Origin of the sequence: Rhodoferax saidenbachensis (assembly GCF_031457975.1) — a bacterium.
Classification (GTDB): Bacteria; Pseudomonadota; Gammaproteobacteria; order Burkholderiales; family Burkholderiaceae_C; genus Allorhodoferax; species Allorhodoferax saidenbachensis_A.
Genome location: NZ_JAVDXO010000003.1, coordinates 54509 through 111076, shown reverse-complemented (window position 1 = coordinate 111076; position 56568 = coordinate 54509). Strand labels below are relative to the sequence as shown.

Genomic DNA, 56568 nt, shown 5'->3' with positions numbered 1-56568 from the left:
GAACAGAATCATGCCGCCCACCAGCGGGTGTTTCAGGCGCTGGCGGTCCAGCTTGGTCAGGCTGGTACCAGCAATGTCAATAATCAGGGGGGCGTGAAAGGCCATAGCGGGAGGTTCCGTTTTGCTATTTATTTAGGAGCTGCTTGCGCATATTTTACGGGGGCTGGAGGGCTGTTTGATCCCCAAACGCCAGGCAGGAGGTGTTGTTTCCTGTCCATAGTTCAAAAAATGTCCGAACTCTGCCAATTTGTTACAGACAGAAAAAAGCGGCGGCTGATAGACTTATTTTGCGCAAATGGCTTCGCAAGTAAGTCGGCGCATGGCTTCCCTACTAAAACAACTGCCATTTACCGTGTTTGAATTCTTAAAAAAACGTGCGCGCACCGCACCCGAGTCGTTGGAGACTACCAGTGCAGAACCTGCCGTCCGGCGCATGGAATTGGAAGAGCGCAAGGCCTACCGCCGCGAACGGCTTTACCAGTCCATCCGCGAGACATTTTTGTCGATGGAGGTGGTCTCGCAGATGTACCGTTTCAAGGTCATGCCGGTGGACGAACGGCACCACCGCTTCATTGCGATGATTGACGTTGCCAAGTCGTTTGTGACCGGCCCCAACAGCAAGACCAAGAGCTTTGCTGCCATGGAGCACAGCATGCGCATCAACACTTACAAACGCTTTGGTGTGTTGATTGACGGCATCTATTGGCGTGTGAGTGAAACCGAAGAGCATTTTGAGCGCCACTCCCGCTCCAGCGATCCGGCACGTAGCGATGGCTTTGAACCGGTTGCGCACAGCGCACCGGAACACATCTCCACCGGAACTTTGTCGCGGGCTGGCTACCACGCCATCTCTGCCGAAGAACAAGCCGCCTTCATGGAAGCCCTGCAGCGCGGCGCCACGTTGCCCGCCGTGCATGTGGGCGATCTGGAGTACCAGTCGGACCTGGCGCCGCTGGACGGCGGCATCATGATTGGCGGCACCCAGTACGGCAAGCTGTAGCCAGCGAACGCTAGAGCGTGGTTTCCACCACGCAAAAGCTGGCGGCGTAGTCGGTCTCGTCGGTCACGGTCACATGCACCGTCAGGGCCTTGCCCTCAAACCAGTCCTTGAGCCCGCCATGCAACACGATGGTGGGCTTGCCGCTGCGCTCATTAGCGATCTCGCAAAGCTTCCAGGTCATGGGCATGCGCATACCCATGCCAATGGCCTTGCTGAAGGCCTCTTTGGCGCTGAAACGCGTGGCGAGGTAGCGCACACCGCGCTCGGGCCAGCGGGCGCTGCGGGCTTTCCAGGTTCTGAATTCCGCATCTGACAGCACCTTGGCGGCAAAGCGGTCGCCATGCTTCTCCAGGCTGGCGCGGATGCGGCGCACATCGCAAATGTCGGTGCCGATGCCGTAGATCACATGCCGCCCCTCATTGCCCCAAGCAGGCCAGGTAGGCCTTGATGGTGGCGTCGTAGCCCAACTCCAGCGCATCGGCAATCAACGCATGGCCAATCGACACTTCTTGCAACCCCGGCACCTGCTGCGCAAAAGCAGCCAGGTTGTCGCGGTTCAGGTCGTGGCCTGCATTGACGCCCAGCCCCACATCCAACGCCGCCTGCGCGGCAGCGGCAAAGCGGGCCAGTTGGGTGCCCTGCCCGGCCGTGCCCCAAGCCGCGGCATAGGGTTCGGTATAGAGCTCGATGCGGTCCGCCCCTACCGCCCTGGCGGCAGCCATCGCGTCCGGATCGGCATCCATGAACAGGCTCACGCGCAGGCCCAGGGCATGCGCATCGGCAATCAGGGGTTGCAGGCGTGCCGCGTCGTCGGGGAAGACCCAACCATGGTCGCTGGTGAACTGCCCTTCGCTGTCCGGCACAAAGGTCACCTGGTGCACCGGCAGACCGCGCTCGCGCAGGTCGCGCACGCAGTCCATCAGGTTGTGAAACGGATTGCCCTCGACGTTGTATTCGCGGTCGGGCCAGGCCTTCAGCAGCTCAGCCAGGTCCAGCACGTCTTGCGCACGGATGTGACGCGCATCAGGCCGTGGGTGGACGGTGATGCCTGCCGCACCCGCCTGCAGGCACAGCGTGGCCGCGCGCGTGACGCTGGGAATGCCCAGGTGGCGGGTGTTGCGCACCAGTGCGACCTTGTTGAGATTGACCGAGAGATGGGTTGTCATAGTCGGGGGGCCTGCCTAAAGTGCCTGTATGTCGATCATCATCTGCCGCGTTCGCAGCGTCTTCACGCCGCAATGGTAGTGCAGCAGCGCGCGCAGCTGGGGTTTGAGCTCGCCCATCATCTCGGCGCAGGCGCGCAGCGTGGTGGTGAAGGGGGCGTGGTTTTGCAGCGTCTCGTGCAAGCGCAGCCACTGGGCGCCACTCAAACTGACCCGGTCTTCGGCGTGCGCCTGGCGCAAGCCGCCTTCGGGCACCAGCACGTAATGGTCGTTGACATCCAGCGCCCGCAGGGTCATGGTCTGCACATTCAGCGGGGGTAGGAACCCGGTCTCGCGCAGCAGCAGCAGCTCAAACGTGCGCAGCGCGCCCTGCAGCACTTCACCATGTTCGCTGGCGATGATTTCCACCACGCGGGCATAGATGTCAAACAGCTCTGCATGCGGGTCGTCGCGCGCCAGCAGCGTCATCAGCAGTTCGTTGAGGTAGTAGCCCGACAGCAGCGCGTCACCCGTGGGCATGACATGGCCGCCCTGCCATTCGGCACTGCGCAGCGTGCGGATTTCGGCATCGCCGCCAAAAGCCACATGCAAAGGCTGCAGCGGCAGCAAAATGGGGCGGAAGCTGGAACTGGGCTTCTTTGCCCCTTTGGCCACCAGCGCAATGCGCCCGTAGTGGCGGGTAAAGACTTCCAGAATCAGGCTGGACTCGCTCCAATCGTAGCGGTGCAGCACATACGCGGGCTCGTCAGCAATGCGTTTGGTGGCCACGCGAGAAAGAAGTTACTCGTAGCCGAAGCTACGCACCCGCGCTTCATCGTCGGCCCAGCCCGAGCGCACTTTCACCCACATCTCCAGGAAGACTTTGGCGTTAGCCAGTTTTTCCAGCTCAACGCGGGTTTCCATGCCGATGCGCTTGATGCGCTCGCCCTTGTCGCCAATCACCATGGCCTTGTGCGTGTCGCGTTCCACCACGATGGTCGCGGCAATGCGCAGCAGGCGCTTCTGGCCCTTCTTCTGCGGTGGCTCTTCTTCAAACTTGTCGATGATGACGGTGGAGGTGTACGGGAGTTCATCACCGGTGAGGCGGAACAGTTTTTCGCGCACCAGCTCGCTGGCCAAAAACTTCTCACTGCGGTCGGTCAACTCGTCCTCGGCGTACCACCAAGCCTGCTCGGGCAGGTACTTCTCACAGATAGCGAGCAAGCGCGGAATGTCTTTGGCGTTCTTGGCCGACATGGGCACAAACTCCGCGAACTTGTGCTTGTCGGTCATAGTTTGCAACCAGGGCGCAATGTCGCCACGGCGGTGGATGTTGTCGAGCTTGTTGGCGATCAGCAGCGTGGGAATATCCTTGCCCAACAACGTCAATACGCGCGCGTCTGCGGGCGTAAAGCTGCCAGCCTCCACCACAAACAAAATCAAATCTACATCTGCCACTGCACCCTGCACGGCTTTGTTCAATGACTTGTTGAGCGCATTGGCATGCAGGGTCTGAAAACCCGGCGTATCCACAAACACGAATTGGGTGTTGCCCTGCGTGTGCATGCCGGTAATCCGGTGGCGCGTGGTCTGTGCCTTGCGTGAGGTGATGCTGATCTTCTGGCCCACCAAGGCGTTCAACAGCGTGGACTTGCCTACGTTGGGCTTGCCCACGATGGCCACCAGGCCACAGCGCTGGCCAGCGCCGTCGGCACCAGGGAGGGCCAGCTTGGGCGTGCTCTTGAGCAGACCTTGCAGCATGGCATCCAGGTCTTCCTGGACTTCAGGTTTAGAGTCTTTTGGACCGCTAGCCCCCGTGGATTCTGCGCCAGCAGCTATTTTTTTAGGAGCATTCATGGTTTTACCTTTGACTTGATGGTTTGCAGCATGGCAGCCGCAGCGGCCTGTTCACCGGCACGGCGCGAACCACCAATGCCCCGTTCAGCCAGACGCAGCTCGGCAATTTCACACTCCACGTCAAAGCTCTGTTTGTGGGCGGCACCAATGGTGCCCACCACCTTGTAGAGCGGCAGTTTCATTTTGCGACCCTGCAGCCACTCCTGCAACTCGGTTTTGGGGTCCTTGCCGATAGCGTCCATCTGCGGGTTGATCTCCACCGCTTCAAACAAGCGGTGTACCAAGGCCTGAGCAGGCGTAAAGCCCGCGTCCAGATAGACCGCGCCAATGATGGCTTCCAGCGCATCGGCCAGGATGGACGCGCGCTTTTGCCCGCCAGAGCGCATTTCGCCCTCGCCCAGCTTCAGCACATCGGGCAAGCCCAAGCCCAATGCCAACTGGTGCAGGGTCTCCTGCTTGACCAGGTTGGCACGTACGCGGGACAAATCGCCTTCGGGCAAAGCACCCAGGCGGGAATACAGCAAATCGGAAATCGCCAGCCCCAACACCGAGTCGCCTAAAAATTCGAGGCGCTCGTAGTGGTCGCTGGAAAAGCTGCGGTGGGTCAGTGCCCTGGCTAGCAGGGTGGGATTGGAAAACTGGTGCTGCAGCCGGAGCTGCAACGCTGCCAAAGCATCACCCACGTTATTTGGAGCGACCGGCGTACTTCAGCGTAAGAAACGCCGGACCCGCCAAATGAATTTCACGCTCGTAGGCAAAGGCCACCACCACTTTGTCCCCTTCTTTGGTGACTTCCAGGTCTTTGCCTCGGATGGACGAAATCGCGTCGATTTCTGTCGCCTTGTCAAAGATGCTACGAATTTCGACCACCGACTGCCCCGTAGCCGCGCGTTGCACCGCTTTCTGGATGGCCATCAACTCAACCACTGTGGGGAACACCTGCGCCGCAATCACGCCGGCCATGGCAAGTACACCGCCCACAAATATCAGGCCAAAGAAGGAAATGCCGCGTTGCTTGGATTTGCGCTGAAATGTCATCATTGTTCCCTTATCACTTGGTGCACGAAGCTTCAATTGAACCCGCCGATACGCTTGAGATTGCCAAAGTTCATCCAGACAAAGAACGCCTTGCCCACGATGTTTTTCTCTGGCACAAAGCCCCAGTAGCGCGAATCCAGCGAATTATCGCGATTGTCACCCATCATGAAGTAGTGGCCTGCTGGCACTTTGCAGGTCACGCCTTCCACGGTGTAGCTGCAGGCCTCAAACCCTTCAAACTTGTCGGCACCTGGCACAAAGGCTGGGCGATCGGCATCGTTGAGCAGGCGGTGTTTTTTGTCACCCAAGGTTTCTTCAAACTGTTTGAAATAACGCATGACATCTTCGTCAAAGAAGTCGGGTAGCGCATTGGTCTCCAGGGCCTTGCCATTGATGGTCAGGCGCTTGTTCAGGTAGGCCACGGTGTCTCCAGGGACTCCGACCACGCGCTTGATGTAATCCAGACTGGGCTTGGGGGGGTAGCGAAACACCATCACGTCACCACGTTGGGGCGGTGTGCCTTCGGTGATCTTGGTATTGAGCACCGGCAGGCGCAGTCCGTAGGTGAATTTATTGACCAGGATCAGATCGCCCACCAACAAGGTGGGAATCATGGAGCCCGAAGGAATCTTGAAGGGTTCAAACAGGAAAGAACGCAGCAGGAAGACCACGATGATCACGGGGAACAAACCCGCAGTCCAGTCCAGCCACCAGGGTTGCATGAGCAAGCGCACCTTGGCTTCGGTGATATCACCATCCACCTGGCTGATGCCCATTTTGCTCAGCTCCGTACGGCGCTGGATGTCATTAGCCTCCAAGGCCGCCACGGTCTGTTGACGCTGGGGCAAAAAGTAGAACCGTTCGGCCAGCCAATAGATGCCGGTGACCAGGGTTGCCAAAAACAACAGCAGCGCGAAGTTCCCTTCTACCAGCCCAAAATACCAGGAGGCGGCGTACACGCCAAAAGCCGCAAGAACGGCGGATGTCAAAGCTTGCATCAATCTTCCACCTGCAAAATGGCCAAGAACGCTTCTTGTGGAACCTCCACAGAGCCGATTTGTTTCATGCGCTTTTTACCTGCTTTTTGTTTCTCAAGGAGCTTGCGTTTGCGCGAAATATCACCGCCATAGCACTTGGCCAAAACGTTCTTGCGCAGCGCTTTGATTGTCTCACGCGCAATGATGTTGGCCCCAATGGCAGCCTGGATCGCCACGTCGTACATTTGGCGAGAAATGATCTCGCGCATTTTGGCAACTACCGCCCTGCCCCGGTACTGGCTTTGGGCGCGGTGCAACATGATGGACAAGGCGTCGACCTTCTCGCTATTGAGCAAAATATCCACTTTGACGACATCGGCGGCACGGTATTCCTTGAACTCGTAGTCCATGGAGGCATAGCCCCGGCTCACACTCTTGAGCTTGTCAAAGAAGTCGAGCACGATTTCGGCCAGCGGCATCTCATAGGTCAGCACCACCTGACGGCCCTTGTAGGCCATGTTCATCTGCACGCCACGCTTCTGGTTGGCCAGGGTCATGACCACGCCCACATACTCCTGCGGCATGTAGAGATGCATGGTGACGATGGGTTCGCGGATCTCGGCGGTCTTGCCGATCTCCGGCATCTTGGACGGGTTTTCCACCATCACCACTTCGCCGTCGTTCTTGACCACCTGGTAGACCACACTGGGCGCAGTGGTGATCAGGTCCTGGTCGAACTCGCGCTCCAGACGCTCCTGCACGATTTCCATGTGCAGCAAGCCCAGAAAACCACAGCGGAAGCCAAAGCCCAGCGCTTGCGAGACTTCAGGCTCGTAGTGCAACGAAGCGTCGTTGAGTTTGAGCTTTTCCAGCGCATCACGCAGCGAGTCGTACTCGCTGGCTTCGGTGGGGTACAGGCCAGCAAACACCTGCGGCTGAATCTCTTTGAAGCCAGGCAGCGCTTCAGTCGCCGTCAATGCAGCGCCACCGGTTCCAGGTTTGATCAAAGTGACTGTGTCACCCACTTTCGCGGCTTGCAATTCCTTGATGCCTGCAATGATGTAACCCACCTCACCCGCTTCCAGTGATTGGCGCGGCTCGTTGGCGGGGGTAAAAACACCCAGGTTGTCGGCGTTGTACGTGGCGCCCGAGGCCATCATCTTGATACGCTCACCCTTGGCAAGGCGGCCGTCCACCACACGCACCAGCATCACCACGCCCACGAAGCTGTCATACCAGCTGTCAATGATCATGGCGCGCAGCGGGCCATCGGGGTTGCCCTTGGGCGCCGGGATCTTGGCGACGATGGCTTCCAGAATGTCGTCGATGCCCAAGCCGGTTTTGGCGGAACAAACAATCGCGTCGGTTGCATCGATGCCAATCACATCCTCGATTTCGCTACGCGCGTTGTCGGGATCGGCATTCGGCAAATCAATCTTGTTGAGGACAGGCAGCACTTCCACATTGAGGTCGAGTGCGGTGTAGCAGTTGGCCACGGTCTGCGCTTCCACACCTTGAGACGCATCGACCACCAGCAGCGCGCCCTCGCATGCAGAGAGCGAACGACTCACTTCATAGGAGAAGTCCACGTGCCCTGGTGTGTCAATCAAATTGAGGTTGTAGACCTTGCCATCGAGCGCCTTGTATTTGAGCGCAGCGGTCTGCGCCTTGATGGTTATCCCACGCTCTTTCTCGATGTCCATCGAGTCCAGAACCTGTGCCTCCATGTCACGGGCCTCAAGCCCACCACAACGCTGGATCAAGCGGTCTGCCAACGTGGACTTGCCGTGGTCAATGTGGGCAATGATCGAAAAATTTCTGATGTGATTCATCAACGACGGGCTTCAAGTGATTGAATTAAAACGAACGGGCAAGAAAAAAGGGCGCATCGTAAAACGACGCGCCCTGAACCAACAATCTTTGGCAACTGCGAAGGTTGGAAGCCCATTGTAGGCAAAAAGTCCAGAGAGCACAGTCCAAAAAACCCGGTTCAGGGGTCGTTGCGACACCGCAACAATTATCTTATACACATCTTATCCACAAATTATCAAACAAAGCGCTGAACAAGGTGTGGGTGAGTTGTGGATCAGCTGTGGGGCGTTTTTAAACATCCCACATGATGGACTTTGAGCCCATCCATATACCCACAATCTTTCTTAAGACCCCTATATTCTAACCAAGGCTTTAAACGACCTCTTTAAGTTAGCGCCCGCACACTTTTAGGGATAAACGAAAGAGGGGAGATAAATATTTTTCTGCCCCACCCAACAACCCCAAACCCTGCTCTGGTTTAGGGTTGTTGCTTATTCGTTCACTTGCCGGGGCGAATTACCGCGTACTGCGTCCACTCCCCACGGCGGAACAGCACATTCACGGGTTTGCTCTTGTCCAGCTTGGCCACCACGGCATCAAACTCTTTGACCGATGCCACTTCGGTATTCGCCAGTTGGGTGATGACATCGCCTTCACGCAGGCCAGCTCGGCCAGCAGCTTCCACAGCGGCCTCCACCCGCACACCACCCTTCACGCTGGCTTCCTTTTTCTGCGCGTCGGTCAATTCACTAACCGCCAAGCCGTACACCTGTGCCGCGGTAGAAGCCTTGGGTTTTGTCTCGGCACGGCCCGGGGCCTTGCTAGCGACAGCCGTGTCGGGTTCGATCTCGGCAATCACCACACTCAGGTCTTTGCTGTTGCCCCGACGAAACACTGTGACGACACTCTTGGTGCCTGGCTTGGTGCTGCCAACCAAACGTGGCAAATCGCTGGATTTTTCGATCGCCTTGCCGTCGAACTTGGTAATGATGTCGCCGGCCTCCACACCGGCCTTCTCGGCGGGCGAACCCGCTTCCACCGCACGCACCAAGGCACCCACCGGTTTGCCCAGTCCAATGGACTCGGCGACTTCCTTGCTGACCTGATCGATTTGCACACCAATGCGTCCGCGTGTTACACGGCCCGCGTTGCGCAACTGGTCACTAACGCGCACTGCCTCGTCCATGGGAATGGAAAAGGAAATGCCCATGAAGCCACCCGAGCGGGAATAGATCTGGCTGTTGATGCCCACGACCTCGCCGCGCATATTGATCAACGGGCCGCCGGAGTTTCCGGGGTTGATGGCCACATCGGTCTGGATAAACGGCAGGTAGTCGCCAGTGTCGCGCTGCTTGGCGCTCACAATGCCGGCAGTCACGGTGTTCTCCAGACCAAAAGGCGAGCCGATCGCCATCACCCACTCACCCACACGCAAGCGGCTGACGTCGCCCACCTTCACGGCAGGCAGGCCCGAGGCATCGATCTTCACCACGGCCACATCGGTGCGCTTGTCCGAACCAATGATGCGGGCCTTGAACTCGCGCTTGTCGGTCAGCGTTACCAGGACTTCGTCCGCGCCCTCCACCACATGGGCATTGGTCATGATCACACCGTCCGATGTCAGGATAAAGCCGGACCCCACGCCGCGGGGCTGCTCTTCGTCCGGCTGTGGGCGGTTTTGCCGCGGCGCCTGGCGCGGAATGTTGGGGATGGGCAAGCCAAAGCGCTTGAAGAACTCCAGCATTTCTTCCTCACCCGGCGTGCCCTGCTGCGAGCGCGCAGCCACCTTCTCCAGCGTGCGGATATTGACCACCGAAGGCCCCACCTGGTCCACCAGATCCGTGAAGTCCGGCAAGGTCCGCGTTTGTGCAAGTGCTGGAGTCACAGGCGCGAAGCCAACCACGCCGCTTGCAATCAGCATGGTGGCCATGCCCCACACCCGCACCGACCGCATATTCAAAGTTCTCATCGTTTGTCTTTCCGTCAAAGTCACAAGAAAACCACGCAACGCTCCAGTTCCCTGGAACGCCGACCTACTTTTTACGTTCCAGCCCCAGCGCAAAGGCGCTCAGAGTTGCCGCAGGCACCTCGCCCACAGCAGTGATCCACCAAGCGCCCACATGACGGGTGAAGGTGCGCGTGGCACCACCCAGCTCAGTAGCACCTTCGCGTATGTGGCGGCGCGCATCAAACGCTTCCACAAACAGCGACACCGTGGCCAGTCCGTCTGAGAACATCCATTGCATGGTCTGGTCCGCGCGGCCCGAGGCACCAGCCAGCAAAGCCACCGGGCGCGTGTAGCAACCCATGGGCTTGAACCCTGCAACGCCCTTGGGCATGTCCCAGCCCTGGGCCTTGGCCGTGGTCTTCTGTAAATCACGGCGTTCTAGCCGGTAGCCATCGGTGTGGGCCATCATCTGCGCCAGCTTGCCCATGCTCACCGGTGCGTCCAGCTGCAGTTCGGAAAAGGCCGATTGCTCCAACACCTTGCCGTCCGGGTCCAGCGTTTGTAGCTGAACCACCAGGCCAGAACGCTTTTCGCTCCACACCCGGTAGCCATAGCGCAAGTTGTCTTTGGGCTGCAGTTGCACGACGTCGGCATCCAGCCCCGCCACACGCTCAACACCCAATGGTTTCAGCTGGTAGAACTCTTCAATGGTCGAATCCTGCGACTTGAGCAGATTGGGGAACAACCCCAGCGACTCCCGCGTTTCCGCCACCGCCACACGGGACTCCGGGAAAAACGTCAACACCTGGTCGTTGCGGCGAAACGTGCTGCGTGGCGTGCCACTCAGCGACTCCACCCGCTCCATCTGCTGCGCACCATCGCACACGTGCCAGATGCGCGCGCTCGCCATCTGCCCGCCCGCCGACACCACAAAGGTACCGGTGTAAGTACGGTGGCGCGAAGCTTCATGCAAGCGCATCAACCAGGCATTCACGGGCGCTTCTTCAGCGTGCACGATCCACGGCAGACCACACAGGGCCAGCGCCAGCCAACTACCCCACAGAAGATGCCGCCAGGGCTTCATCGTGCCGGCCTCTCAAAGGTGGCGTTGCGCAAAAAGCCCGACGGCATCTGCCAGGCGGAATGCCCGCCCATTTGCTGGTGGGCCGCCATCAACGCATCCAGCTGCGGGTCGCGTAGCATCACTGCAGGGGAATCCTGCGCCAGGACTACCGGCGGCGCAGCCTCAGCAGGCGCGGCTTGACTAGGTGCGGGCACCAAAGCCAACTGAGGTGCATTGGTGGGCTCCGCCTGACGCCATACGGCCAGCGACAGCACGCTCAGCATAGCCACACCCGCCAATCCAGCCACCCAGGCCCAGCGCTGATTCGCAGAACCGGCGGATGAAAGCACCACTTCGGGTTGAGTCAGAGCTTGCGCGGGGCGTACCGGTTCGGTATCTAAGCGCGACTGCAAACGCTCCCAAAACGCCAACTCCGACACACTAGGAGCCAAGGCATCGCTGCGCAACACATCGCCGGTCAGGTGGTAAAGGTGCCAGGCTTGACGCCCTTCTTCCGACGCATGCAGTTCTGCCAACAGCTCTGGCAATTGGTCGAGGGGTACTGCACCGTCCGCCAGGGCGGAGATGCGTTCATTCAATGGCGTGTTGGGCGTATTCATCGTCGTGTTCCTGGCGTCGGCCTACCAACGTTTTCCGGTCTGCTTTTCCAACAAGGGGCGCACTTTGGCGGAAATGGCTTCCCGCGCCCGGAAGATGCGGGAGCGGACCGTTCCAATGGGGCAATCCATGGCCATGGCAATTTCCTCGTAACTCAGACCTTCAATTTCCCGCAGCGTGACCGCCTGCTTCAGCTCCTCGGGCAAATCGTCCATGGCGGCATTCACCACCGCGGCAATTTCCTTGGCCGCCAGCACCGATTCCGGGGTTTCGTCGGTGGTTGGTTCGTTTTTGGGCCGGGAAGTTTCATCTTCGTCGTCATTGGCCAAAAAACTCTCGGTCACCGTGGGGTCGCGTTTGAGCTCAAGCAGGAACTTTTTGGCCGTATTCACCGCAATGCGGTACAGCCAGGTGTAGAACTGGGCGTCGCCCCGAAACTGGTGCAAGGCGCGGTAGGCGCGCACAAAGGTTTCCTGGGCAATGTCTTCCACCAGATCCACGTCACGCACCATGCGCCCGATCAGGCGCTGGATGCGGCGCTGGTACTTAAGCACCAGCAGGCCATAGGCACGCTGGTCCCCGGCCACAGTGCGCTCCACCAAGGCCAGGTCTGAATCGTTGGAAGACAACAGTGGATCGCTCACGGCAGCTGCTCGTTGGGCAGTGCCAAGGGACCCGCCTGGGGTGGCGGCATGCCGCCAGCCACCAGCGCGCGGCGCAGTGCCAGCCAACGCGCATGCGTGACCGAAGCACTGTCCAGCCACAGCCAAACACGAACCCGCCCAAGACCTTGCACAGAGACCAACACCACAGCTTGAAAATCAAAATGAACGGTCACCTGGCGCACCGGCATCTCGGCATACCCGGACCAATGCCAGCAGTCACCATCCCACCGCAACAGTCCTTGCGGCGCAGTACGCCAGGCCCAGACAGCCCAGAGGCCTGCGGCCAGGCAGGAAAACTCCATGGCGACCATGGCAGTCATGGAATAGTCGTAGCGCCACAGCGTCGCCTGAACCAAGACAGCGCCCAATGCCCACAACACACCCAGTGTGCGAGCGTGCCAGCGAGAGCGGACTACGCTGTAACTGACCGCAGGTGGTCGGTACATAGTCCGTCTGAAACGTACAGCAGGAAGTTAGACGCGCTTGAACACCAACGTGCCGTTGGTTCCACCAAAGCCGAAGTTGTTTTTCACGGCCACATCGATCTTCATATCCCGCGCGGTGTTGGCGCAGTAGTCCAGATCGCACTCGGGGTCCTGGTTGAAGATATTGATAGTGGGTGGGCTCTTCTGATGGTGAAGCGCCAGCACGGTGAACACGGACTCCAACCCACCTGCGCCACCCAAGAGGTGACCCGTCATGGACTTGGTGGAGTTAACCACCGTCTTCTTGGCGTGGTCACCCAACGCCGCCTTGATGGCGTTGGTTTCATTGGTATCGCCCAGCGGTGTGGAAGTGCCGTGCGCGTTCAGGTAGTTCACCTGGTCCGGGTTGACACCCGCATTGCGCAGTGCACTCAGCATGGCGCGGCGTGGGCCGTCCATATTGGGGGCAGTCATGTGGCCGGCATCGGCACTCATACCAAAGCCCGCCAGCTCGGCGTAAATCTTGGCACCACGTGCCTTGGCGTGTTCGTACTCTTCGAGCACCATCACGCCACCGCCTTCGCCCAGCACAAAGCCATCACGGTCTTTGTCCCAGGGGCGCGATGCGGTCGCAGGGTCGTCGTTGCGGGTGGAAAGTGCGCGCATGGCGGCAAAACCGCCAATGCCCAGTGGCGACACAGTCGCTTCCGAGCCGCCGGCGATCATCACGTCGGCGTCGCCGTACTCGATCATGCGGCCAGCTTCACCGATGCAGTGCAGGCCGGTGGTGCAAGCGGTCACGATGGCGATATTTGGGCCCTTGAAGCCAAAACGCATGGACACATGGCCGGCCGTCATGTTGATGATGGACGCCGGCACAAAAAATGGGGAAATGCGGCGGGGGCCGCGGTTGGTGTATTCGGTGTGGGTGTTCTCGATCATGGGCAAACCGCCAATGCCGGAACCAATCACACAGCCGATGCGGGTGGATTCTTCTTCACCCAGCGCGTCACCGGTCTTTAATCCGCTGTCATTCACTGCCTGCACAGCCGCCGCAATGCCGTAATGGATAAAGGTATCCATGGTGCGAGCTTCTTTGGTGCTGATGTAGGACTCCAGATCGAAGTTGCGCACTTCACCAGCGATCTTGCAGGCAAAAGCCTCCGGATCAAATTTGGTGATCGTGGCGATGCCCGACTTGCCAGCCAGCACATTCGACCACGCTTCGGCCACCGTGTTGCCCACGGGACTGATGCAACCTAAACCTGTAACAACGACGCGGCGACGGGACATAGAAATCTGAAATTCAGCAGTTCGTCAATGAAATACCGCCAGCAGCGGCATGGGAAGCATGCAAGAGGCGGCAGCACCCCCAGGGTGCTGCCCAAGCCGATTAGGCCTTTTTGTGGGACGTCGCGTAATCGATCGCGTTTTGCACGGTCGTGATTTTTTCCGCGTCTTCGTCGGGGATCTCGATCCCGAATTCGTCTTCCAAAGCCATCACCAGTTCCACGGTGTCCAGGGAGTCGGCACCCAGATCGGCCACGAAGGCTTTTTCGTTGGTGACTTGAGACTCTTCAACGCCGAGTTGTTCGGCAATGATTTTTTTGACACGGACTTCGATATCGCTCATGGGTTCCCTCTAAGGGTTGTAAAAGAATCCGAGATTTTACCCGTCCTAGAGACTTGTCTCTAACCGGGCCACCGCTCAGACATCGGCGAGGTTGAATCACTTACATGTACATGCCACCATTGACGTGCAGTTCCTGCCCCGTCACATAGCTGGCCTGGGGCGATGCCAAGTAGGCCACAGCGTGCGCAATGTCGCTGGGTTTGCCCAGATGGCCCAGGGGAATTTGGCCTAGCAAGGCTTTTTGCTGGTCTTCACCCAGGGCGGCGGTCATGTCGGTCTCGATGAAACCAGGGGCCACACAGTTCACCGTGATGTTGCGCGAGCCCAGCTCGCGGGCCAGCGCGCGGGTCATGCCGGCCACACCGGCCTTGGCCGCCGCGTAGTTGGCCTGGCCAGGGTTGCCGGAGGCGCCCACCACCGAGGTGATGCTAACGATACGGCCATAGCGTTGTTTCATCATGGTGCGCAGTACAGCGCGGCTCATACGGAACACACCCTTGAGGTTGGTGTCCAGCACCGCGTCCCAGTCGTCGTCCTTCATGCGCATGGCCAAGGTGTCGCGCGTAATGCCTGCGTTGTTCACCAGCACGTGCAAACCGCCCTGCTCTTTCACAACCGCATCCACCAGTGCATCACCGGCCGCGCCGTCCGTCACGTCCAGCGTACGACCGTCGCAGCCCGGAAAGGCGGACAAGGCTTCGCGGATTTTGGCAGCGCCAGCGTCGGATGTGGCCGTGCCAATCACCTTGACACCCTTGCGGGCCAGCTCCAACGCAATGGCGGCACCAATACCACGCGAGGCGCCGGTCACCAGGGCCACCTGGCCTTCAAATTTCACTTCGCTCATGCCAATACTCCCTTGACGTCTTCCAGGCTGGCGGGGTCGAACAGCGCCGCACCGGTCAATTCCGCGTCGATGCGCTTGACCATACCAGCCAGCACCTTGCCGGGGCCGCACTCTACCAAAGTCGTCAGGCCGCGTGCCTTGATGGCCTGCACACACTCCACCCAGCGCACCGGGCCAAAGGCTTGGCGGTACAAGGCGTCGCGGATGCGGTCGGCATCGACTTCCACCGCCACATCGATATTGTTGATGAGGGTAATCTGGGGCGCGGCAATCTCGATGTCTTCCAGCCGTGCCTTCAGCTTTTCGGCGGCGGGTTTCATCAAACTGGAGTGGAACGGCGCCGACACGGGCAGCAGCAACGCGCGCTTGGCGCCATTGGCTTTGAGGATTTCGCAGGCCTTGTCCACGGCTGCCTTGCTGCCGGCGATCACGGTCTGTGCGGCGTCGTTGAAGTTCACTGCCTCCACCACTTCAGCGCTATTCGGGCCGAAAGCCCCCGTCGCTTCTGCGCAGCCAGCTATCACTTTCGTAGCATCCATGCCGAGGATGGCGGCCATGGCCCCCACGCCCACGGGCACAGCTTCCTGCATGGCCTGGGCGCGCAGGCGCACCAGCGGTGCGGCTTGGGCCAGCGTCAGCGAACCGGCTGCCACCAAGGCGGAGTACTCGCCCAGCGAATGACCCGCCACGGCCTGGGGCGCCACGCCGGTCTCAGACATCCAGACGCGGTAAGCCGCCACACCGGCCACCAGCATCACGGGCTGGGTGTTGGTGGTCAGGGCCAGCGCTTCCTTGGGGCCTTCGTGGATGAGCTTGGCCACGTCTTCACCCAGGGCGTCCGATGCCTCGCGCAGGGTCTCGGCCACCACAGGGTGGTCACCCCAGGCGTCCAGCATGCCCACGGCTTGGGAGCCTTGGCCGGGAAATACAAATGCAAATGGTTTCATAGAGATTGGCAATGAAATAGGGCTTTAGCCCGCATGGAATATGCGCGAGCAGCTACAAAGTCAGGAGCACGGCGCCCCAGGTGAAACCGCCGCCCACGCCTTCAAGCATCAGGGTCTGGCCGGGTTTGACCTGGCCGCCACGCACCGCCACGTCCAGCGCCAGCGGAATCGAAGCCGCCGAGGTGTTGCCATGCTGGTCCACCGTCACCACCACTTTATCCATGGAAAGTTTCAGTTTCTTGGCGGTGCTCTGCATGATGCGGATATTGGCCTGGTGGGGAATCAACCAGTCAATATCGGCCTCGGTCTTGCCGGCCTTGGCCAGCGTGGCGCGGGCAGCACTTTCCAGCACGCCCACCGCCAGCTTGAAGACGGCCTGGCCATCCATCTTCAATAGAGGGTCGCCCAGGATGTGCCCGTTGGCCACATGGCCGGGCACGCAAAGGATGCCCACGTGCTTGCCATCGGCATGCAGGTCGCTGGCCAGAATGCCAGGCGTGTCGGACGCTTCCAGCACCACGGCGCCCGCGCCATCGCCAAACAGCACGCAGGTGGTGCGGTCGTTGAAATCCAGCAGGCGGGAGAACACTTCGGCCCCCACCACCAGCGCCTTGTTGGCGGCGCCGGACTGGATCATGGCGTCGGCCACAGTCAGCGCGTAGACAAATCCGCTGCACACAGCCTGCACGTCAAACGCCGCGCCACCGTTGGCGCCCAGCTTGTTCTGCAAAATACAAGCGGTCGAGGGGAACACCATGTCCGGGGTGGAGGTGGCCACAATGATCAGGTCGATGTCTTTGGCGTCCAGACCCGCGGCCTGCAGCGCGCCTTTGCAGGCTTCCACGGCCAAATCACTGCTGTAGACACCGTCGTCCACAAAGTGGCGGGCGCGGATGCCGGTGCGCTCCACGATCCAATCGTCCGAGGTTTCCACGCCGGTCGCAGCCAATTGGGCTACCAGGTCGGCGTTGCTCAGGCGGCGGGGAGGCACATAACTGCCAGTGCCGGTGATTCGTGAATATCGTCTCATGGGTGTTATGGCGGGCACCCGTTCAGGCTATTGCGTTGCGTCAGACGCAGCCAGCAAAGGGGCTGCATGGGCAATGCGGACCTGAACGCGGTCCAGCAAGTTGTTTCGGGCTGCATCATACGCCCGGTTCAAGGCGTTGCTGAATGCCAGCACATCGGCCGAGCCATGGCTCTTGAACACCAGACCCCGCAGGCCCAACAATGCCGCACCATTGTAACGACGGTGGTCTACGCGATTTTTAAGCGCTGTTAACACCGTATAGGCTGCAATAGCCGCCATTTTGGTAAAGATATTTTTAGAAAACTCGGCCTTCAGAAAATTGCCGATCATGGAAGCCAAGCCTTCACTGGTCTTGAGCGCCACGTTGCCGACAAAACCGTCACACACAACAATCTCGGCCGTACCCTTGAAAATATCGTTGCCTTCGACATTGCCCACAAAGTTCAAATCGCCAGACTTGGCTGCATTTCGCAGTAGTTCACCCGCTTTTTTGATGACTTCGTTGCCTTTGATGACTTCTTCACCAATATTGAGCAAGCCCACCGAAGGTGATTCCTGGTTGGTCAACACGGACACCAGTGCCGAACCCATGACCGCAAACTGCAGCAAGTGTTCAGCCGTGCAATCCACATTGGCCCCGAGGTCCAGCACTGTGGTGGCACCACCCGTGGCATTGGGGATCTGGCCCGCAATGGCCGGGCGCTCGATGCCGTCCATGGTTTTGAGGATGTAACGCGAGATGGCCATCAGGGCACCGGTATTACCGGCGGAGACGGCTGCCTGGGCGGCACCATCTTTGACCTGCTGGATGGCTACACGCATCGAAGAATCTTTCTTCTTGCGCAACGCCACTTCCAGCGGATCGTCCATGGTGACGACTTCGGTCACCGTGACCAGCGTGGCGCGGGGGTGCGAAAAGCCTTGGAGCGCTTCAGGCAAACCGACCAACACCAACGCGGCCTCGGGGTGTTGCTCCAGAAACTGGGTACACGCGGGCAAAGTGACTTGGGGGCCGTGGTCTCCCCCCATGCAATCGACGGCGACAGTAATCATGCGTTCATCATTCCAACGACAACGAAGTCAAACATCCGAATATAGAAGCCATAAATGACAAAAGCCCGTCGCTACAGGTCTGTAGCTTCGGGCTTTTAGAGATTCAGGTGAATCAGGCTTCGGACTTGGTCTTCAGCACCTTGCGACCACGGTAAAAACCGGTGGGGCTGATGTGGTGACGCAGGTGGGTTTCACCGGTGGTGGATTCCACAGCGATACCGGGCACAACCAGAGCGTTGTGCGAGCGGTGCATACCGCGCTTGGAAGGGGACTTTTTGTTTTGTTGAACTGCCATGGTCGGCTCCTGAGCAAAAGTGCTGCACAGGTTGTGGCAACACGGTTAGGGTTGGTGTAAAGATAACAATACGCGCGACGAAATCACACGCGAAGCCTCAGATTATAGCCCAAAGCTGAGCGCTTAGCCAGGGCCTTTGTCCTTGAGCTGCTGCAATACCGCAAACGGGTTCGGTTTTTCCTCGGGCGCATCGACAAAATCCGCGTCCGCCACGGCCAGCTTGACTGGCAGGGGGCATGTCTCGTGCATGGGCACAGGGGGGATGGACATGAGCAACTCGTCCTCCACCAGGTCCAGCACATTGAACTCGCGGCTCAGGACCAGCACATCCTCTTCCGATTCCTCGTCCTCGATCTCGGCCAGCGCCTCGGTGGCCACAAAGCGGAAGTCGCGCGTAAATTCAATATCCACATCCACTGGCGTCAGGCAACGCTGGCAAGTCATGGTCAAGGTGGTCTTGCCCGTCAGGTGCACCCAGGGTTCGTCTACCCCGGCCGCATCGGAGCGAATAGCGCCGCGGGCGTCAAATTGCACGGCCACGGCATCGGCCGCGCCCTGGGTTTCTTCGCGCAAGCGCAGCATCTGGGCCAAGGGCACCTGGCTCACCAACTGGCCATCGCTCTTGGCGAAGGTCAGGATGTTCAGGCTGTTGGCTGAATATTCATAAGTCATGGGCGCAGTGTAAGAGAATCGCCCCATGCAAGACTCCGCCCCCCGCAAACTCGTTTTAGGTTCCACATCGGCCTACCGCCGCGAACTGCTGCAGCGCCTGCGCGTGCCGTTTACCGTCGCCGCACCCGATGTGGACGAAACCCCCCGGCTTGGCGAAACCCCACTCGCCTTGGCGCGCCGCCTGGCGCTGGCCAAAGCCCAAGCCGTGGCAGCCCAGCACCCTGATTGCGTGGTGATCGGCTCCGACCAAGTGGCCGATCTGGACGGTGAACCGCTGGGCAAACCCGGCACCCACGAGCGCGCGGTTGCCCAACTACAGAAAATGCGCGGCAAAACCGTGGTCTTCCAGACAGCCGTGGCCGTGGTCTGCCAGTCCAGCGGCTTCTGTCAGGAAGACGTGGCTCCGGTGCGCGTGGTGTTCCGCGACCTGAGCGACGCCGAGATTGAAAACTACCTGCGCGCGGAAACGCCCTATGACTGCGCCGGCAGCGCCAAGAGCGAGGGCCTGGGCATCGCCTTGCTGGAGTCGATTGACAATGACGACCCCAGCGCTTTGGTGGGCCTGCCGCTGATCCGCACCAGCCGCATGCTGCGCGCGGCGGGCATCGCGTTGCTGGGGCCGGTATGACGCAAACGCCCTCTTCCGCCAAAGGCACGCTGTACCTGGTGCCCGCGCCACTGGACTTTGGCTGCGCCACCCAGAGCCCACTAGACCAAAGCATGCCCGCCCATACGCTGGCCATAGCGGCCGGCTTGCGGCACTGGATCTGTGAGAACGCCAAGAGCACACGCGCCTACCTCAAACGCGTCGATGCCAGCCACCCGCTGGGTGTTTCCTTGCAAGAGTTGCAGATTCAGGAGCTTCCACGGGAGGTGCACAAGAAAGGCGACCACCTGGGCGGCTTTGACGCCACGCCCCTGCTGGCGGCAGCACTTCAAGGGCACGATGTGGGTTTGGTCAGCGAGGCGGGCATGCCGGCGGTGGCCGACCCGGGTTCGTCGGTGGTGCGCGCTGCGCATGACCTGGGTCTGCGCGTGGTACCGCTGGTCGGGCCCGTATCTCTTCTACTGGCATTGGCTGCCAGTGGGCTCAATGGCCAAAACTTTGCATTTGTGGGCTATGTGCCGGCCGACCCGGCCGAGCGCGCCAAGCGCCTGCGCGAGCTGGAATCACTGGCGTTGAAAACCGGGCAAACCCAGCTCTTCATTGAGACGCCCTACCGCAACACGGCCCTGCTCCAAGGCCTGCTGCAAACTCTGCAGCACAACACGCGGCTGGCCACCTCCAGCGGGCTCACGCTGGACACGGCGAGCACCCACAGCAACCTGGTGAAACAGTGGAAACAGAGCGGCTGGGCGCTGGACAACGCCACGCCCACCGTGTTCGCGATCGGGCGCTAAGCCCGATCCATCTCAGTGGATTGAAGGCAGCGAGCGCAGCGCCTTGGCAGCGCCATCGCCGATGGAGGCGCCAAAGCGCTTGACCAGGCGTTCGGCCACGTTGTCCTTGCGGGTGTAGTCGATGATCTCTTCGGCCTTCACCACCTCGCGCGCCACATAGTCCAGGTTGCCGAACTTGTCCGCCAAGCCCAGCTCGATGGCTTGCTGACCGGTCCAGAACAGGCCGCTGAACATCTCGGGGGTTTCTTTCAGGCGCGTGCCACGACCCTCCTTCACCACGGCAATGAACTGCTGGTGGATCTGGTTCAGCATGGCCTGGGCAAAGGCGCGCTGTTTTTCGGTCTGCGGGCTGAAGGGGTCCAAAAAGCCCTTATTCTCGCCAGCCGTCATCAGGCGGCGCTCCACGCCCAACTTGTCCATCAGGCCAGTGAAGCCAAAGCCGTCCATCAGCACGCCAATACTGCCCACAATGCTGGCCTTGTCCACAAAGATCTGATCGGCACCCGCAGCGATGTAATACGCCGCAGAGGCACAGGTTTCTTCCACCACCGCATACACGGGCTTGTTGTGCAGGGCCTTCAGACGCTTGATCTCGTCGTTGATGATGCCAGCCTGCACCGGGCTGCCACCGGGCGAGTTGATCAGCAGCACCACCGCCTTGGCACCCTCGTCTTCAAAGGCGCTGCGCATGGCAGCCACCACGAATTCGGCACTGGCTTCGGCGCCCGAGGCGATTTCACCCTGGATGGCGATGACCGCCGTGTGGGGCGTCTTCACGTCAGTGGTGGAACCGCCGCGTTGCATGCCCAACCAGACCAGCACAGCCAGGAACACCAGCCAGCCAATGCGGATGGCATTGCGCCAGCGCCGCGCTGCGCGCTGCTCCACCAGGGACGCCATGGCTAACTTCTCCAGCGTGGCGCGCTCCCAACCGGGGGCGGTGGTGGCTGCATTTGCTACGCTTTTAGGAGCTGCTGGCGCAGATTCCACGGGGGCTACACGTGGATTTTCATCAGAATCAGGCGTGGACGGGAATTGGGGATCGGACATAGTTCTAGAAAACCACAGGTTGTAAGTGAGGGCCAGTATGCCAGTGCACGACACCATCGAATTCCGTGAGGGCAATGGAGATCAGGCCACCGCGACACGGACCGGTACGGCACTGCCCGGTTTGCGGGCTGTACATGGCACCGTGCGTGGCACATATCAGCCAGTGACCAGTCATGTCGAAGAAGCGGTTGGGCTGGTAGTCCATCTCCATGGGCACATGGGAGCAGCGGTTCAGGTAGGCATAGGCCCTGTCGGCGTAGCGAATGGCGAAGGCATAGCAGGTTTGCCCACAGTACACCACGTCAAACGGCACGGCCAAACCGCTGTTCACCAGGTCGCCCGAGTTGCACAGGGCAATGGCTTGAGGTTCGGTATTCCAGGCCACGGACGTTCCTCAGGCGTTGTCCAGCAGCCAGGCGTGCAGCTCGGCCACCGAGTGCACCACGCAGCGCGGCCCCAGATCCGCAAACATGGCTGGCGCATGGGCGCCGTAGCTCACGCCCACGCTGGCACAGCCCGCGTTCAGCGCCAACTGCAGGTCGTGCGTGGTGTCACCCACCATCAACACGCGTTCGGCCGGCACGCCCAGCTCGGCCATCAGCTCCTGCAGCATGCGCGGGTGCGGCTTGCCCGCGGTTTCGTCCGCCGTGCGGGAGCTGTCGAACATGCCCCTGAGCTCCACCGTGTCCAGCACCTCATTGAGGCCGTTGCGGTTCTTGCCCGTGGCCACGGCCAGCAGATGCTGGCGGGACTTGAGCTCGGTCAACATGGGCAACACACCGGCAAACAGGCTGATGTCGTTCTGGTGCGCCACGTAGTGGTGCTTGTAGCGCGCACCCAGCTCGGGGTATTTCTCTTTGGGCACATCGGGCGCAGCATGGGCCAGCGCCTGCATCAACCCCAAGCCGATCACATAAGAAGCATCTTTGTCGCTGGGCACGGTGCCGCCCACATCGGCCACGGCCAGCTGGATGCAGCGCGTGATGATGGCGGTGGAGTCAAACAGGGTGCCGTCCCAGTCAAACGCAATCAGGTCGAACTGGCGGGCACGGGTACGGGATGAAGGCATGGGCTTGTACAAAAAATCGAATGAGGCCGGTTCAGGCGGCCCCGGGCAAGGCAGATGCCAGGAAAGTACTCAATTCTGGGGGCAATTCGGCGCGCAGTTCCACGCGCTCGCCCGTGGCGGGGTGGTTGCACTGCAGGCGCCAGGCGTGCAGGAACATGCGCTTGAGCGCGGCAGCGCCCACGCCCCGGGCCAGCGCCTTGTTGCGTTCAAAGTCGCCGTATTTGTCGTCCCCGGCAATTGGCATGCCCTCAGACGCCAGGTGCACCCGGATCTGGTGGGTACGCCCGGTTTTGATGGTCACCTCGAGCAGGGAAAAATCGTCGGCCGCTGCGCGCACCTTCACCAGCGTGAGCGAAGGCATGCCGTCCGGGTCGTCCTTGGCCACCACCTTGACGCGCCGCTCGCCAGCGTCCGCCGCGCCGTCCTTGCCGGCCAGCAGGTACTTGTGCAGGGGCTTGTCCAGCACCTTCTTATTAGAGGGCCAAGCACCCAACACCAGGGCCAGATAGGTTTTGCCAGTCTCCCGCTCGCGGAACTGGTCCTGCAGGGCTTTCAGCGCGCTGCGCTTCTTGGCCACCAGCAAAATGCCGCTGGTTTCCCGGTCCAGCCGGTGCACCAGTTCCAGAAACTTGGCCTGGGGTCGCGCCATGCGCAACTGCTCGATCACGCCAAAACTGACCCCCGAACCTCCGTGCACCGCCACCCCGGCGGGCTTGTTCACTGCCAGGAAGTGGTCATCTTCAAACAGGACAGGAAAGGCCTTGGCCGGCACCCGGCCGGTGGCCTGGGCCGCGACCTGCTCGGCCATGGCCTGGGTTTTCTGCTCGGCCCGTTCCGACACACGCACCGGCGGCAACCGCACCACATCACCCACCGCCACCCGGGTGTCGGCGCTGGCGCGGCCTTTGTTTACCCGCACCTCGCCGCTGCGGATGATGCGGTAGACATGGGTTTTGGGCACGCCCTTGAGTTCGCGCATCAGGAAATTGTCCAGGCGCTGCCCCGCACTGTCTTCGTCGATCGTCACGGATTTGACTTGCGGGTTTGCAGGGGGGGCAGATGGGGGCGGATTGCCCCCTATAATGTGTTTCACTAGCGTCGCGCTGTAAGTGGTTGATTTGTCTGGAGTTTAGTCCACACCCCACGAACCGTTGCGCTGGAAGGTCGATGCCGCCGGGCTGCACTGCTTGCAAATCACACGCCACCTGCCTGTGATGGTCAGCAACAGCACGGTCAAGCCGACGAATTGAAAACCTGATACGGAATACCCCAAGTTCGCAAACCCACGGTTTGCGAATGGAATGAAACGAGATGTTTGTGTTGCTAAGCCTGATGACCATGTGCCTGCGGAGCGTTTACGCCCCGTTGGGTGGCACATATCGGCCTGCAGCCCCGGTACAACCTGCGCAACGAGCTATCCTTTTGATAGCAAATTCACAAACGCATCCTCTCGTCCCCATCCCTGCGCCTACGCTTCGTCACCTCGTGTGACCTGAAGTTCTCCGGCAATTCCACCTCACTTCAATTCGTCAGTCCGGCACCGTACGCCCAATTCGGGCATGTGCTTATTGAAGAAGGATGCAATCCATGAAACGGATGCTGATCAACGCCACGCAGGCTGAAGAACGCCGCCTGGCCATCGTCGACGGACAAAAACTCCTCGACTACGAAATCGAAATCGAAGGGCGCGAGCAGCGCAAGGGCAATATCTACAAGGCCGTCGTCACCCGCGTCGAGCCCTCCCTCGAAGCCTGCTTCGTGGACTACGGCGAAGACCGCCATGGCTTCCTGCCGTTTAAGGAAATCTCCAAAACCTACTTCCAGCAAGGCGTCTCCGCCGGCAACGCCCGCATCCAGGATGCGATCCGCGAAGGCCAGGAACTGCTGGTGCAAGTGGAAAAAGAAGAGCGTGGCAACAAGGGCGCAGCCCTGACCACCTTCGTCTCGCTGGCCGGTCGCTACGTGGTCTTGATGCCCAACAACCCCCGTGGTGGTGGCGTATCGCGCCGCATCGAGGGTGACGACCGTGCGGAACTCAAAGAAAACATGGACCAGTTGGAATACCCCAATGGCATGTCCATCATCGCGCGCACCGCCGGCATTGGCCGCAGCGCGCCTGAGCTGCAATGGGACTTGAACTACCTCTTGAAGCTGTGGACCGCGATTGACGGTGCCGCCAAGGGTGGCAAGGGTGCTTACCTGATCTACCAAGAGTCTTCTCTGGTGATCCGCGCCATTCGCGATTACTTCAACCACGACATCGGCGACATCCTGATCGACACCGACGACGTGTACGAGCAGGCTCAGCAGTTCATGGCCCACGTCATGCCCGAACACGCTGCCCGCGTGAAGCGCTACCGTGACGATGCCCCGCTGTTCAGCCGTTTCCAGATCGAACACCAGATCGAATCGGCCTACGCCCGCACGGTGCAACTGCCCTCCGGCGGCGCCATCGTGATCGACCACACCGAAGCCTTGGTGTCCGTGGATGTGAACTCGGCCCGCGCCATCAAGGGCGGCGACATCGAAGAAACCGCGACCCGCACCAACCTGGAAGCCGCCGACGAAGTGGCGCGCCAGATGCGTCTGCGCGACTTGGGTGGCCTGATCGTCATCGACTTTATCGACATGGAAGAGTCCCGCAACCGCCGCGAAGTGGAAAACCGCTTGCGCGACGCGCTGCGCCAAGACCGCGCCCGTGTGCAATTCGGCACCATCAGCAAGTTCGGTTTGATGGAAATGAGCCGCCAACGCCTGCGCCCGGCTCTCTCCGAAGGTGCATCCATTCCTTGCCCCCGTTGCGGCGGCTCCGGCCATATCCGCGACACAGAATCCAGCGCACTGCAAATTCTGCGCATCATCCAGGAAGAGTCCCTCAAGGACAACACGGCCTCTGTGCTGTGCCAGGTGCCTGTCGATGTGGCCTCGTTCCTGTTGAACGAAAAGCGCACCGAAATCGCCAAGATCGAACTCAAGCAGCGTATCAACGTGCTGATGGTGCCCAACAAGACACTGGAAACACCCAACTACAAGCTCGAACGCCTGAAGCACGACGACCCGCGCCTGGACCACATCGAAGCCAGCTACAAGATGGCCGATGACATGGAAGAGGCCACTGGCGTGACCCGCCGTTCCCAAGAACCCACCAACAAGCAAACCCCGGTGATCAAGGGCGTGCTGCCCGACGCACCCGCGCCGATTGCCCCGCCCAAGCCTGAACCAGTGAAGGCCGCTGCACCTGCGCCGGCTGCCAAGCCCGTGGCTGCACCCGTACCCGCCAGCAAAGGTTTCTTTGGCTGGATCAAGGGCCTGCTGGGCATGGAAGAAGAAGCGCCTGTCGCCAAGCCCGCCCCCGTGGCCAAGGCCGAAGACAAGCGCGAAGGCCGTGACGGCCGTGGCCGCGATGGCAACCGCAACGGCGGCCGTGGTGGTGAACGCAACGACCGTGGTGGCGAGCGCGGCGAAGGCCGCAACAGCCGTGGCGGACGCAATGAGCCCCGCGGCGAGGGCCGTGGCCCCCGCGAAGAAAACCGTGAAGCCCGCCCCGAAGGCAACGGCGAGCGCGGTGGCCGCAACGGCCGTAACCGTGGTGAACGCGGCGAGCGTGGTGAACGCCAAGGCGGCGCCCAGCGCAACGAACGCATGGACGCCGGCGCTGCCGTGGCAGGCCAGGACGTGCAAGTCAACGCGCCCACAGAAGGCGGCAACGCCCCAGTGGCACGCGGTGAAGGGCGTGGCGAACCCCGCCAGGACCGGGGTCCCCGCGGCGAAGGCCGAGGCCGCAACCGTGGCGAGGGCCGTGGCCCCCGTGAAGACAACGGCGAGCGCCCTGCCGAGCCCCGCAACGAAGCGCGTGGTGAAGAGTCCGGTGAAGCCCGCCCTGACGTCGCTGGTGAGGTGAATGCCGAAGCCCGCGGTGAAGGCCGCGAAGGCCGTGGCCGCAACCGCGGCCGCAATGGTCGCCGTGACGAACGTGGCCCGCGCCAGGACGACAGCAGCAGCAATGCCCCCGAGCAGCAATCCGCTCTGGGCTTTGCCGATACCGAACCCCATGGCGCCGACGCAGTGGCACAAGCCCCTGCCGGTGACGACGCTGGTGAAGGCCGCGGCGCCCAGGGTGAGCCGCGCGAGCGCCAGTCCCGCGACCGCTATGGCCGTGACCGTGGCAACCGCCAGGACCGCGGTGAACGCGCTCCGCGCCCTGCCAACGAAGAAGTGCAGACCGATGCGGCCCAGGCCCCCAGCAATGAGGCTGTCACCGCTGAAACCGCAGCACCCGCACCCGTAGCGGCGCCTGCTCCCATAGCGGCACCAATTGCGGTCCCCGTGGTAGCTGCCGCACCGGCCGCAGGCCAGATGCCCAAGGTGCAGGGTTACGCACTGCCCACCGACTCGCTGCAGCAAGTGGCACAAGGGTCTGGTTTGCAATGGGTCAACTCCGACCTGAGCAAAGTGGCTGCGGTGCAAGCCGCCATTGCCGCCGAACCCAAGCCCGTGCACGTGCCACGTGAACGCCCCGCGCCGGTGGTCATTGAAGAACAGCCGCTGGTGCTGGTGGAAACCCGCCGCGACCTGCGCAACATGACCTTGCCTTTCGAGAGCAACAACGCGGGCTAAGCACCCGGGTGTGGGTTCGCAAGAACCCACACGGTCATGAAAAAGGGGCACCACGGTGCCCCTTTTTCATGGGTGAAAACTGCCGGTGGAACCGCTAGAACAAATCTACCGCACCAATCTTCAGCGCTTCACCAAAGAAGCCCCGGCGCACCAGTTCGGCGTGGCTGAACACCTTGTTGTTTCCATTGTGCTGGGCGTAGTCCACGGCGCGCTCGGCCCGTTCCAGCGCGGTGCTGGGGGAGTCATCGGGCGTCACGCGGGTAAAGCCACCGCAAATCGTCAAACGCCCCACCTGAGGAAAATTGAATTTCTCGATATTGGCGCGGAAGCGTTCAAACGCCGCGAGCACCAACGCTTCATCAGGGCAGTGCATGAGCACCGCGAACTGCTCACCACCCAAGCGGTAGAGCCGGTCGTAGGTGCGGAAGGTGTTGTTCATGATGCGCGCCACCAGCAGCAGCACCTCTTCGGCAATCAGGTGTCCACTCTTGTCGCTGATGAGCCCAAAGCTGTCCACACTGATGGTGCCCAGCCAATAGTTGGGCGGCACCCGGTGGCGGCGTTCCTGCCCGGGGGCCACAGCGGCTTCGGACGCGCCTTTGGTCACGGCATCGCCCTCACCCAGTTCGTCCAGCACCGCGCTGTAAAAGGTGTCGTCCAGTGACTTGCGGTTCAGCAGACCGGTGAGCGCATCGCGGTCACTGTAGGCCAGCAGGTGGTACATATTGCGGAACACGTGGTGCACCGCGCCAATGGTCTGCACCTGCTCCGGCGTCAACACGGAGGCGGAATGGATTTCGAGTGCACCTTCGTCGTCACTAAGGCTTTCGGCAAACAGCGGAAAGTAGGTGATGCGCGGGCCATCTTCACCCGCCCAGGCAATTTCCACCGTGCTGCGCGTTTGCAGGGCGCGCAGCCGGTCCTTGTTGTCTTCGAGCAGCGGCAGCTTTTGAAAGTCCACGCGCAATGGATCGACCACCTTGCCACCGCCCTTGGCGTCCAGCGTGGTGACCTCCAGCCATCGCCGAATCCCCTCCTCGCTGACCACCCGTGCCACGATGACACGCTGGATAGGTACAAGGTCAATCAAGGCCTTGGACAGGGTGAGCTCCAACAGGTCGCGCTCGCGGTGGTCTGTGAGCTTGATGAGGTGGTCTATGAGTGTGGCCATGGGCGGATAATAGCCCTGAAAACCGGCCCCGTCACGCTTTGGCAGCTTCCTTGTAAGCCTGTGCCGCAGCGGCTGTATCCTGGCGCTGTTCGGCCAGTTCGGCCAGGGCCCGCCAAGCATCGCGCTTGAGTTCCTTGTCCTTGAGCATAGACAGCGATTGGCGCAGCAACTGCTGTGCCTTGCCCCACAGCTCCAAACGCGCACACATCACCCCCGCCAAGTACTGCAGCACCGGGTCTGCAGGGTTGGACAATTGCAGCGATTCAATGCGGGCCAGCCAAGCCGCATCGGGCGCGCCAGCGGCCACCGCAAAGCCTTTTTCCAGCACGCGAATCAACCGCAGGCGCAGGGCCGGGCTCAGCGCATCCAGGCGTTGCGACATGGCCTGCCACAGCGGATGCACCCACAACCGCGACACGGCCACATCCCCACCCAGCGCCAGGCAGCGCTCCGCGGCTTCCAGCGCCACTTCGGGGATGCGCTGTTCAGCGGGGTCCAGATGGTCCCATTCGCGTTGCAGTTGTGCCGGGTCGTGGGCGGAGCGAATCATCTCCAGCACCAGGCCGCGGGCAATGCCCGCACCAGCGACCTCGGAGAACGCGCGGTGTTTGGTCAGCAGGCGCGACGCATCCAGTGCCATGCGGGCCTTGCCGGCCTGGCGTGCCACCTTGAAGCGCAGCCGCAGCGCAATGGTGCGGCGTGCCGTGCCCTGGGGCAGTTGGTCCAGCCACTGCATGGCGGCACCGGGGTCGCGGTCATCAAAGGCCCAGCGGGCGGCACGCATGTGCACGCCGTCACGCGCGTCCTGCGCCGCGCGCAGGTGGGTGTGTTCCAGCGCCAATTGGAAGTGCTGGTCGCGCACGGTGCGGTCTTGCAATGCGTGCGCGCTCTCGGCGGCCAACAAGTGGGACAGGGTGCGCAGCCGCGCCGCCTGCACCACATTTTCATCCCCGGCGCGCACCGATTCTTCCAGCGTCACCACCAGCTCTGCAGCCTTGCGGGCCCGCACAAAACGACCAGCCACCAAATGCAAGGCGGCGTCGAGCAAGGCGGTGTGGATGGCGCGCTCTTTTTGCAACAGGCGCCAGCGTTTGGCCTGCAGCGGAATACTGAACAAGCCCGACAACGCGCGCAGCGCCAGGTGCAGGGTGACAAACGCCAGTGCCAGCACCAGCAGCACCAGGTTCAGCGACACATCCACGCGGTAGGGCGGCCAGTACAGCGTAACCGTGCCTTGGTTGTTGCCCGCAAACAGCGCAGCCGCCACGGCTGTGCCAAACAATGCCATGAGCCACAGTGCAGCCCGCATCTCAGCGCCCCGCTGCCGCGGTGGCCAATGCCGCCAGGGTCTCGTCCACGCGTGGCAACTCCAGCGAACGCATCTGGCCCTGCAACTGCTGCAGTACGCCCTGCGCGGCCTGCGTCTTGCGCGAGGACGTATCGAAATAACGGACCAACGATGCCGATGCTGCGGCCAGGTCGGCACGCGCTGAGTCGGTCTGGCGGGCCAGCAGGCCCAGGCGGGCGTTAAGCAACTTGAGTTTGAGGTTTTCGCGCACGAAGAACGACTGCTCGGGCGACAGCAGCGGTGCCTCGGGGTTTTCTATGCGGCTCACCCGCACCAGGCCTCTGATTTCTTCGCGCACCACCGACAGCATGCGCATCCACCAGGTGGGCACGGACTCTTCGGTCTTGCGCTGCAGGCTGACGGCGGGGCGTGCCACGGCAACCGCATTGGCCACGGGCACGTCATCGGCCAGCAGCACGAGTTCATCGAGTTTGACCAGCAGCGCCGGTGTGTCGGCCAGCGCCGTGGCCTTGATACGCGCCACATCTTTGGCAATGGCACGTTGGACGGGGGTCAGGCGCGGCTGGGCAGCACGTGCCACGCGCAACTCGGCGGACTTGAGGGCCGCCAACAGCGGCTCCGCACTGCCGGTGAGCTGGGCCTGCTGCTGCGCCAGGCGCAGCGCAGATTCAATGTCCACCACCAGATTTTCATCGCGTGAGCGCGACAGGCTTTGCATGAGTTCTTCGAGCTGGGTGCGCTGCAGCGACACCTCACTCAGTCGCGCCTCCGTCACCGCCAGTTTGGCGGCGGTCTCGATAGCCAGCTCTTGCGCTTGGCGGGCTGTAGCACGCGCCTCGGTAGCCTGGGTACCAGCATCGGCGCTTTGGCGTGCCAGTTGCTCCTGGATGGAGCTGAGCTTTTGCCAGAGGAACACGCTGGCCACCAGCCCCACCACCGCCACTACGGCCACGCCGCGCAGCAAGCGCCGGGAGGATTTGACCGCGGGCAGGATCGCACCAGCCTGCGGCGTGACATCCACCACCTCAGGCGCCAAGGGAACCGGGGACTCAGTATTCATTACAGGGATTCTATCGACGCCATCAGCGCTGCCAGCGCGGGTTTGGACTCGCGCACGGTGCCAAAGCCCGCAGCGCGCGCCGCCTGGCCAATGCGCGGATGGGTGACCACCGCACGCGCCTGCTGCCAAGCCTGCTGCGGACACCAGGCCTGCAGGTTGGCAATGGCCTCGGAGCTGCTGAACAGCCAGACCGAACCGTCAGTGGCGGCTGCGCCGATCAGCGCCTCACCACCGGCGGGCAACACCGGACGCTGCCGCTGATAAGCCACCACGAAATCAACCACCGCACCGGCTGCCGTGGCCTTGCGCGCAAACCAATCGCGACCCACGCCCTCGTCGCTGGCATCGCCCTGCGCCGTGGTGCCGCGCACGATGAGCAAGCGAAAGCCGGGCACTACCCGCTGCTGCACCACAGCCCACAGGGCCTCGGAATCGAACTGGCCCGTGTCCTGCGCAGGTGCATCAATGCAGCCGGGCTCCGCGCCGGCGCGCAGAAGTGCCGAGTAGCTGCCAGGGCCGGTGACGAATGCTCTGCTTTTGATAGCTGCTTGCGCAATGAATACGGGGGCTGCAGCCTGTTTTAATGCAAAAAAGTGGTCAACGGCGTTGCGGCTGACGAACATCACCGCGTCGTACTGGTTCCGATCCATCCGGGCCCACGCCTCGCGCACCGCCTGCGGCTGGGCCGCGGGCTGCACGTCGATCAGGGGCAGGCTGTGCGCCTCGTAGCCCGACGCCTGCAGGGTTTGCACCCACTGCGCGGCCTCGGTCTGTGGGCGGGTCACGATGACGCGCATGGCTCAGTGCCCGGTTGCGGTCTGCGCGCGCACGCCGTCTTGCAACTGGCGCGCCACCTGCTCACCCAGCGCCACAGCGGCGGCATGGTCGGTCACCACGCCATGGGCCTCTGCGGTGACTAGCGGCAACACGCCATTGGCGTCGCCCCAGGCGGCGCGGATGTGCAGTTGGGTACCGTCCATCGTGGCATAGGCAGCCAATGGCATGGAACAACTGCCGCCCATCATGCGGCTGACCGAACGCTCAGCCGCCACGGCCAGCCAGGTGGGCTGGTGGGCCAGTGTCGCCAGCGCCTGAGCCACATCGGCACGGCCCTGGCGTATCTCAATACCCAGGGCGCCCTGCCCAGCAGCGGGCAGCATCTGCTCGGGGCTAAAGGTGGCGCGGATGCGCGATGCCAGCTCCAGGCGCTTGAGGCCCGCGGCGGCCAGCACGATGCCGTCGTACAGACCATCGTCAAGCTTCTTCAGGCGGGTGTCCAAGTTGCCGCGCAGCGGCTCTATGCGCAGGTCGGGACGCAGGGCATGCAGCAGCACCGTCCGGCGCAGACTAGAGGTGCCGACCACGGCGCCTTGCGGCAGGTCCAGCAGGCTGGCGTAGCGGTTGGAGACCCAGGCATCGCGCGGGTCTTCGCGCTCCATCACGCAGGCCAGGTCAAAGCCTTCCGGCAGCTCCATGGGCACGTCCTTGAGCGAGTGCACTGCGAGGTCTGCACGCCCCTCCTCCAAGGCCACTTCCAGCTCTTTGACAAACAGGCCCTTGCCACCCACTTTGCTGAGTGAGCGGTCCAGGATTTGATCGCCCTTAGTGGTCATGCCCAACAGGGTGACAGAAGCCCCTTGTTGCTCCAGCAAAGCCTTGACGTGCTCCGCCTGCCAAAGCGCCAATCGGCTCTCGCGTGTGGCGATCGTAAAATTGCGCAAAATCGTAACCTGTTAGTAATCGGTGGAATGCCTTCGATGCTAGCATGGGCGCGATCCTTGCTTCGTTCGAAGCGCCCTCCACTCCCACCTGTTTGACCCATGAAAAATGCCCCCGCCGCTGAGACGGCCAAGCGAAGCAAAGACAACGAACGCCCCCTGGTGGAGGACATCCGTCTTCTGGGTCGCATTCTGGGTGATGTGATTCGCGAACAAGAGGGTGTGGAAGCCTACGAACTGATCGAGCAGATCCGCAAGTTGTCGGTGGCGTTTCGTCGCGACGCGGACCATGAGGCCGACAAGGCGCTGAAGAAGCTGCTCAAGGGCCTGTCTGGTGACCAAACCGTGAGCGTGATCCGCGCCTTCACGTATTTTTCGCACTTGGCCAACCTGGCCGAAGACCGCCATCACATCCGCCGCCGCGCCGTCCATGAACGCGCCGGTGACACGCAAGAGGGCAGCATCGAGGTCGCCATGTCGCGCATGCGCTGGGCCGGCATTTCGCCCAAGACCATCTCGCAAACGCTGGCCCAAAGCTATGTGTCGCCCGTGCTCACCGCCCATCCCACTGAAGTGCAGCGCAAGAGTATTCTTGATGCCGAGCGCGACATCGCCCAGCTGCTGACCACGCGCGACGAAATCAAGCTGCGCGCCACGTCGGTGGACAGCAAGAAAGACGCCCTCACCCCCAAAGAGCTGGCCGCCAACGAAGCCCAGATGCGCGCGCGCGTGATGCAGCTCTGGCAGACCCGTTTGCTGCGCTTCAGCAAGCTCACCGTGGCCGACGAGATCGAGAACGCGCTGAGCTACTACGAATCCACCTTCCTGCGCGAGATTCCCAAGCTCTATGCCGACCTGGAAGAAATGCTGGGCAACCACCCCGTGCACAGCTTTCTGCGCATGGGCCAGTGGATCGGTGGCGACCGCGACGGCAACCCCAACGTCAGCGCCCAGACCCTGGAATACGCGCTGCGCCGCCAGGCTGAAGTGGCGCTGCGCCATTACCTGACCGAAGTCCACCGCCTGGGTGCTGAGCTGTCCATCTCTGCCATGCTGGCCGACTGCACGCCTGAGATGCAGGCCCTGGCCGAGCGCTCGCCTGACCAGAACGAGCACCGCAAGGACGAGCCCTACCGCCGCGCCCTGACCGGCATGTACGCGCGCCTGGCCGCCACGCTGAAGAGTCTCACCGGCACCGAAGCTGCCCGCCACGCTGTGGCCCCGCAAAACCCCTACCTGCTGGCGCAGGAGTTTGTGGCCGATCTGCGCACCATCGCCAGCTCACTGAAGGCCCACCACGGTGCCGCGCTGGTCACCCAGCGCCTGCACCCGCTGATCCGCGCGGTGGAAGTGTTTGGCTTCCACCTTGCCACGGTGGACTTGCGCCAGAGTTCCGACAAGCACGAAGAAGTGGTCGCCGAACTGCTGGCCACGGCCCGTGTGGAAGCCAACTACAGCGCACTGGACGAACCCGCCAAACGCACCTTGCTGCTAGGCCTGTTGAACGATGCCCGCCCGCTGCGCGTGCACGGCGTGGACTACTCGGCCCACGCCCAGGGCGAGCTGGCCATCTTTGCCTCCGCCAAGGTCATGCGCGAGCGCTTTGGCTTCGAAGCCATCCGCCACTACATCATCAGCCACACCGAAACGGTGAGCGACTTGCTCGAAGTGCTGCTGCTGCAAAAAGAAGTGGGCCTGATGCGCGGCACGCTGGACGCGCAAGCCACGGTCGACCTGATCGTGGTGCCGCTGTTCGAAACCATCGAAGACCTGCGCAACGCAGCGCCCATCATGCGCGAGTTCTACGCCCTGCCCGGCGTGGCCGAGCTGGTCAAACGCAGCGGCGCCGAGCAGGACATCATGCTGGGCTACTCCGACTCCAACAAGGACGGCGGCATCTTTACCAGCAACTGGGAGCTGTACCGCGCCGAAATCGCACTGGTGGAACTGTTTGACGTGCTGGCCAAAGACCACAAGATCCAGCTGCGCATGTTCCACGGCCGTGGTGGCACGGTGGGTCGCGGCGGTGGCCCCAGCTACCAGGCCATTCTGGCCCAGCCCCCCGGCACCGTGCGCGGTCAGATTCGCCTGACCGAGCAGGGCGAAGTGATCGGCTCCAAATACGCCAACCCCGAAATCGGCCGACGCAACCTTGAAACACTCGTGGCGGCCACGTTGGAAGCCACGCTGCTGCAACCCACCAAGTCCGCCACCAAGGCGTTTCTGGATGCTGCGGCCGAGCTGTCGCAAAACAGCATGTCCGCCTACCGCGCGCTGGTGTACGAGACCCCGGGGTTCACCGAGTACTTCTTCGCCTCCACACCGCTGCGCGAGATTGCCGAGCTCAATATCGGTTCACGCCCTGCGTCGCGCAAGGCCTCGCAACGCATTGAAGACCTGCGCGCGATTCCCTGGGGCTTCAGCTGGGGCCAGTGCCGTTTGACACTGCCCGGCTGGTTTGGCTTTGGCTCGGCTGTGCACCAGTTCATGCAAAGTGGCACGCCCGAGCAGCAAAAGGAGCGCACTGCCCTGCTGCAAAAGATGTACAAGCAATGGCCCTTTTTCCGCACACTGCTGTCCAACATGGACATGGTGATGGCCAAGAGCGATCTGGCGCTGGCATCGCGCTACGCCGAGCTGGTGGGGGATGCCCGCCTACGCAAGAAAATCTTCAGCGCCATCGAGGCCGAGTGGCACGCCACCGCGCACGCGCTGTCGGCCATTACCGGTGAAAAGAACCGCCTGGCCAACAACGCAGCCCTGCAACGCTCGATCCGCCACCGCTTCCCCTACATCGACCCCCTGCACCACCTGCAAGTGGAGCTGGTGCGCCGCTACCGCGAAGGCAAGGCCGATGAGCGCGTGCAGCGCGGCATCCACATCTCGATCAACGGCATCGCCGCTGGTCTGCGCAACACGGGCTAATCAGGGTTTCCAGCGCGCTTCAATGCGCGCGTACTCGCCCGATTTGCGCACCTTCTCCAGTCCATCATCGAACTGGGCAATGGTGCGTTCAATGCCGGGAAAGTCACGGGCAAACGAGATGTAGAGCTGCGGCTCCACCAGCACCCCGCGTTGCTTGAAGCCTTGTGCCAGCTCGGGGTGGATGCTGGCAATCTGGGTGGCCACGCGGTCAAACACCAGCGCATAGTCCACCCGCCCCGCCACCAGTTTGCGCAACGAGGTCAGGTCGGACGAGGACACATCCCGCAGCATGTACGGGTCGCTGTCAAAGGCTTCGCCGTAGTCATAGCCATTGGTAACGCCTACGCGTGTGCCTCGCAGGGCCTGCAGGTCCACCTTGCTGTCGGGCTGGTTGCTGCGGCCATAGATGGCAATGCGGGCCTTGAACAGTGGGTGCTTGTGCCAACGGTATTTGCCTTCGGTCCGGGCATCCCGCAGGGTGTCAAAGCAACCGGCCAGCCGGTTGTTGTCCACCTCTTTCATGCAGCGCGCATAAGGCAAGGGCACCAGCTCCACATCCACACCCGCCGCCGCCCAGGCGGCACGCGCCAGATCCACCGCAAAGCCCGCGGGCTTGCCGTCAGCCACGTAGGCGTAAGGCCGCCAGTCGTCTTCGGCACCGATGCGCAGCTTCTGTGCGGCGCACCCACCGGCCAGCGCCCACGCACTGCACAGCAGTACGAGGCCCCGCAGGCTCATTGGGTGATCAGCCCCCGCACCACGGCCAGTTGGCGACGCGAAACGGACAACAGCTCGTCCACCCCCTGCAGCCGCACAGCCCAGCCGTCACCCTCTTCGGGATCAAAGTGCTTCTCCAGCGCGCGCACGGCGCGGCGCGCCACGATGGCGTTGCGGTGCACGCGCACATAGTGCTCGCGGTACTTTTCTTCCAGGTCGTTGAGTGAGCCGTCCAGAATGTAGTGGCGCGCGGCGGTGCGCACCGTGATGTACTTGAGCTCGGCCTTGAAGTAAATCACCTGGTGCAGGGGCACGCGCTCGGTGCGGTGGCGCTCCTGGATCACCAGCACCTCGTCAGATGCAAAATTAGCCACGGGCCCCGACTGGATCTGCGCGAAGCGCTCTGCTTTTTGTAGCGCGGCCTGCAGGCGCTCGATGCGCACTGGCTTGGTCAGGTAGTCCACCGCCTCCAGCTCAAAGGCTTGCACCGCGTGCTCGGCATGCGCGGTGACAAACACCACGGCCGGCGAGCGCGGTAGCGCCCGCAGCGATTCGGCCAGCGCCAAGCCATCGGCACCAGGCATGTGGATGTCCAAAAACACCAGGTCTACCGGTTGGCGGCGCAGCAGCTCCAGCGCCTGGCTGGCGTTGGCAGCCTCAGCCACCACATCGGCCGCCGGGGCTTTGCAGTCGCCCAGCAGCGTGCGCAGGCGGGAGCGCGCCAATGGCTCATCGTCCACCACCATCACCTGCAGACGTTTGGGAGCGGCTAGGGACATGTTCATGCGGGAAACTCCATTCGCACCTGGTAAACACCGTCCCGCAGACCACTGCGGAACTGGCCCTGCACGTCATGCAACAGCGACAGGCGATCTTGCACATTGCGCAGCGCCAGCCCATGGCCCTCAGCACCCTGGCCAGCAGGCACGGTATTGGTTACCTTCACCACCACCACCGAGCCACGGCGCTGGGTGGAAATGCGGATGGCCGCGCCCGCGGCACTGGGCTCCACCCCATGGCGCACCGCGTTTTCCACCAGCGGCTGCAGCAGCAGGGGCGGCAGCTTGGCCTGGTCCGCCTCTGGGTCCAGCGACCATTGCACGTCCAGACGGTCGCCAAAGCGCACTTTTTCAATCGCCATATAGCGCTGGGCCAGCGCAATCTCCTCCGCCAGCGTGACCTCGGTGCCCTGGTCCATCAGGGCGTGGCGGAACAGGTCGCTCAGGTCTTCCAGCAAGGTCTCGGCCTTGGCGGGCTCGGCGCGCACCAGCGCAATGGCGCTGTTGAGGGTATTGAACAAAAAATGGGGGCGGATGCGCGATTGCAGCTCGGCCAGCCGCGCCGCCGTGTCTGCCGGGGTGCGGCCCTTGGCGCGCATGACCAGCGCGGCCACCAGCAGCGAGGACAGAAACGCACCGCTAAACATACTGGCCACCCAGGGCGAACGCTCCAGCAGCCCTGCCACAGCCAACAGGCTGCAGCCGTAGGCGCCAGCCACCGCGCCCAAAACCACAGCCACCGAATACTGCACACCCGCGGGCATGCGCGCCAGCCAGCGCTTGACGATGCAGGCCGTCAGCAGCCAGGCCAGCGTGGCCGGCAGGGCCGCGCCGGTGACCAGTGCCAGGCGCATCACCCAGTCCCACAAGGAGCTGGCCGCGTACATGGACGCCACGCCCACCGCTACTTCGACAAACAGCACCGCGCGCAGCACCACGCCCATCTGGCAGGCGTCGAACACCAGCGCGGGCGCCTTGGGCGCGGCCACTGGCTCCTGGGGCAGGTCCTGGAACGTCGATAATATTTGGGTGTCGTTCATGTCCACCGGATTTTGACTCCATTCTGAGAAGCGCTTCCCATGTCCCAAAACCAATTCGATAAAAAGTCCCAAGCGTGGTCCGCGCTGTTTTCTGAGCCCATGAGTGATCTGGTCAAACGCTACACCTCCAGCGTGTTCTTTGACAAGCGCCTTTGGCAGGCCGACATTACCGGCAGTCTGGCGCATGCCGAAATGCTGGCCGCACAGGGCATCATTGCCGCTGAAGACCACGCTGCCATCCAGAAGGGCATGGCCCAGATTTGGGGCGAAATCGAATCTGGCGCGTTTGAATGGAAGCTGGACCTGGAAGACGTGCACCTGAACATCGAGGCGCGCCTGACCCAATTGGTAGGCGATGCCGGCAAGCGCCTGCACACCGGCCGCAGCCGCAACGACCAAGTGGCCACCGACGTGCGCCTATGGCTGCGCAGCGAGATTGACCTCATTGGCGAACTGCTGGTGGACCTGCAAAAGTCGTTGGTCGACGTGGCCGAGGCCAATGCCGAGGTCATCCTGCCCGGTTTTACCCACCTGCAAGTGGCCCAGCCCGTGAGCTTTGGCCACCACATGCTGGCCTATGTGGAAATGTTCAGCCGCGATGCCGAGCGCTTTAGTGAAGTGCGCCGCCGCACCAACCGCCTGCCGCTGGGCAGCGCCGCACTGGCCGGCACCAGCTACCCGCTGAACCGCGAACGCGTGGCCAAGACGCTGGCCATGGACGGCGTGTGCCAAAACAGCCTGGACGCCGTGAGCGACCGCGACTTTGCGATCGAATTCACCAGCGCCGCCACCCTGACCATGGTGCACATCAGCCGCATGAGCGAAGAGCTGATCATCTGGATGAGCCAGAACTTCGGCTTCATCAAGATTGCCGACCGCTTCACCACCGGCAGTTCCATCATGCCGCAGAAGAAAAACCCCGATGTGCCCGAACTGGCGCGCGGCAAGACTGGCCGCGTGGTCGGCCACCTGATGGGCCTGATCACCCTGATGAAGGGCCAGCCCCTGGCCTACAACAAGGACAACCAGGAAGACAAGGAACCGCTGTTCGACACCGTGGACACGCTGAAGGACACGCTGCGCATCTTCTCGGAAATGATTGGCGGACAGATGAACGCAGCGACCGGCAAAAAGGAAGGCGGCATCAGCGTGAACGCCGAGGCCATGGAGCGCGCCGCCCTCAAAGGCTACGCCACCGCCACCGACCTTGCGGACTATTTGGTGAAGAAGGGCCTGCCCTTCCGCGACGCGCACGAAACCGTGGCCCACGCTGTGAAGGCCGCCCAGTCACATGCCTGTGACCTCTCGGAGCTGCCGCTGACCGTGCTGCAAGGCTTCCACGCCAGTATTGAGAAAGACGTCTACGAGTGCCTAAGCCTGCGTGGCTCGCTGAATGCACGCAACATTCTGGGTGGCACCGCGCCGGCCCAGGTGCGGGCGCAGATTGCACGGCATCGCGCTCGATTGGGTTAAGACTAAACAGGTCTGTAGCCCCCGTGGAATATGCGCGAGCAGCTACTGAATCAGTAGCACTCGCGGTACCAATCAACCCGCCAGCGCCCGCTCCAGGTCATGCGCCAGATGGTCCACCGCCTCTGCGGTGGTGGCCCAGGAACACATGAAGCGGGCACCGCCGCCGATGAAGGTGTAGAAGGTCCAGCCCAGGGCCTTGAGGCGGGCGATGGCAGGTTCGGGCAGGTTCACGAACACGCCGTTCACTTCGGTAGGCAGCAGCAACTCTGCCCCGGCAATGCCCGCCACTTTGTCCGACAGGCGCTGCGCCATGGCGTTGGCGTGGGCCGCGTGGCGCAGCCAGGCGCCATCGGTCAGCATGGCCAGCCAGGGAGCGGAAAGGTAGCGCATCTTGGAGGCGAGCTGCCCGGCCTGCTTGCAGCGGTAGGAAAACTCTTCGCCCAGCTTGCGGTCAAAAAACACGATGGCTTCGCCAATCGGCAGGCCCATCTTGGTGCCGCCAAAACACAGCACATCCACCCCGGCACGCCAGGTGATGTCAGCCGGCGCCACGTTTAGCGCAGCCACGGCGTTGGCAAAGCGTGCGCCGTCCATGTGCACCTTCAGGCCATGCTCCTGCGCGATGCGGCTGATGCCGCTGATCTCGCCCTTCTGGTAGACCGTGCCCATCTCGGTGGACTGGGTGAGCGTGACCACCTTGGGCCGCGGGTAGTGCACATCGGTGCGGCGGGTGATGACCTCCAGCACGCCGGCCGATGTGAGTTTGCCGTGGCGGTGCGGGGCCGATAGCAGCTTGGAGCCGTTGGAAAAGAACTCGGGTGCGCCGCACTCGTCGGTCTCCACGTGCGCGGTGTCGCTGCAGATCACCGCCTGGTAAGACTGGCAGAGCGACGCCAGTGCAATCGAGTTGGCCGCCGTGCCGTTGAAGACGAAAAACACTTCAGCGTCCGCCTCAAACACCTCGCGCAGCCGGTCGCAGGCCAGTCGCGTGGCATCGTCATTGCCGTAGGACGCGGCAAAACCCGCATTGGCCGCGGCAAAGGCCTGCATGGCCTCGGGGCAGATGCCGGAGGTGTTGTCACTGGCGAATTGCAGGTAGTGACCGGAGGACTGGGAGGTGGCAGGGTGTGCGATGGTCATGGCGGCGTGGGCGGTGTAAGATTGAATTAGCGGATATTTCCGGTATATCGAACAAAAATCCATTTTACCGACCAAAACCACCATGGCGCAAGTCCCCTCCTCCATTCCCCTCATCGACGGCCCACCCGCCGTCGGCTCCAAGCTGCAAGAGATCCGCAAGGCCCAAAAGCTGTCGCTGGACGAGCTGTCCAAGCGCGCGGGGGTGTCCAAGTCCATGCTGTCCGAGGTGGAGCGCAACCAGGCCAACCCCACGGTGGGCGTGCTCTGGCGCCTGGCCAGCGCGCTCGGGCTAAGCCTCACCGACCTACTGGCCGGCGGCGTAGCCGACAAAGCGGCTCCCACGGTGGAGCTGGTGGCCGCACACAGCATTCCAGTCACCACCAGCAACGACGGCAAGTGCACGCTGCGCATCTTGGGGCCCATCGCCCTGGCCGGCAAAGTGGAGTGGTACGAGCTGGCGGTGGAGGCCGGCGGTGTGCTGGCGTCAGAGCCACACGAGGCGGGGGCGCGTGAACATCTGTCGGTGCTCAGCGGCACGCTCACCGTGCAGGCGGCTGACAGCAGCAAGGTGCTGAAAGCCGGCGACAGCGCGCGCTACGCGGTGGACGTGCAACACGCTATCCGCAACACAGGCAAAGGCCTGGCCAAGGCGCTATTGGTGGTGGAGTACCTGAGCTAGCAGCTACTAATACGATAGCGAATTGGCGAGGATATTGCTGATCGACTGGGCCAGTTCTTGTGGTTCAAACTTGGCCACATAGGCATCTGCGCCCACGCTGGTGGCGTGGCCTTCGCTGGCGGTGCCGGTGAGTGACGAATAGACGATGACCGGGATGCCCGAGAAGCGGACATCCTGCTTGATGTTGCGTGTGAGGGTGAAGCCGTCCATCTCAGGCATTTCAAGGTCGGTCAGCACCAGGGCCACTCGGTCCTTGATCTTCTTGCCCTGCGCGATGGTCTCGGAATGCAGGCTGTTGAGCTTCTCCCAGGCTTCCCTGCCGTTCTTGACCGCTACAAAGTGCACGCCCATGGTCTTCAGGCTTTCTTCGACCAGCATGCGAGCCACCGCCGAGTCGTCGGCAAACAGCACGATAGAACCCGGTGGCATGTTGACCTTGGGGATGCCGGAGTTCTTGTTCTCCTGGCTGTGCGTGGCGGGGAACACGTCGCGCAAAATCTGCTCCACATCCAGCACCTGGGCCAGGCGCGAATCTTTGGCATCGCCGTCAATGCGGGCCACGCCCGACAGCAGCATGGAAGAGCTGGAATCCGCCGCGAGCAAATGCTTCCAATCCAGTTGCACGATCTCCACCACCTCGTCCACCAAAAACGCTTGGGTGTTGCGCGCAAATTCAGTCACTAGCACGATGCCCGATTCGGTCTGTGGTACGCAGCCGGCCAGGCGCGGCAGGTCGATCACCGGGATCAGTTGCCCACGCACATTGGCCAAGCCCATGGCGAACTGGGGCGCGTTGACGATGGCCGTGATGTGGGGCGCCACCACGATCTCGCGCACCTTGAACACGTTGATACCAAATAGTTCGCGTCGGGTGGAGCCCTTCTCCTCGCCCAGACGAAACAACAGCAGCTGCAGCCGGTTATCGGCGCCGCTGGACGCGTGCTGGGTGGGTTTCATTGCTGTGTTCATGTCAATTCCCGCGGTGTTTTGGACCACACAATAGCAGGATGGCGCGCCGCCTCCAACTTTCCCGCGCCGCGCAGGCTCAGGCGATCCATTCGACAGGGGGCGCCCAGGTCTCGCACCAAGCTGGAATCTGCTCGGCCGGCATGGGGCGGGCAATCTCGTAGCCCTGGCCCAGGTGGCAGCCCAGTTCAATCAGCCGTTGGCCATGGGCCACGCTTTCCACCCCCTCGGCAATCACTTCGCGGTGAAAGGCCACGGCCAACCCGATCACCCCGCTGACGATGGACAGATCACTTTGGTCGTCCAGCATGTCGCGCACAAAGCTGCGGTCGATCTTCAGCACGTCCACCGGCAGGCGGCGCAGGTAGGTGAGTGATGAGTAGCCGGTGCCAAAGTCGTCAATCGCAAAGCGCACGCCGACACGGTGGCACTCTTGCATGATGGTGGCGGTGGAGCCGATGTCGTCCAACGCGCTGGTCTCCAGCACCTCCAGTTCCAGATGGCTGGCATCCACATCGGGATGGTTGGCCAACAGCGCAGCCAGCTGCTGGGCAAAGTCCTGGTGCTGCAGTTGCCGGGCGGCGATGTTCACACTCACCGGCAGCAGCAGGCCCTGGGCTTTCCACGCCACCATTTGCTGCAGCGCCGCATCAATCACCCAGGCCCCCACGGCCTCGATCAGCGGGTGCTTTTCAATCGAGGGCAAGAAGGCGTCAGGTGGCAGCAGCCCCTTCTCGGGGTGCTGCCAGCGGATCAGCGCCTCCACGCCCACGATGGCGCCCGTGCGCATGTTCACCTTGGGCTGGTAGTGCAGAACAAATTCGTGGTTGCTCAGTCCTTGCGAAATCAGTTCCTGCTGCAAGCTGCGGCTCTTTACCTCCGCGTCTTGCGCGGAGTCGAACATGTGGAAGCGATTTTTGCCGCTCTGCTTGGCCTCGTACATGGCCTGGTCGGCATGGCGCATCAGCTGGTCGGCCTCGGCGTTGTCCTGCGGGTACACGGTGACGCCAATGCTGGCGGTAACCCGCAAGTCACGCCCGTCAATGCGCACCGGCTCCGCGCAGGCTTGCAGTACTCGGGCCACCATCTGGATGCAGTCCTGAATGTTCTCCACGTTGGTGAGCACTGCCACAAACTCATCGCCGCCCATGCGGGCCAGTGTGTCCACATCCCGCAATGCGGCCTGCATGCGCTGGGACACGGCCACCAGCAGCGCGTCGCCCGCTTCGTGGCCAAACTGGTCGTTGACAGCCTTGAACCCATCCAGGTCCAGGTAGAGCACGGCTAGGCTCTGGTGGTGGCGCTGGCACACGGTCATCGCCTGGTGCAGGCGGTCTGACAACAGCAGGCGGTTGGGCAAATCCGTCAGTGCGTCAAAGTGCGCACCGTGCTCCAGCTTCTCCTGTTGCAGCTTCAGCACGGTCACATCGGAAAACAGCGCCACATAGTTGCGCACTTTGCCTGAGCTATCCTTGACTTTGCTGACCGTAAGCCATGCCGAGTAGGCCTCACCGTCCTTGCGGCGGCTCCACAACTCGCCCTTCCACTCGCCATGCCGCACCAGCGCGCGGCGTAGCGCCTGAAACACCTCTGGCCCCTGCCGGCTAGAGCGGAACATGCTGGGGTCGTTGCCCATCACATCCTCACGGCTATAGCCAGTGATGCGGGTGAACGCGTCGTTCACCTCCACGATCAGGCCGGCCCTGTCAGTGATCATGATGCCTTCGCCCGTGTTGTTGAACACGCTGGCCGTGAGCCGCAGTTGCCGCGTAGCATTTTTCTGGGCGGTAATGTCACGGGCGATTTTGGAAGCCCCAATCAGATGGCCAAAGCTGTTGCGGATGGGCGAGATGGTGACCGAGACATTGATCTCGCGCCCGTCCTTGCAGATGCGCACCGTTTCAAAATGCTCAACGCCTTCAGCGCGCCGGATTTTCTCCAGAATGCTGGCTTCTTCACCCAACCTGTCGGCGGGCAGCAGCCGCAGAATGGGCTGGCCAATCATCTCCGCGGCCGCATAGCCAAACATGCGCTCCGCCCCAGGGTTCCAGCTGGTGATGATGCCGTCCAGCGACTTGCCAACGATGGCCTCGTCGGTGGAGTGGATGATGGCCTCGGACCGGCGCGAGGACGTTAACGCCCGCATCAGCACCGAGCTCATCACCAGGCTGGCAATGGACAGCAACCCCGCCACGACGCCGAAGATGGCCGTGTGCTGCCGCCAGGGCACCAGCAGGTCATCCTTGCTGGCGCTGACGTAGACCACCAGCGGATAGTCGTCCACCCGGGAGAAAGTCACCAGGCGCGGCCGGTTGTCAAACAGGCTGACCTGCGATTCGTACGCCCCCTTGGCCATCACGCTCATGTAGTTGCCCCAGGCCTGGCCCTTGGCAATGGATTGGCCCACGGTCTTTTCATTCATGGGGCTACGGAACAGCACCATGCCATCGTTACGCACGATGCCAATGGTGCCCGCGGGCTTGATGCGCTCCGCGTCAAACGCGCCGTCGATGCGCTCCAGCTCAATGATGATCAGTATGAGCGCCACGTTGCCGCCTCCGCGGTCCACCGGCGCCGAGATGGGGATCACCCATTTATTGCTCACCCGGCCCAATATGGGCTGACCGATAAAGAGGCCACGGGTTTTGGGATCGCGCTGGGCAAGGAAGTAATCGCGGTCCGCCACATTCACGTTTCGGCCCTGCCCCTGGTCCGGCAAAAAGCGCAGGTCTCCGCTTTGGGTCACCAGGCGAATGTCCAGCAGGCCATTGGACGCCTTGCGCAGCTTGTCGACCTGGGCAATGAAATCGGGGCTTTTGGATGGGTCTTGGTCGGGGTGATCGGCCATCCAGTGGTCGGTGACGATCATCAGCGACTCAGCCTGCTTGAACAGGCTGTGGGTTTGCGCCTGCACGGCGGCGGTGAGCTGCTCCAGCACGCGGGTGTTGGAGTTGATGGTGTTGGTGTATTCCCACCACGACCAAAAGCCAACAAAACCCCAGATGCACACCAGCAGTGCGCCCATGAGCCCAATCACCTCACGGTGACTGTTGGCGTTAAAACGCTGGGTCAGTCGTTGCCACATCGGTTTCACACGGCGTTCCCCACGGGGGTTGAGAGGCCTATTGGTCCGTTTGGCAGGTTGCCCTGCCGTCACCCCCATTCTGTGGGGGCGCCCCCCTGTGTGCCTATCCCCCAAAAGAGTGAATTTGCCCCCGTTTGTCGTCTGCGGGACCCCGGTGAACAGGGTCCCTACTCTTTACATGGCGCGGTAGAAGATGTAGTCCGCCGTGTACTGCACCAGTTGCTTGGCGCCTTCGTTGGCTTGGGTTAGCTGGCGCAGGCGGCCAAACCGGCAACGAGCAACAGGGAGAGGGAGGTACGTGTGTTCATGGTTTTACTTTCGGGCGGGTGCGGACACGGAAGCCAGGTAGGCCACCACGTCTTCGCGGTCTTGGGGAATGTCCAGGCGGTAGTTCATGTCTTGGCCGGGCACCACGGTTTCGGGGTTGGTCAGCCAGGCCTTGAGCTTGGGCGCGTCCCACACATGGGTGGCGGCGGTCATGGCCTCGGAATAAAAAAAGTTCTTGGCCTTGCCCGCCGTGCGGCCCACCACGCCGCGCAGGGCGGGCCCCACGCGGTTGGCGTCCAGGCTGTGGCAGGCCACACAGCGGCTCTCGAACAGCGCCTGCCCGCGCGCCACCGACTGGGCCTGGGCCCCTGCACATAGGCCCAACAAACCCAACAGCAAACCCACTGGCAAGCGCATACCGGTCACGCGCCGAAGGATAAGGCGCCAGCAGGCAGCGGACGGCCCAGTGCGTTTTGCAGCAGCGTGTAGTGCATGGTCTCATCCGCAGCCAGACGGCCGGCCACCTTGGCCAGGTCCTTGTTGCCAAACGCGGGAATCACCCCCAGATAGGCGTTGATGGCGCCCAGCTCCAGGCGCGCGGCCAAGTCCAGCACGTCACCCTGGTTGCGCAGGGTGTCAGCCTTCAGCGCCTTCGCGTAGTCGTCCAGCTTCTTTTCCATCACAGGCGTGCCGCCCAGCTTCTGAATGGTGGCGATCAGCGCATCGCGATGTGCCTTGTGGTCGGCCTGAAAGCGCACGGCCACGTCCAGCACCGGCTTTTGCAGCAGGCCGCTACCCGCGCCCAGCTGATAGGCATTGATGGCTTCGTGCTCCAAGCCCAGCGCCACGTTGAGGATGCTCACGTCTTTGGACGTATCACCGGCCATGCCTTGGGCCATGGCGTCTTGCCCGGCCAGCAAAGCCACAGCCACGGCAGACAGCGTGCCGGTATGGCCCATGAAAGCGCGGCGCGAAGGAACGGAAGCGCCGGAAGTAAGGGTTTGAATCAGAGAGGTCATGGTCAGGTCCTTTGAAAAGGTGAGAGACGAAACAGGCGAGACGAAAAATGCCGACCCACGCTGTCAATACGCACCCTGCCCCGGCACTGGATTCAGATTGACCCACTGTTCCAGTCAAGCATCGCCGGGCTGAATCCAACGGCCGCTGCGCTGCGTACCCAGTACAAGCCCGCTTGGCTTGCTCACCCGGTGATTCATCATGTTTTTACCCTCTAGCCCCCATCAAACCAGCGCAGGCCGCTCTACTTTTCATAGCAAGCTGCGTGCGTTTGTGCGCAAACCGCGACCCACCTCAACGGCAACCCCCATGTCACACAATGCCGGCATGACCACCGACAACCACGACACCCGGCTCATCGTCCTGCTGGACCGCATTGCCCAGCAAGACGAGGCCGCCCTCAAGGCGCTGTACGACCAATGCGCCGGCAAGCTCTATGGCCTAGCACTGCGCGTGGTCACCCGCCGTGAGCTGGCAGAGGACGTGCTGCAAGAGGCCTTTCTCTCCATCTGGCGCTCCGCCGCGGACTACCGCGCATCGCTCAGTCCGCCCATGGCCTGGCTGGGCCTGATCGTGCGCAGCCGCGCGCTGGACATGCTGCGCCGCCGCGCCGCCGACCGCAGCCACCTGACGCAGGAGCTGGACGACACCCTGAGCGACACGCTGGAAGGCGACGCCCCCAACCCCATGGACACCGCACAGGCCAGCGAGCAAGCCTGGGCCCTGCACCAGTGCCTGGGCAAGCTGGAGAGCAAACAGCGCGAAGTGGTCAGCCTGGCCTATGTGCGCGACCTGAGCCACAGCGAGCTGGCCCAACAACTGAGCCTGCCGCTGGGCACCGTCAAAACCTGGATCCGCCGCGGGCTGGACCAGTTGCGCCTGTGCATGGCGCGCTTTGCGTAAGGAGCCCCACCATGAACCTCATTCAACACCCCGAACTGCTGGACCGCCTAGCCAGCAGCTACGCCTTGGGCACCTTGCGTGGTGGCGCGCGCCGCCGCTTTGAAACTCTGGCCCGCGAACAAGCGCCCGTGCGCGCCGCCGCCCTCATCTGGCAAAGCCGTCTGGCCAGCCTCAACGAACTGCAGCCCCAGGCCCAGCCCAGCCCCGCGGTGTGGACGCGCATTGACAACCTGGTGCAGGGCGAAAAGCAGAGCGCGGCGCAACAAGCCGTGCGTGCACAAGCCGCAGCGGCCGCTGCAGAGCCCGCGGGTCTCACTGGCTGGCTACGCAGCCTCACGGTGTGGCGCACCGCCACCGCAGCCGGCGCTTTGGCCACCATCGCCGCGGTGTCAGTGGGCATTGGCATGCGCGAGGAACTGGGTGGCGAAATCGCCCGCCTGCAGACGCAGCTGCAAAGTGCCCCGCAGATTGAATACGTGGCCGTGCTGGCCGACGACAAGGCCGCTGCGTCCATGCTGGTGACGTTTGACCCCAAAGCCAAAAAGCTCACCCTGCAACGCGTGGGCGCCTACCAGGAAGCGGGCGACCGGTCCCTACAACTCTGGGCCCTGCCCCCAGCCGGTGGGCCGAAGTCACTGGGCGTGCTGGGCAGCGACAAGCTGCTGCGCCTGACGGCCGGAGAAAGCGATGTGCGCGAAGTGCCCACACTCGCCATCAGCCTGGAACCCAAGGGCGGCGTGCCCAGCGAGACCGGGCCCACCGGGCCGGTGCTGTTCAAGGGGACGTTGATTCAGAAGATGCTGTGAGAGGCTGCCAGGGTGCAGTGCCCCGGCAACATTTAAGAGAAATAGGGCTCTAGCCCCCGTAGAATATGCGCGAGCAGCTACTGAATTGGTAGCAATCGATACGTCAGTGGCTGGCCAGCACCTGCTCCAGTTGGGCAAATGTCTGCGCTCTGTCATGGCGAGGCAAAGTCTGGCCAAGTTGGCGTTCCACCTGCGCCTGCGATATCAGGCCCCGAATACACGTGGTGCCGTCGTCGGGGGAGGTTTCGACCACCAATAGATGCGGTTGCCCATGCTGCACCAGGGTTTCAACCACCTGCGCAACGGTCGCACGGCGCAAGGCCGCCAAAGGCACCGTGTCAATCTCGGTCAGCGGTGTCATCAGGTCACCGGCCGTCAACTCATGGCGCTTCATTTTTCTCTGTTGCACCAGGAGTGTGGGACGCTCGCCCGCAATATCCACAAATGTCAAAACACCATCGACCGCAGGCATGTCGGACACCACAAAAAGCAGCCGCACGCCCAAGTAAATCATTTTTAACTCAGCTTGGTCCAGTGTGGTGTGCGCCTGAACGGTGGCAGCCCGCACCTGCGACAAATCGGTAAAAACAGACATGGCCGGTGACGCCAACGTAACCGGCCCGTGCGAATTCAATTGGAATTGAACAATGGGTGTTGCCTTGTGGAGGCGGGAGGTGGCCAACGATGCAGAGGACATGAACGTCTTTCGTAAATTCACCCTTAGCGTCCGGAGAGCCTTGGCTGGGCGGGTGCTAGTCGCCAATGGGCATTGCGAGAGCGACTGGTACTTTTATACGCCTGTGAACCCACTTGAGCCAGATCATTTACGCAGGTTTTCCTCGGGTTTACCGCGTCTTTGCAAAGCAGCTCTGAGCCCAAGATGCTTAACTGCGCCGCCGCGGCACCACATCCAGCTGAAACGTCACTTTGGCCGGTGCATGGCTTACGGTCAACACCTGCGGCGCCTTCTCCACCAACTGCGCTGCGTGCCACACCTTCAGGGTTGCTGCGCCCTCTGGCACATCTTCCAACACCGCCACGCCATCGGCATTGGTCTTCACCGTCCAGGGGGACTCGGCCACGTACACCACGCCACTCATGCGGCTGTGGATAAAGCAGCCCAGCAGGGCCGCGCCCGCTGCACCAGGTTTGTCCATGGTGAACACGGCAGAGCTGGCGGGCTTGCCCTCGGCCTTGCCTTCCAGCAGGGCCGATTGGCCATCGGAATTGCCCGCGGCAGCGCCGGCAGTGCCCAGGCGCACATGGTGGTTCCAGGGGTCGGTGTTGGTGAAGCGCACCCGGGCGCCCACGGCCACCACGGTGACAGCGGGCACAAACTGCTGCTTCTCCTGGTTCACCACCGCGCTGTTGGGCAGCGGTGTTTTGGGCTGGCCCTTGCCACTGGGCACGACCACCACCACGGCATCGGGCGTAGGCTTGCCATCGCGGTCCAGCACCAGCACCTCCAGCGTGCCAGCCGTGGCCAGGCCCGATGCCGCCAGCGCGGCCAGGGCCAGAGGCCCTTTCCATAAGCGGTTGCGCATGGCCGAGCTCATTTGGCGGTGATCACATCACGGTGCATGGGCGCCAGGCGCGCCAGCAGTTGGTTTTGCGTGGTGAAGGGAATGCCACGTGCATCCATGGCGCCTTGCAGCACTTCCACCAGCGCATTGAACTGCGCCTTGTTGATTTCCATGCCCGCGTGGGCGGCCTTCATGTCAGCGCCCTTGTAGGCACAGGGCCCGCCGCTGACCATGCAGATCTGGTCCACCAGCTGCTCTTGCAAATACTTGGCATTGGTGTCCTTGAACTGCGCGCCAATGCGGCTGTCCGCCTTCAGCGCGGGCACAAACACGTCCATCAGCGCCTCCAGGCCGGGCTTGGCGCCCAGGGCCTGGTACAGCGTGTCGTTGTGCATGGGGGCGGCGCTTTGGGCCAAGGCGGGCACGGCGGCCAGGCCCAGGGTGGCCATGGCCAGGGCGATGAATAGTTGTTTCATGACGGTTCCTATGAAGGTGAATGCTTAGAACGCGAACTGGGCGGACAGGTAGAAGCCGGTCTGGCTGCGGTTGGCCGTGATGGCGGGCAAGATGCGGCCCAGGTCCAGATACGCCAGGGTGACGGAGGCATGCTTGTTGGGCGCCCAGGCCACGAACAGGTCTTGCCAGGCGTCTTCGGCCAGGCCGCTGGCCAAGCCGGATGCACGGCCCAGGGCTTCCAGGTTGTTGGGCTTGACGCGGTATTCGGCGCCCACCGCCAGGTTTTTGTTCAGCAGATAGGCCACCGACACCTCGGGCACCCAGCTGCCTTCGTTCTTGCCAGGCGCCTTGCTGCCAAAGCCCAGCAGGCCGTTTTGGTTGGCATTGGTGTAGCGCAGCGTGCCGTTCACCAGCAGGCTTTGGCCCAAGAACAGCTTGGTGGCGCTGACGTAGAAGTCAGTGCCGCTGGTCTTGGCACCCAAAAAGTCCAGCACCGGGGTAATGGAGCCCGCATCCACCGACTTTTGCTCCACACCCACGGCAATCTGCGGCATCCAGCTGTCGCTGTCGAGCACGGCGTCGCCAGCCACTTTCACCTTCACGCCCAGCACATCCATCTTCACGTGCTGGCCGGCCTGCACGTTAAAGCCCAGGCCGTTGAGCGCGGTGGCGGGGGATGCGTCCAAGTCTTGCCGCGCCAGGGACACCTCCACCCGGTCTTTGAAGCCCACGGCCACGCCCATGGTGTTGAGGCTGTAGTCCTGCGTGGCGGCGCGGCTGACATGGGCGGAGAAGCCCACTTCGCCTTCGGTGGCGTTGGTCCCAATGACGGCCCAGGGCGTCAGGCCCCCGCCGGCAGCGCCATCGATGGAGCTGACGCCCCCGGTGAGCAAAAGTTTACCGGTGTCGGCGTGCGCCAGGCCGCTGCACAGGCCGGCGGCACTGAGCAGCAGTGCGGTACGAAGGTGGTTCATGGGGCGTCCAATCGGTCAGGGTTGAAGGGTGGGCGCGCAGCACATGCGTTGCGGCTTGTTACAGGTACGCAGCCAAGTAGCGTCTGGATTCAATTGGTTTCAATTTTTTTCGGCTACGCTCCATGCTGCTTTTCGGGAGCCCGCGTGAAATACCAAAAAATCATCGTCGCCTGCGGCCTGGCCGCATCCTCTTGGGCCGCCCTGGCCCTGCAAATCACCAGCCTGTCCCCCCAGGGCGAAGTCGCCCAGGTGCGCCAGGTGGTGGCCAAATTTGACGAAAGTGCCGTCAACTTTGGCGACCCCAAGGCCGAAGCCCCGCTGACCCTGAGCTGCAGCGATGCCCAGGTGACCAAGGGCACGGGTCGCTGGGTGAACGACCGGGCGTGGGCGTTTGACTTTGAGAACGACCTGCCGCCCGGTATCAGCTGCACGGTGCAGGCCAAGGCGGGCTTCAAATCGCCCAAAGGCGCAGAGCTGGCGGGCGCTACCAGCTACAAATTCAATAGCGGTGGCCCGTTTGTGCAGAGCATTCGCCCCTACTCGGGCAGCCGCATTGACGAAGAGCAGTTCTTCACCCTGCGCCTGAACGGCGCGGCCACGCTGGAGAGCGTGCAGGCCAATGTGTGGTGCGCAGTAGAAGGCCTGGGCGAGCGTGTGGCAGTACGCCTGCTGAGCGGCAAAGAGCGCGACGGCCTGCTGCAAGCCCAGGGCATGGAGAACGAGGCCAAAGCTAATCCCCTGTCCATCGTCACGCTGGCGTGCAACCGCAAGTTGTCGTCGTCGGCCAAGGTGCAAATTGTGTTTGGCAAGGGCGTGACCACGCCGGCACGTGGCGGCGCGGCCACCGGGGTGCCCAACAGCGTGGAGAAACGCTTCAACTTCCAGGTGCGCGAGCCGTTTGCCGTCACCTTCAACTGCGAACGCGAAAACGCGCAAAGCGCTTGCCTGCCGATTCGCCCGATGACGCTGAACTTCAACGCGCCTGTGCCGGTGAAGCTGCTGCAGGGCATCCGTCTGAAGAGCAACAAGGACACCATCAAGCCCGACTTGGCCGAGCAAGGCGGCGACGGGGATGACGTGGTGAACGGTATTTCGTTTGCCGCGCCATTGACCGAACAAACCCAGTTCAGCATCGAGCTGCCCAAGGATTTCAAGGACGCGTCGGGCCGCGTGCTGCGCAATGCGGACAGCTTCCCGCTGAAGGTGGCAACTGGCTCCATGCCACCCCTGGCCAAGTTTGCGGCGTCACCGTTTGGCATCGTGGAGCGCTTTGCCGAACCCACTGGCATAGCCCTGCTGCCAGTCACGCTGCGCAATGTGGAAGCTGCGCTGAATGTGAAAGGCCTGAACGCCGAGCAGGCGAAGGCCGCCGCGCCCAAGGCACCGGCCGGCAAGGTTAGTACCTTCCAGCCTGGTACCGATGCAGAGATCATTGCCTGGTGGCGCAAGGTGCAGCGCTATGACGCCTACACCGTGTCGCGCAAGCAGGCTGCGGCGGATGTGCAAGGCCCCCTGCCCAAGATCGTGAGCGATGCTGACAAAAATGGCGTGCAAACACGCATGTTGTCCCTGCTGAAGGGCCAGGCCAATGTCAAAACACTGGACCTGCCCAAGCCCGAGAGCAACGACCCGCGCCCCTTTGAGGTGGTGGGCATTCCACTTACCCCCGGCTTCCATGTCGTGGAGATTGCCTCGCAAAGGCTGGGCACCAGCCTGCTGGACGAACGCCATGGCGACGGCCGCACGATGATCGTGCGCACCTCGGCCCTGGTGACCAACCTGGGCGTGCACTTCAAGCTGGGGCGTGAGAACGCGCTGGCCTGGGTCACGTCGCTGGACAAGGGCACCCCTGTAGCCGGTGCCACCGTGCGTGTGTCAGACTGCCGCGGCAAGGAAATGGCGACCGGTGTCACCAACGCGCAGGGCATCGCCAATTTTGAGGGGCTCTCGCCCCAGCCCCCGCACTGCAACGGCGAAGAAGGTTACAGCCAAGCCTACTTTGTGAGCGCGCGCGCCACCCAGCCTGCGGGTGACGGCAAGAGCACGGTGCAAGACCTGGCCTTTACCTGGAGCGACTGGAACCGCGGAATTGAGCCCTGGCGCTTCAACCTGCCCACCAGCCGCGACGTGGTGCCTGACGAACGTGCCCACACCATCTTTGACCGCACGCTGCTGCGTGTGGGCGAAACCGTGTCGATGAAGCACTTGCTGCGCACCGAAACATCCAAGGGCTTTGACCTGCCGGCCAAACAGCCCGACACCCTGCTGATCACCCATGTGGGCAGCGGCCAGCAGTATGAAATGGACCTGAAGTGGCGCAAGACCGCCACGGGCGGCCTGAGTGCGGAAAACACGTTCTCCATCCCTCCCGGTGCCAAGCTGGGCGTGTACCAGGTGCAGCTGTCTGGTGGCACGCGCGACCAAGACTTTTACACCGGCCAGTTCCGCGTGGAAGAGTTCCGCCTGCCAGTGCTGGAGGGCCGTGTGACGCCGGCCGAGAAGAAGGCGCTGGTCAACGTGGACAAGGTGCCGGTGGACGTGCAGATCAACTACGTATCGGGCGGCGGCGCGGTGAACCTGCCGGTGCGCGTGTCGGCTCTGGTGCGCGCCAAATCGCTCAACTTTGCAGACTTCAGCGAGTTCAACTTCTCGGCGCCGCGCGGTGCGCGAGAAGTGTCTAACGGCGAAGGCGAGGAAGACGCTAACGCAGGCAGCGATGCGCGCGTGATTGCCGACAAACTGGCGCTAACGCTGGACAAAAACGGCGCGGGCAAGGTGGCCATCGACAAGGTGCCCAAGAGCCGCCAGCCGCAAGACCTGCTGCTGGAAGCCACCTACTCTGACCCCAATGGCGAGGTACAAACCATCCGCAGCACGCAGACGCTGTGGCCCGCCGCGGTGGTGGCCGGTATCAAGACCGAAGGTTGGGTGTCTTCCAGTCAAAAAATTAAGTTTCAGGCCCTGGCGCTGGACCTGAGCGGCAAGCCGCAGGCAGGCGTGGCACTGGAGGTGAAAGCCACCGCCCGCATCACCACCACCACGCGCAAGCGCATGGTGGGCGGCTTCTACACCTACGACAACAAAACCAGCACCAAGGAAATGGGCAGCGTGTGCAGCGGCAAGAGCGATTCGCGCGGCCTGCTGCTGTGCGAGACCGCGCTGAACGAAGCCGGTGAAGTAGAACTGGTGGTGACGGCCAAAGACAGCACGGGCAACACCATCCAGGCGGCCAGCAGCGTGTATGTCACCAAGCAGGGTGAGCTGTGGTTTGGCGGTGAGAACACCGACCGCATCGACCTGCTGCCCGAGAAGAAAAGCTACCAACCCGGCGAGACCGCTAAGTTCCAGGTGCGCATGCCCTTCCGCTTTGCCACCGCGCTGGTGGCGGTGGAGCGCGAAGGCATTGTGCAGACCGAGGTGGTGCAGCTCAACGGGCAAGACCCGACCATCAGCCTGAAGATTCAGGATGGCTGGGGCCCCAATGTGTATGTGAGCGCACTGGTACTGCGCGGCCGCCTGCGCGAGGTGCCTTGGTACAGCTTCTTCACCTGGGGCTACAAGGCCCCGCGCGAGTGGTGGACCAGCTTCTGGTACGAGGGGCGCGAGTACGTGGCGCCCACCGCGCTGGTGGATTTGAGCAAGCCCGCCTTCCGTTTGGGCGTGGCCGAAATCCGCGTGGGCACCAAGGCCCATGAGCTGGCTGTGAGCGTGAAGGCCGACAAGGAAAGCTACGCGGTGCGCGGCAAAGCGCAAGTCACCATCACCGTGAAGCTGCCCAATGGCCAACCCGCTGCCAATGCCGAAGTGGCCCTGGCGGCGGTGGACCAGGCCCTGCTGGAGCTGATGCCCAACAGCAGCTGGAACCTGCTCGACGCGATGCTGCAGCGCCGAAGCTGGGGCGTGGAAACGTCCACCGCACAGATGGAAATCATTGGCCGGCGCCACTATGGCCGCAAGGCCGTGGCACCCGGTGGTGGCGGGGGCCACAGCGGCGCACGTGAGCTGCTGGAGACCCTGCTGCTGTGGAACCCCAGCGTGAAACTGGACGCCAATGGCCAGGCCGTGGTCACCGTACCGCTGAACGATGCACTGACCACCTTCAAGATCGTGGCGGTGGCCGATGCCTTTACCGGCATGTTTGGCACCGGATCGACGAGCATCCGCGCCACGCAAGATTTGCAGATCATCAGCGGCCTGCCGCCGCTGGTGCGCGAGGACGACCAATACCGCGCCCAGCTGACCCTGCGCAACACCACCAAGCAGGCCATGAAGGTGCTGGTCACCCCGCGCGCCACGCTGCTGGATCTGCAGCCGCAAACGGTGGACATCCCTGCCGGTGATGCGCGCGAAGTGGCCTGGAACGTGACAGCGCCTGCGCAACTGGCGCTCACGCGCAACGAAGCCATCCTGTGGGAGATTGAGGCCAAGGACACTATCAGCGGCGCACGCGACGCGCTGAAGGCGCGCCAGCGCATCGTGCCCGCCGTGCCGCTGACCGTGCAGCAGGCCACGCTGGTGCAGATTGACGGCCCGCTGACCATGGACGTGAACGCCCCCGCTGACGCCCTGCCCGGCCGCGGTGGCCTGAAGATGGCGCTGCAACCCAAGCTGGCTGAAGGCCTGCCAGGTGTGCGTGACTGGTTTGCGCTCTACCCCTTTGCCTGCCTGGAGCAAAAGACCAGCAAGAGCGTGGGCCTGCGCGACGGCAAGCTGTGGCAAACCGTGGCCACGCAAATCCCGAGCTACCTGGACAGCGATGGCCTGGCCAACTACTTCCCGCCGCGCGATGGCGAGGCCAACCGCGGCAGCGACACGCTGACCGCCTACCTACTGGCCGCCACGCATGAGGCCTCCAGCATCAACCCTGCGTTTGCACTGAGTGACGAGATTCGCGCGCCCATGGAGCGCGGCCTCATCGCCTTTGTGGAAGGCCGCATCCAACGTGAGTTCTGGAGCCCGCGCAAAGACCTGGACATGCGCAAGCTGGCCGCCATCGAGGCGCTGTCACGCTACGGCAAGGCGCAGGGCCGCATGGTCAACAGCATCACCATTGCGCCCAACCAGTGGCCCACACACGCGGTGATTGACTGGCTCAACATCCTCAAGCGCGTGAACGATGTGCCCGAGCGCGACAAGCGCATTGCCGAGGCCAACCAGATCCTGCGTAGCCGCATCAGCTACCAGGGCACCAAGATGATCTTCAGCAGCGAGAAGGACGACTACTGGTGGTGGCTGATGCAAAACGGCGACGTGAACACTGCCCGCCTGATCCTCAGCGTGCTGGACGACCCGGCCTGGAAGGACGACATGGGCCGCTTGGCCAACGGCTTCATCAGCCGCCAGCAAAACGGCGCCTGGCACACCACCACGGCCAACCTGTGGGGCGGCCTGGCGCTGGAGA

At 62.4% G+C, this 56568-nt stretch carries 53 protein-coding genes (2 of these 53 only partly in view); 10 read left to right on the top strand and 43 right to left on the bottom strand.

Features of this window, described 5'->3' with window-relative positions:
- On the bottom strand, positions 1-105 hold the start of the coding sequence (gene nagZ / locus J2X15_RS08530) for a beta-N-acetylhexosaminidase (RefSeq protein WP_310341522.1). Its footprint begins 999 nt before the window's first position; the window shows 105 of its 1104 coding nt (coding positions 1-105); its start codon is at positions 103-105; its stop codon lies off the left edge, out of view.
- A 214-nt stretch (positions 106-319) separates the two neighbouring features.
- Here nagZ and J2X15_RS08525 point away from each other — a divergent pair, with 214 nt between their 5' ends.
- Positions 320-1000, top strand: a complete 681-nt coding sequence (locus J2X15_RS08525) for a hypothetical protein (protein WP_310341519.1) — start codon at positions 320-322, stop codon at positions 998-1000.
- Positions 1001-1010: 10 nt separating this feature from the next.
- On the opposite strand, the gene acpS is transcribed toward J2X15_RS08525, so the two are convergent.
- The 21 genes from acpS to J2X15_RS08420 form a co-directional block, all read right to left on the bottom strand.
- A complete protein-coding gene (acpS, locus tag J2X15_RS08520; protein ID WP_310341515.1) occupies positions 1011-1406 on the bottom strand; it encodes a holo-ACP synthase in 396 nt (131 codons plus the stop codon).
- 10 nt (positions 1407-1416) lie between these two features.
- A complete protein-coding gene (locus tag J2X15_RS08515) occupies positions 1417-2166 on the bottom strand; it encodes a pyridoxine 5'-phosphate synthase (protein ID WP_310341514.1) in 750 nt (249 codons plus the stop codon).
- Between the two features lie 15 nt (positions 2167-2181).
- The gene (recO, locus tag J2X15_RS08510) at positions 2182-2931 is read right to left on the bottom strand and encodes a DNA repair protein RecO (RefSeq protein ID WP_310341512.1); all 750 of its coding nucleotides are present in this window, start codon (positions 2929-2931) and stop codon (positions 2182-2184) included.
- 12 nt (positions 2932-2943) lie between these two features.
- Positions 2944-3903, bottom strand: a complete 960-nt coding sequence (era, locus tag J2X15_RS08505; RefSeq protein WP_409034267.1) for a GTPase Era — start codon at positions 3901-3903, stop codon at positions 2944-2946.
- Between the two features lie 92 nt (positions 3904-3995).
- A complete protein-coding gene (gene rnc, locus J2X15_RS08500) occupies positions 3996-4682 on the bottom strand; it encodes a ribonuclease III (protein ID WP_310341507.1) in 687 nt (228 codons plus the stop codon).
- A gap of 1 nt (position 4683) precedes the next feature.
- Positions 4684-5037, bottom strand: coding sequence for a DUF4845 domain-containing protein (locus tag J2X15_RS08495; RefSeq protein WP_310341504.1), 354 nt, complete (start codon positions 5035-5037; stop codon positions 4684-4686).
- A gap of 32 nt (positions 5038-5069) precedes the next feature.
- Positions 5070-6035: a signal peptidase I gene (gene lepB / locus J2X15_RS08490; RefSeq protein WP_310341501.1), complete on the bottom strand. Its 966-nt coding sequence runs from the start codon at positions 6033-6035 to the stop codon at positions 5070-5072.
- The gene (gene lepA / locus J2X15_RS08485) at positions 6035-7846 is read right to left on the bottom strand and encodes a translation elongation factor 4 (RefSeq protein WP_310341497.1); all 1812 of its coding nucleotides are present in this window, start codon (positions 7844-7846) and stop codon (positions 6035-6037) included. Before lepA ends, lepB begins: the two co-directional genes overlap by 1 nt.
- A 479-nt stretch (positions 7847-8325) precedes the next feature.
- Entirely contained in the window at positions 8326-9747 is a 1422-nt protein-coding gene (locus J2X15_RS08480; RefSeq protein WP_409034266.1) for a DegQ family serine endoprotease, read from the bottom strand.
- A 112-nt stretch (positions 9748-9859) separates the two neighbouring features.
- Entirely contained in the window at positions 9860-10858 is a 999-nt protein-coding gene (locus J2X15_RS08475; RefSeq protein ID WP_310341493.1) for a MucB/RseB C-terminal domain-containing protein, read from the bottom strand.
- Entirely contained in the window at positions 10855-11457 is a 603-nt protein-coding gene (locus tag J2X15_RS08470; protein ID WP_310341491.1) for a sigma-E factor negative regulatory protein, read from the bottom strand. The genes J2X15_RS08475 and J2X15_RS08470 overlap by 4 nt, the downstream gene beginning before the upstream one ends.
- 21 nt (positions 11458-11478) lie before the next feature.
- The gene (gene rpoE, locus J2X15_RS08465) at positions 11479-12099 is read right to left on the bottom strand and encodes an RNA polymerase sigma factor RpoE (protein ID WP_310341489.1); all 621 of its coding nucleotides are present in this window, start codon (positions 12097-12099) and stop codon (positions 11479-11481) included.
- The gene (locus J2X15_RS08460; protein ID WP_310341487.1) at positions 12096-12566 is read right to left on the bottom strand and encodes a hypothetical protein; all 471 of its coding nucleotides are present in this window, start codon (positions 12564-12566) and stop codon (positions 12096-12098) included. Before J2X15_RS08460 ends, rpoE begins: the two co-directional genes overlap by 4 nt.
- A gap of 27 nt (positions 12567-12593) precedes the next feature.
- Positions 12594-13838 carry a beta-ketoacyl-ACP synthase II gene (gene fabF, locus J2X15_RS08455; protein WP_310341486.1) on the bottom strand — a complete coding sequence of 415 codons (1245 nt, stop codon included), beginning with the start codon at positions 13836-13838 and terminating at the stop codon, positions 12594-12596.
- Positions 13839-13938: 100 nt separating this feature from the next.
- Positions 13939-14178: an acyl carrier protein gene (gene acpP, locus J2X15_RS08450; protein ID WP_094479684.1), complete on the bottom strand. Its 240-nt coding sequence runs from the start codon at positions 14176-14178 to the stop codon at positions 13939-13941.
- Positions 14179-14278: 100 nt separating this feature from the next.
- Positions 14279-15025 (bottom strand): 3-oxoacyl-ACP reductase FabG, encoded by a 747-nt coding sequence (fabG, locus tag J2X15_RS08445; protein WP_310341483.1) that lies wholly within the window; start codon positions 15023-15025, stop codon positions 14279-14281.
- A complete protein-coding gene (gene fabD, locus J2X15_RS08440) occupies positions 15022-15972 on the bottom strand; it encodes an ACP S-malonyltransferase (protein WP_310341481.1) in 951 nt (316 codons plus the stop codon). The genes fabG and fabD overlap by 4 nt, the downstream gene beginning before the upstream one ends.
- Before the next feature lie 52 nt (positions 15973-16024).
- Positions 16025-17002, bottom strand: a complete 978-nt coding sequence (locus tag J2X15_RS08435; RefSeq protein ID WP_310341479.1) for a beta-ketoacyl-ACP synthase III — start codon at positions 17000-17002, stop codon at positions 16025-16027.
- A 27-nt stretch (positions 17003-17029) separates the two neighbouring features.
- The gene (plsX, locus tag J2X15_RS08430; protein WP_310341474.1) at positions 17030-18055 is read right to left on the bottom strand and encodes a phosphate acyltransferase PlsX; all 1026 of its coding nucleotides are present in this window, start codon (positions 18053-18055) and stop codon (positions 17030-17032) included.
- 112 nt (positions 18056-18167) lie between these two features.
- Positions 18168-18350, bottom strand: a complete 183-nt coding sequence (rpmF, locus tag J2X15_RS08425; protein WP_105259923.1) for a 50S ribosomal protein L32 — start codon at positions 18348-18350, stop codon at positions 18168-18170.
- A 123-nt stretch (positions 18351-18473) separates the two neighbouring features.
- Positions 18474-19022, bottom strand: coding sequence for a YceD family protein (locus J2X15_RS08420; protein ID WP_310341453.1), 549 nt, complete (start codon positions 19020-19022; stop codon positions 18474-18476).
- Between the two features lie 25 nt (positions 19023-19047).
- Between J2X15_RS08420 and J2X15_RS08415 the strand changes: the two genes are divergently transcribed.
- Together J2X15_RS08415 and J2X15_RS08410 are read left to right on the top strand one after the other, a co-directional pair.
- Positions 19048-19650, top strand: a complete 603-nt coding sequence (locus J2X15_RS08415) for a Maf family nucleotide pyrophosphatase (protein WP_310341450.1) — start codon at positions 19048-19050, stop codon at positions 19648-19650.
- The gene (locus J2X15_RS08410; protein ID WP_310341447.1) at positions 19647-20423 is read left to right on the top strand and encodes an SAM-dependent methyltransferase; all 777 of its coding nucleotides are present in this window, start codon (positions 19647-19649) and stop codon (positions 20421-20423) included. The genes J2X15_RS08415 and J2X15_RS08410 overlap by 4 nt, the downstream gene beginning before the upstream one ends.
- A 12-nt stretch (positions 20424-20435) precedes the next feature.
- On the opposite strand, the gene J2X15_RS08405 is transcribed toward J2X15_RS08410, so the two are convergent.
- From J2X15_RS08405 to J2X15_RS08390, 4 genes are read right to left on the bottom strand one after another with little or no spacing between them, the layout of a single operon-like run.
- Positions 20436-21473 (bottom strand): S49 family peptidase, encoded by a 1038-nt coding sequence (locus tag J2X15_RS08405; protein WP_310341444.1) that lies wholly within the window; start codon positions 21471-21473, stop codon positions 20436-20438.
- 4 nt (positions 21474-21477) lie between these two features.
- Positions 21478-21858: a Rieske (2Fe-2S) protein gene (locus tag J2X15_RS08400; RefSeq protein ID WP_310341441.1), complete on the bottom strand. Its 381-nt coding sequence runs from the start codon at positions 21856-21858 to the stop codon at positions 21478-21480.
- 9 nt (positions 21859-21867) lie between these two features.
- Positions 21868-22542 carry an HAD family hydrolase gene (locus tag J2X15_RS08395; RefSeq protein WP_310341439.1) on the bottom strand — a complete coding sequence of 225 codons (675 nt, stop codon included), beginning with the start codon at positions 22540-22542 and terminating at the stop codon, positions 21868-21870.
- 31 nt (positions 22543-22573) lie between these two features.
- Positions 22574-23635 (bottom strand): RluA family pseudouridine synthase, encoded by a 1062-nt coding sequence (locus J2X15_RS08390; protein ID WP_310341437.1) that lies wholly within the window; start codon positions 23633-23635, stop codon positions 22574-22576.
- Positions 23636-24129: 494 nt separating this feature from the next.
- On the opposite strand from J2X15_RS08390, the gene J2X15_RS08385 reads away from it, so the two are divergent.
- Positions 24130-27159 carry an Rne/Rng family ribonuclease gene (locus J2X15_RS08385; protein ID WP_310341434.1) on the top strand — a complete coding sequence of 1010 codons (3030 nt, stop codon included), beginning with the start codon at positions 24130-24132 and terminating at the stop codon, positions 27157-27159.
- Between the two features lie 94 nt (positions 27160-27253).
- Here the strand turns inward: J2X15_RS08385 and J2X15_RS08380 are convergent, their stop codons facing one another.
- From J2X15_RS08380 to hemC, 5 genes are read right to left on the bottom strand one after another with little or no spacing between them, the layout of a single operon-like run.
- A complete protein-coding gene (locus tag J2X15_RS08380; RefSeq protein ID WP_310341432.1) occupies positions 27254-28330 on the bottom strand; it encodes a GGDEF domain-containing protein in 1077 nt (358 codons plus the stop codon).
- A gap of 31 nt (positions 28331-28361) precedes the next feature.
- Positions 28362-29639: a heme biosynthesis protein HemY gene (locus J2X15_RS08375; RefSeq protein ID WP_310341429.1), complete on the bottom strand. Its 1278-nt coding sequence runs from the start codon at positions 29637-29639 to the stop codon at positions 28362-28364.
- A gap of 1 nt (position 29640) precedes the next feature.
- Entirely contained in the window at positions 29641-30699 is a 1059-nt protein-coding gene (locus J2X15_RS08370; protein WP_310341427.1) for a uroporphyrinogen-III C-methyltransferase, read from the bottom strand.
- Entirely contained in the window at positions 30699-31496 is a 798-nt protein-coding gene (locus J2X15_RS08365; RefSeq protein WP_310341423.1) for a uroporphyrinogen-III synthase, read from the bottom strand. Before J2X15_RS08365 ends, J2X15_RS08370 begins: the two co-directional genes overlap by 1 nt.
- Positions 31497-31499: 3 nt before the next feature.
- Positions 31500-32420, bottom strand: coding sequence for a hydroxymethylbilane synthase (gene hemC / locus J2X15_RS08360; RefSeq protein ID WP_310341420.1), 921 nt, complete (start codon positions 32418-32420; stop codon positions 31500-31502).
- A 99-nt stretch (positions 32421-32519) separates the two neighbouring features.
- Between hemC and ppc the strand changes: the two genes are divergently transcribed.
- Positions 32520-35342: a phosphoenolpyruvate carboxylase gene (gene ppc, locus J2X15_RS08355; RefSeq protein WP_310341418.1), complete on the top strand. Its 2823-nt coding sequence runs from the start codon at positions 32520-32522 to the stop codon at positions 35340-35342.
- Here the strand turns inward: ppc and J2X15_RS08350 are convergent, their stop codons facing one another.
- From J2X15_RS08350 to J2X15_RS08340, 3 genes are read right to left on the bottom strand one after another with little or no spacing between them, the layout of a single operon-like run.
- On the bottom strand, positions 35343-36080 hold the full coding sequence (locus J2X15_RS08350; protein WP_310341417.1) for a substrate-binding periplasmic protein: 738 nt from the start codon (positions 36078-36080) through the stop codon (positions 35343-35345).
- On the bottom strand, positions 36077-36844 hold the full coding sequence (locus J2X15_RS08345; protein WP_310341414.1) for a LytR/AlgR family response regulator transcription factor: 768 nt from the start codon (positions 36842-36844) through the stop codon (positions 36077-36079). The genes J2X15_RS08350 and J2X15_RS08345 overlap by 4 nt, the downstream gene beginning before the upstream one ends.
- On the bottom strand, positions 36841-37878 hold the full coding sequence (locus tag J2X15_RS08340; RefSeq protein ID WP_310341412.1) for a sensor histidine kinase: 1038 nt from the start codon (positions 37876-37878) through the stop codon (positions 36841-36843). The genes J2X15_RS08345 and J2X15_RS08340 overlap by 4 nt, the downstream gene beginning before the upstream one ends.
- A gap of 39 nt (positions 37879-37917) precedes the next feature.
- On the opposite strand from J2X15_RS08340, the gene argH reads away from it, so the two are divergent.
- Positions 37918-39351, top strand: a complete 1434-nt coding sequence (gene argH, locus J2X15_RS08335) for an argininosuccinate lyase (RefSeq protein WP_310341409.1) — start codon at positions 37918-37920, stop codon at positions 39349-39351.
- A gap of 72 nt (positions 39352-39423) precedes the next feature.
- Here argH and J2X15_RS08330 read toward each other — a convergent pair whose 3' ends face one another.
- Positions 39424-40491, bottom strand: a complete 1068-nt coding sequence (locus tag J2X15_RS08330; RefSeq protein WP_310341406.1) for a threonine aldolase family protein — start codon at positions 40489-40491, stop codon at positions 39424-39426.
- An 82-nt stretch (positions 40492-40573) separates the two neighbouring features.
- Here J2X15_RS08330 and J2X15_RS08325 point away from each other — a divergent pair, with 82 nt between their 5' ends.
- The gene (locus tag J2X15_RS08325; protein WP_310341404.1) at positions 40574-41170 is read left to right on the top strand and encodes a helix-turn-helix domain-containing protein; all 597 of its coding nucleotides are present in this window, start codon (positions 40574-40576) and stop codon (positions 41168-41170) included.
- Between the two features lie 6 nt (positions 41171-41176).
- Here the strand turns inward: J2X15_RS08325 and J2X15_RS08320 are convergent, their stop codons facing one another.
- The 4 genes from J2X15_RS08320 to J2X15_RS08305 form a co-directional block, all read right to left on the bottom strand.
- The gene (locus J2X15_RS08320) at positions 41177-42139 is read right to left on the bottom strand and encodes a chemotaxis protein (RefSeq protein ID WP_310341400.1); all 963 of its coding nucleotides are present in this window, start codon (positions 42137-42139) and stop codon (positions 41177-41179) included.
- A gap of 76 nt (positions 42140-42215) precedes the next feature.
- On the bottom strand, positions 42216-45221 hold the full coding sequence (locus tag J2X15_RS08315) for a bifunctional diguanylate cyclase/phosphodiesterase (protein ID WP_310342121.1): 3006 nt from the start codon (positions 45219-45221) through the stop codon (positions 42216-42218).
- A 312-nt stretch (positions 45222-45533) separates the two neighbouring features.
- Positions 45534-45905: a c-type cytochrome gene (locus J2X15_RS08310; RefSeq protein WP_310341399.1), complete on the bottom strand. Its 372-nt coding sequence runs from the start codon at positions 45903-45905 to the stop codon at positions 45534-45536.
- A gap of 5 nt (positions 45906-45910) precedes the next feature.
- Positions 45911-46507, bottom strand: coding sequence for a ferritin-like domain-containing protein (locus J2X15_RS08305; RefSeq protein WP_310341396.1), 597 nt, complete (start codon positions 46505-46507; stop codon positions 45911-45913).
- A 307-nt stretch (positions 46508-46814) separates the two neighbouring features.
- On the opposite strand from J2X15_RS08305, the gene J2X15_RS08300 reads away from it, so the two are divergent.
- Together J2X15_RS08300 and J2X15_RS08295 are read left to right on the top strand one after the other, a co-directional pair.
- Complete coding sequence (locus J2X15_RS08300) at positions 46815-47408, top strand: RNA polymerase sigma factor (protein ID WP_409034262.1); 594 nt, start codon at positions 46815-46817, stop codon at positions 47406-47408.
- A gap of 11 nt (positions 47409-47419) precedes the next feature.
- Positions 47420-48214, top strand: a complete 795-nt coding sequence (locus J2X15_RS08295) for an anti-sigma factor (RefSeq protein ID WP_310341393.1) — start codon at positions 47420-47422, stop codon at positions 48212-48214.
- 103 nt (positions 48215-48317) lie between these two features.
- Here the strand turns inward: J2X15_RS08295 and J2X15_RS08290 are convergent, their stop codons facing one another.
- The 4 genes from J2X15_RS08290 to J2X15_RS08275 all read right to left on the bottom strand — a co-directional run bounded on the left by J2X15_RS08290 (position 48318) and on the right by J2X15_RS08275 (position 51167).
- A complete protein-coding gene (locus tag J2X15_RS08290) occupies positions 48318-48809 on the bottom strand; it encodes a CBS domain-containing protein (RefSeq protein ID WP_310341391.1) in 492 nt (163 codons plus the stop codon).
- Positions 48810-49098: 289 nt separating this feature from the next.
- Positions 49099-49758, bottom strand: coding sequence for a cupredoxin domain-containing protein (locus tag J2X15_RS08285; RefSeq protein WP_310341388.1), 660 nt, complete (start codon positions 49756-49758; stop codon positions 49099-49101).
- 8 nt (positions 49759-49766) lie between these two features.
- Positions 49767-50213: a group I truncated hemoglobin gene (locus J2X15_RS08280; protein ID WP_310341386.1), complete on the bottom strand. Its 447-nt coding sequence runs from the start codon at positions 50211-50213 to the stop codon at positions 49767-49769.
- Positions 50214-50237: 24 nt separating this feature from the next.
- Positions 50238-51167 (bottom strand): DUF3034 family protein, encoded by a 930-nt coding sequence (locus tag J2X15_RS08275; protein ID WP_310341385.1) that lies wholly within the window; start codon positions 51165-51167, stop codon positions 50238-50240.
- A gap of 144 nt (positions 51168-51311) precedes the next feature.
- Between J2X15_RS08275 and J2X15_RS08270 the strand changes: the two genes are divergently transcribed.
- Positions 51312-56568: the 5' portion of an alpha-2-macroglobulin family protein gene (locus J2X15_RS08270; RefSeq protein WP_310341382.1), read on the top strand. It continues 752 nt past the right edge of the window; the window shows 5257 of its 6009 coding nt (coding positions 1-5257); the start codon lies at positions 51312-51314; the stop codon falls past the right edge of the window.

Excerpts from the sequence above, each read along its gene's own strand:
- rpmF (WP_105259923.1), bottom strand. The coding sequence starts at position 18,350 with ATGGCAGTTCAACAAAACAAAAAGTCCCCTTCCAAGCGCGGTATGCAC.
- plsX (WP_310341474.1), bottom strand. The coding sequence starts at position 18,055 with ATGATTACTGTCGCCGTCGATTGCATGGGGGGAGACCACGGCCCCCAA.
- J2X15_RS08325 (WP_310341404.1), top strand. The coding sequence starts at position 40,574 with ATGGCGCAAGTCCCCTCCTCCATTCCCCTCATCGACGGCCCACCCGCC.
- J2X15_RS08385 (WP_310341434.1), top strand. The coding sequence starts at position 24,130 with ATGAAACGGATGCTGATCAACGCCACGCAGGCTGAAGAACGCCGCCTG.
- lepA (WP_310341497.1), bottom strand. The coding sequence starts at position 7,846 with ATGAATCACATCAGAAATTTTTCGATCATTGCCCACATTGACCACGGC.
- J2X15_RS08415 (WP_310341450.1), top strand. The coding sequence starts at position 19,048 with ATGCAAGACTCCGCCCCCCGCAAACTCGTTTTAGGTTCCACATCGGCC.
- J2X15_RS08300 (WP_409034262.1), top strand. The coding sequence starts at position 46,815 with ATGTCACACAATGCCGGCATGACCACCGACAACCACGACACCCGGCTC.
- J2X15_RS08295 (WP_310341393.1), top strand. The coding sequence starts at position 47,420 with ATGAACCTCATTCAACACCCCGAACTGCTGGACCGCCTAGCCAGCAGC.
- J2X15_RS08315 (WP_310342121.1), bottom strand. The coding sequence starts at position 45,221 with ATGTGGCAACGACTGACCCAGCGTTTTAACGCCAACAGTCACCGTGAG.
- J2X15_RS08515 (WP_310341514.1), bottom strand. The coding sequence starts at position 2,166 with ATGACAACCCATCTCTCGGTCAATCTCAACAAGGTCGCACTGGTGCGC.
- J2X15_RS08435 (WP_310341479.1), bottom strand. The coding sequence starts at position 17,002 with ATGAGACGATATTCACGAATCACCGGCACTGGCAGTTATGTGCCTCCC.
- J2X15_RS08305 (WP_310341396.1), bottom strand. The coding sequence starts at position 46,507 with ATGACCTCTCTGATTCAAACCCTTACTTCCGGCGCTTCCGTTCCTTCG.
- ppc (WP_310341418.1), top strand. The coding sequence starts at position 32,520 with ATGAAAAATGCCCCCGCCGCTGAGACGGCCAAGCGAAGCAAAGACAAC.
- J2X15_RS08405 (WP_310341444.1), bottom strand. The coding sequence starts at position 21,473 with ATGTCCGATCCCCAATTCCCGTCCACGCCTGATTCTGATGAAAATCCA.
- J2X15_RS08280 (WP_310341386.1), bottom strand. The coding sequence starts at position 50,213 with ATGAAACAACTATTCATCGCCCTGGCCATGGCCACCCTGGGCCTGGCC.
- J2X15_RS08285 (WP_310341388.1), bottom strand. The coding sequence starts at position 49,758 with ATGCGCAACCGCTTATGGAAAGGGCCTCTGGCCCTGGCCGCGCTGGCG.
- J2X15_RS08525 (WP_310341519.1), top strand. The coding sequence starts at position 320 with ATGGCTTCCCTACTAAAACAACTGCCATTTACCGTGTTTGAATTCTTA.
- J2X15_RS08420 (WP_310341453.1), bottom strand. The coding sequence starts at position 19,022 with ATGACTTATGAATATTCAGCCAACAGCCTGAACATCCTGACCTTCGCC.
- J2X15_RS08480 (WP_409034266.1), bottom strand. The coding sequence starts at position 9,747 with ATGCTGATTGCAAGCGGCGTGGTTGGCTTCGCGCCTGTGACTCCAGCA.
- J2X15_RS08470 (WP_310341491.1), bottom strand. The coding sequence starts at position 11,457 with ATGAATACGCCCAACACGCCATTGAATGAACGCATCTCCGCCCTGGCG.
- J2X15_RS08380 (WP_310341432.1), bottom strand. The coding sequence starts at position 28,330 with ATGGCCACACTCATAGACCACCTCATCAAGCTCACAGACCACCGCGAG.
- J2X15_RS08460 (WP_310341487.1), bottom strand. The coding sequence starts at position 12,566 with ATGTACCGACCACCTGCGGTCAGTTACAGCGTAGTCCGCTCTCGCTGG.
- lepB (WP_310341501.1), bottom strand. The coding sequence starts at position 6,035 with ATGCAAGCTTTGACATCCGCCGTTCTTGCGGCTTTTGGCGTGTACGCC.
- J2X15_RS08410 (WP_310341447.1), top strand. The coding sequence starts at position 19,647 with ATGACGCAAACGCCCTCTTCCGCCAAAGGCACGCTGTACCTGGTGCCC.
- J2X15_RS08370 (WP_310341427.1), bottom strand. The coding sequence starts at position 30,699 with ATGAATACTGAGTCCCCGGTTCCCTTGGCGCCTGAGGTGGTGGATGTC.
- J2X15_RS08275 (WP_310341385.1), bottom strand. The coding sequence starts at position 51,167 with ATGAACCACCTTCGTACCGCACTGCTGCTCAGTGCCGCCGGCCTGTGC.
- argH (WP_310341409.1), top strand. The coding sequence starts at position 37,918 with ATGTCCCAAAACCAATTCGATAAAAAGTCCCAAGCGTGGTCCGCGCTG.
- J2X15_RS08340 (WP_310341412.1), bottom strand. The coding sequence starts at position 37,878 with ATGAACGACACCCAAATATTATCGACGTTCCAGGACCTGCCCCAGGAG.
- fabD (WP_310341481.1), bottom strand. The coding sequence starts at position 15,972 with ATGAAACCATTTGCATTTGTATTTCCCGGCCAAGGCTCCCAAGCCGTG.
- J2X15_RS08350 (WP_310341417.1), bottom strand. The coding sequence starts at position 36,080 with ATGAGCCTGCGGGGCCTCGTACTGCTGTGCAGTGCGTGGGCGCTGGCC.
- J2X15_RS08345 (WP_310341414.1), bottom strand. The coding sequence starts at position 36,844 with ATGAACATGTCCCTAGCCGCTCCCAAACGTCTGCAGGTGATGGTGGTG.
- era (WP_409034267.1), bottom strand. The coding sequence starts at position 3,903 with ATGCTGCAAGGTCTGCTCAAGAGCACGCCCAAGCTGGCCCTCCCTGGT.
- fabG (WP_310341483.1), bottom strand. The coding sequence starts at position 15,025 with ATGAGCGAAGTGAAATTTGAAGGCCAGGTGGCCCTGGTGACCGGCGCC.
- J2X15_RS08365 (WP_310341423.1), bottom strand. The coding sequence starts at position 31,496 with ATGCGCGTCATCGTGACCCGCCCACAGACCGAGGCCGCGCAGTGGGTG.
- J2X15_RS08475 (WP_310341493.1), bottom strand. The coding sequence starts at position 10,858 with ATGAAGCCCTGGCGGCATCTTCTGTGGGGTAGTTGGCTGGCGCTGGCC.
- J2X15_RS08495 (WP_310341504.1), bottom strand. The coding sequence starts at position 5,037 with ATGACATTTCAGCGCAAATCCAAGCAACGCGGCATTTCCTTCTTTGGC.
- acpP (WP_094479684.1), bottom strand. The coding sequence starts at position 14,178 with ATGAGCGATATCGAAGTCCGTGTCAAAAAAATCATTGCCGAACAACTC.
- J2X15_RS08310 (WP_310341399.1), bottom strand. The coding sequence starts at position 45,905 with ATGCGCTTGCCAGTGGGTTTGCTGTTGGGTTTGTTGGGCCTATGTGCA.
- J2X15_RS08395 (WP_310341439.1), bottom strand. The coding sequence starts at position 22,542 with ATGCCTTCATCCCGTACCCGTGCCCGCCAGTTCGACCTGATTGCGTTT.
- fabF (WP_310341486.1), bottom strand. The coding sequence starts at position 13,838 with ATGTCCCGTCGCCGCGTCGTTGTTACAGGTTTAGGTTGCATCAGTCCC.
- J2X15_RS08320 (WP_310341400.1), bottom strand. The coding sequence starts at position 42,139 with ATGAACACAGCAATGAAACCCACCCAGCACGCGTCCAGCGGCGCCGAT.
- J2X15_RS08330 (WP_310341406.1), bottom strand. The coding sequence starts at position 40,491 with ATGACCATCGCACACCCTGCCACCTCCCAGTCCTCCGGTCACTACCTG.
- J2X15_RS08375 (WP_310341429.1), bottom strand. The coding sequence starts at position 29,639 with ATGCGGGCTGCACTGTGGCTCATGGCATTGTTTGGCACAGCCGTGGCG.
- J2X15_RS08290 (WP_310341391.1), bottom strand. The coding sequence starts at position 48,809 with ATGTCTGTTTTTACCGATTTGTCGCAGGTGCGGGCTGCCACCGTTCAG.